Raw genomic sequence first — 45,465 nt, forward strand, 5'->3', positions numbered from 1 at the left:
TAGATCATAACTGTAAGGGTTTGCCATACGAATGCAGAAATCAATCACTTCTCTATATATTCTACGTCCTAACTAAGATGGCGACTGCTATAAAAGTCGGGCTTTTGTCAGCAAAGCCTTAGAAGTAGCGACACAAAACCCTAACTTTTTGCCCCGTTCTTTTGATTTAGAAGAGATGCGCCGAGATTTGGCGCTATTTGAAACATTGTATCCAGTACTTTTGTCTCTAACCCAACTGCAAGAATTGGTGGATGATACCTGTATAGCCTCTGCTAGTGAAGCGTATGCAGCAGCATTAGCAGTTTATAGCTATGCCAAAGCTAGCGGTGATGTCACAGGTTTAGATGCAGTCATTGATGAGATGGGACGCAGGTTTTACCGCCGTTCTAAGAAAAAGCAACCCGAAGTCCCAGTTAGCTAAAGTCTGAAATAGGCGATTACAGCAGTTATTAATTAAGTACAATACACGTTCTTTGTAGGGGCATAACATTGTTATGCCTTTTTCGCGTCTTGAATCTAAAGATTTTTGAAACCCGCACAGGCGGGTTTTGTCTATATAGCTGCGATTTTTATAGCGCATTTCGTTTATCTAAAATACACTTTGACCTCTCGCCAAACCTCCCTCCTACAAGGGGAGAGGCTTTGAATCTTACTCCCCTTCCCTTGTAGGGAAGGGGCTGGGGGTTAGATCTATATTAGACTCCACCGAGAAGCACTAAGTCGCCAGGGTATTTTTCAGCCTCAGAAGGTCAACGTCGAGCCTCAGAAGGTCAACATCGAGCCTCAGAAGGTCAACGTCGAGCCTCAGAAGGTCAACATCGAGCCTCAGAAGGTCAACATCGAGCCTCAGAAGGTCAACATCGAGCCTCAGAAGGTCTACATTGAGCTTCAGAAGGTCTACATTGAGCTTCAGAAAGTCAACATTGAGCTTCAGAAGGTCAACATTGAGCTTCTGAAGGTCAACGTCGAGCCTCAGAAGGTCTACATCGAGCTGAAATCAAGGTTACACGTAAAAATTACCTAAATAACATTTAGTAAATTCCGAAATACAGCCGGAGTATTTAGTAGTTATTCTGTAAGCATTAGCACCTCAAAATTCAATCTGGTCATGAACCCGCAAAACAAGCCCAAGAGTCTACAAGATATTCTTAAGCAGCGCCAGCAATCAGGTTTTGTGGGTCGTGAAGACCAAGTAAACCAATTTCGCCAAAATCTAACATTACCCCCAGAAGACGATCGCCGTCGTTTTTTGTTTAACGTTTGGGGTCAAGGCGGGGTTGGTAAAAGTACTCTATTGCGGCAGTTTCGCAAAATTGGTGATGAAGCAAAAATCATTTCGGCTTACATCGATGAAGCTGAAAAAACTATACCAGAAGTCATGGGTCGTCTAGCTGAGGAGTTAGAACGGCAAGGTCACAAACTGACGCAGTTTACTGAACGCTACAAAGTTTACCGTCAAAAGCGCCAAGAATTAGAAACCGATCCAGAAACTCCTCAAGGCTTTTCGGCTTTTTTAGGCAAAACTGTAGTTAAAACTGGTGTGCGTCTGGCGCGTCGAGTTCCCGTTGGCGGTGCTGTCTTTGACTTTGTAGATGAGGATGCTTTAGCTACCCAAGCCGGAGAATGGGCATCTTATGTTGCAAAGAAAATCACAAATAAAGATGAAGTGCTATTAGTTCAAGAACCTGTAGAAGTCCTAACCCCGCTATTTTTGCAAGATATTTTTAAAATTGCTGATAAAACTGCTGTTGTTTTGTTTTTTGATACTTATGAACGCACCGGGGAATTCTTAGATAACTGGCTACGAGAAATTTTGGAGGGTCGCCACGGTGAAGTATCTCTCAATATATTGATAACCATTGCTGGTCGGCAGGAATTAAATAAAAATCATTGGGCACCTTACGAGGGGTTAATAGTTCGTTTCCCTCTGGAACCCTTTACAGAAGAAGAAGCCCAACAATATCTAACTCGCAAAGGCATTACTAACAGTCGGGTTCTTGAAGTGATTTTACGTCTTTCTGGAAATTTACCCCTGCTGGTAGGAATGTTAGCAGATGCTCATCCCAATGACCCTAACCAAGTAGTTGAGCCTAGCAGCAGTGCTGTAGAACGCTTTTTAAAATGGATTGATGACCCTAAGCAGCGACAAGTTGCTCTCGATGCTGCCATTCCTCAGTGTTTGAATCGGGATGTTATAGCTAAGTTGAAAGGAGAAGAAGAAGCAGATGAGCTATTTACTTGGCTCAAAGAAACATCCTTTGTCAACGAACGTACTGATGGCTGGGCTTATCACGATGTTGTGAAAACGCAAATGTTACGCCACAAGCGCCTTTCATCGCCGCAAGGTTGGGCTGACATACACGGTAAGTTAGCAAAATATTATGACAGCCTGCGGAAGGATCTGCAATTGGACGAAGAGGAAAAACAGCGTGATCCTAGCTGGCAAAGTTACACATTAAACGTGTTATACCACAACTTATGTCAGTCACCGCAAAGGAATTTATCTGTAGCTCTCAATGAATTTCTTGCTGTACTCAAAAATCAACTCAAATTTCTCAAATTTGCCCAACAATATGCAGAAACGATGCTTCAGGCTGGTAAAGATGCGGATTCCTCTGAAGTTCAGCGTTGGGGTGAGCAACTAGCTAGTGGGTTAAAAGCCTATAAAGAAGACCGTTATCAAGTCACGGTTGAAATGTTTACCGCACTCCTACAGAATTCCAGCATTCAGATACAATGGCAATCTATTGCTCTAGGTTGGCGCGGTGAAACTTATCGCTCAATGGAGCGTTACACAGAAGCTCTACAAAACTTTGACCGCGCCATTGAACTTGACCCCAAATATGCCTGGGCGATCGTAGAACGCGGTATAACTTACCGCTCAATTAACCAATACACAGAAGCTCTACAAGACTTTGACCGTGCCATTGAACTTGACCCCAAATATGTCTGGGCGATTGTAGAACGCGGTGAAACTTACCGTAGAATAAAGCTATACACGGAAGCTCTACAAGACTTTGACTGCGCCATTGAACTTGACCCCAAATATGTCTGGGCGATCGCACTTCGCGGTCTAACTTACCGCTCAATGGAGCGTTACACGGAAGCTCTACAACACTTTAACCGCGCTATTGAACTTAACCCTAAATTTGCCTGGGCGATGGCACGTTGCGGTGAAACTTATCGCTTAATGAAGCACTACACGGAAGCTCTACAAAACTTTGACCGCGCCATCGAAGTTGACCCTAAGCTTGCCTGGGCGATCGCACTTCGCGGTGATACTTACCGCTCAATGGAGCTTTACGCACAAGCTCTACAAGACTTTGACCGCGCCATTGAACTTGACCCCAAATCTGCCTGGGCGGTCACAAATCGCGGTGAAACTTACCGCTTAATGAAGCGTTACACCGAAGCCCTACAAGACTTTAAGCGCGCCATTGAACTTGACCCCAAGCTTGACTGGGCGATCGCACTTCGCGGTGATACTTACCGCTTAATGAAGCAATACACCGAAGCTCTACAAGACTTTGACCGCGCCATTGAACTTGACCCCAAATCTGCCTCTGCGGTCACAAATCGCGGTCAAACGTACCTAATGCTTAAACTATATAATGAGGCTTTTGCAGATTTCAATTACGCTATTGATTTAGATTCTGACAGTAATTGGAAATTGTATAATCGCGCTTTAGCTTACCTAGCCCTTAACCAACCAGACAAAGCATGGGCTGATTTATCACTTGCCATCAGGCTTGCTAAACAGCAGTACGAAAAAGATCCCCAAAACTGGAATAATGCCTTTAATTTAGCCCTTTACTATTTAGCTGCTCAATATAATCAACCAGCAGAGCGATCATATCGCCATGTTTTATCTCAAGGTGCTTCCTCAGAATCTATTCGTGAAGCTATCCAAGACCTAAATAACTTTTTAACTGTCTTCCCTGACCATCTGCAAGCTACATCCATGCGAGAGCTATTGCAGTCTTTTCTAACTTAAGTCATGTAATCTCCACTATAAATATAAAGCGATGCCTGCGGCGGGCTGTGCCTACGCTACTACTTTGTCCTTCTCATGAGAAACTGTAGGCGATCGCTCAACCCAATTGCATACATATATAAGGCGATCGCCTCTGCAATTCTGCTCTCCTATCCAAATTCAAAATTAGCAAACTATAGAAACACATATCAGAAATTTCTCTGTATATTTGTGTAACCTCCTTCCAAAAAGCTAGTTGCTGGGCGTTTATAATTTGTGGTTTGATTTTAACAGCCGTGGGGATAACCCAAAATCCAACATTCCAATAATCGCCCATGATTGAAATTGACGGTTCCTACGGAGAGGGAGGCGGACAAGTTCTTCGTACTTCCTTAAGTCTAGCCACCATCACCGGTGAACCCATACGAATTACAGGCATTCGCGCTGGACGCAAAAAGCCAGGATTAGCAGCACAACACTTAACAGCAGTTCGGGCGGCGGCAAGAATTTGTAATGCCCAACTACGAGGTGATGCTTTGGGTTCAATGCTGCTGGAATTTATCCCAGGTAGTGCTGTGCAAGCTGGAATTTATACCTTTGATGTTAGTAAAGCACAACAAGGTGGTTCTGCGGGTGCGATCGCTCTAGTTCTTCAAACAATTCTCTTACCTTTGGCGCTAGCATCTGGCAATTCCCTGGTGACACTAAAGGGTGGAACTCATGTGAACTTTAGCCCGACAGCGACGTACATTGAGCAAGTTTATCTGCCCATACTGCAACGCATGGGTGTTGAAGCCCAAGTCAAGTTAGGCGCTTGGGGGTGGTATCCCCAAGGTGGGGGAGAGGTAGAGTTACAGGTGAATGGCGGTGGTAAACTCGGTGGGATCGACTTGTTGGAACGGGGCGATTTACAACAGGTGCGAGGACTAGCGGTGGTGACGGAATTGCCTTCTCATATTCCGCAACGGATGGCAAATCGTGCCGAGAATTTGTTACGGTCAGCCCATTTAAAAGTTACTGTACAGACCTTGCGAGAAAAAGGTGTGGCTCCTGGGGCGGGTATTTTTTTAACTGCTGAGTATCAAAATAGCTTAACTGGCTTTGGTGGGTTTGGGCGTTTGCGATTGTCAGCAGAAACAGTTGCAGAGATTGCTTGTCAGCAACTGCTTGAGTTTCATTACACCGGCGCACCAGTGGATGAACATTTAGCAGATCAGTTATTATTGCCAGCAGCTTTAGCTTCACAAGAAAGTCGGTATCGAGTGGCTGAAGTGAGTAGGCATTTGACAACAAATGCAGCAGTAATTGAACAGTTTGGGCTGGCGCAAATAACAGTAGATGAAGCTGATAAAATAGTGTCGGTAAAGAGTTTGAATATATGAACAAGTGCTATTACTTTAGTAGTGCTATATGGTAGAGTCTTATAAAGAACTATTCTGTAAATTTAAATCAATCTTGTGATCCCTTCTACCTTCAAATAAAAGCTGCAAGTTTTAGCAGACAACTTTGATAAAGATTTAAAGCTACTTTCAGAGATTCGAGTTATAAAGCAACTTATGTCATTGCAACCTGATCAAGCTATTGAAGTGTTTTATTCTTATGCTCATGAAGATGAAAAACTTCGTGACAAACTAGAAAAGCACCTCGCTCTTTTAAGGCGGGAAGGAGTGATTACAGAATGGCATGATCGCAAAATTGGAGCAGGAAAAGAATGGCGGAATGAGATAGACACTCACTTAAATTCATCTCAGATAATTTTGCTGCTTGTAAGTGCAAATTTTATCGCTTCAGATTATTGCTGGGATATCGAAGTAAAACAGGCAATGGAACGGCATGAAACTAAAGAAGCCAGAGTTATTCCTATAATTCTCGACTTTGTTGATTGGGAAAGCGCACCGTTTGGCAGACTTCAAGCCCTGCCCAAAGATGCTAAACCTATTAAAAAATGGCGAAATCATAATGATGCATTTTTATGTGTTGCTCAAGGTATTCGAATAGCGATAAAAGACTTGATTGAAAATTCGTAGCAATTAACTGCGTAAACTTCATGATTCTGATTGAGTAAATTATCAGAAATTTAAATAAAAAATGATATGAAAAGAAAGCAATAATTATTTTATATTAATAGGTATTAAGGTCAATGCCTGCTACTAAGGTTATCAAAATTTTTTTTTGCTGCTCTGACTCTGATCAAGATAAAAAAATGCGGCAAAAACTAGAGAATCACCTCAGTCCTTTGAAGTGGGAGGGCATAAGTACTACCTGGGATAGAACAATGATCATCCCAGGAAAGGATTGGAAAAGTGAGATTGATACAAATTTAAAGAGGGCTGATATAATTTTATTGCTAATTAGTTCAGAATTTATTGCTTCAAATTACCACTGGAATGTTTTGGCAAAACAAGCTATGGAACAGCATAGTGCTAAAACATCTCGTGTTATTACTATTCTGCTTAGTCCAGTCGATAATCATTGGAAGGAAAGATTCCCCAAGGTCAAAGTTTTACCTAAGAATGGAAGACCTATAACTGAATGGAACCCCTATGATAAAGCTTTTGCAAATATTGCTACAGGTATTCGAGAAGTAGCCGAAGAACTTACTGATTCTACATTTTTTATTAAAAAACTTCTGCATTTGCTTTGGGCAATCGTGATATATGTTGCAAAATTTGTCCTAAAAGCTTTTATATCTGTGGAAACGGTAATATTTTCTTACTTGCTTAGACCATCCAGGTATCGTCGCCGGAATAGAGTTAGCAATATCCTTGTGAGACTAGCTATTTTCCTTATAGTAGCTGGTATATTTATACGCTTCATTTATCAAAAGCTTAATATATTAAATATTTCTTTATTAGCACCTAAACCAACTGAAAACTTAACAAAATCAGTAAATCCTACTGGCTGGATATGGATAGGTATGGTTAATAAAACCTCAAGTAGTTTACCTGTTAGACAAAAACTAGTTCTTCAACCATCAAATCCTAAACAAGTTCCTAGTATTGAGCCACCTGTCATTCCATCACCAGGAACAATCGTAACTGTTAGACATGAGGTCAATCTAATAAAGGAAAAATCTTTATCTGGAAAAACAATCGTTAAATTTAAAAAAGGAGAAAAGCTAGTTATCTTGAAAATAGAGCGTTTATCAAAGATTGTCAAAAATTCGCCTTACATTAGAGTGAAAGCGCAAGTTCGCAAATGTAACTCACTTTGTAACAAATAGTAATAACATCGGTTAAATATAATATTTTAGCACTAACAGTTTACCTCTATTGCTGTTGACAAAATTTCGCGTGGATGTAAAGTAACATAGGAAATGCCTCATTTCTAAGAGCAAAAATGAGGCAAAGGAGCTTTTATAAGTAAAGACAGAAAACTTTTGATACTTTATTTAGAGGCATTTGCAATCAATTTTATAAAGGCATATTTTTTGTAAAAATAAGCAAATGACAAATTTCCAAGGCGATCGCAAGTAGGATGAAAACTGAGTTCAGTTGTTCTTGATACTTACTACTTAATTAAATATCAAACATAGCCTTTGAATTTACCTCTGCTAAAGGTATATATTTAAGTTAAGTCAGTTTGCGATCGCAAATACAAGGGACTGGGAATTGGGCATGGGGCATCGGGCATTAGACACAGAGATATTTGTTGTTGGCTGTGGTTATGCCCAATCGGGTATTGGACTTTTGCATCTAGTAAATTATGCTCTAGATAAACCTCTAAGCTTTGTGGATGAACCTTTGAACTTTGTCAATGAACCTTTGAGCTTTGTCGATAGACCGTTGACTTGTCAGGCACTATCGATTTTAAAGAATTTAAAACGCTGATGATCGCGAAAGTAGGCGATCCGCCAAAGCCGCCTCAAGTTTGCCTTCAGCGCCTTTAATGAGAACGGTAGCGGTCAAATTACTGCTGTTGAGTTGCGGACAGTCATGAGTCAGTTTGGGCTGACAGACGCTGAATTGAATGAGATGTTGCAAGAAGTAGATCATGATGGCGATGGCTCAATTGACTTTGAGGAATTTTGTCAGCTAGTACCGGAGGAGTCAGAAAGCAAAACTGGTGATCAATACTCACCGTTTTCCCGTTAACAGTTCGCTCAAGACAGATGCTACTTCCAATGAGACAGCAGCAGCTACCACCCAACCGATACAAGAAGCAACAACTCCAGAGTTAGCACAGCTAAGAGAACAGTTAGTACAACACCTAAACTCACCAAATCAGAAAAAAAGCGGTACGTCTCCCTTACAAATGCAGATTGGTCTGTTTCGTTTGATTTAAGGAGCAGCCTACCGCAGCTTCCGTGAAAGTTTCTCTGCAAATCACGAAACTCACTTGCGAGTAAAAAACTTGCCATACAGAATTACTGATTTTGTGGAGTTTATCAAACAAGCGATCGCACTGTACAAAGCATTAAATATAGTATCCGAGGATTGCTACCTCATCCTAGATGCAGTGGTTAAATCGGTACCCCTGAAGAAGAAGAGTTTGCCTGAACCAGTATGTTTACAGAAACGATTTAAATACTTAGAATGCTATAATTTTCCTCCTTCAAAGTTTCGTAAGGAGGGAAATTATAACGCGACCCATTCAAACCCGTTTGCTTGACCTACAGCCTACCAAACACTTGTGGCTAGCGACTTCCAGAAAATAGCCTAATGAGAATCGCCCTTGGTAGCTTGAAATATCGATGATATAAAGGAGACAATAAAATAGCAAAAATAGAAACTTGCCTCAAAAGACAGTTTCAATGCTTTGAAAAGTCACAGCAGAGTTGGCATCTCACACTGTGTATATGCCTTTGAATATCCTCTAAAATGAATGTTTAGAAGCGTAAAGGTCTAATTTATAGAGGATTTTTCTTACCAGACAACCACCGATGTAGCCTGTAACCAACACATGACCAATCGAGAGAAATTAATGAACAACGAGTCAACGTTAGCAAGCAACGCCGACGTAAATTTCCTTATCGGTGGCGGTGAAATGGGTGCCAGGATGCGAGAATACGATTGGTCAAAAACATCCCTTGGCCCAACACAGCAGTGGCCACAGAGTTTGAAGACTGCCGTGCGGATTATGCTAACTTGCCGTCAACCCATGTTTGTTTGGTGGGGCGAGGAACTGATTAACCTTTACAATGACGCCTACAAGCTTATTGTAGGCGGCAAACATCCAGAAGCACTTGGGCAACCAGCTTCATACGTGTGGCGGGAAATATGGGATCAGGTTGCGCCTCGAGCCGAATCAGCGATGCTGAAGAATGAAGGCACTTACGACGAAGCCCTGCTGCTAATTATGGAGCGCAACGGCTACCCAGAGGAAACCTATTATACTTTTTCATATAGCCCAGTTCCTAATGACCAGGGCGACACAGGTGGGATCATCTGCGCTAACATAGAGGACACGCAGCGGATTATCAGTGAGCGTCAGTTGGCACTTTTGCGCGAACTCGCGGCAAGGACAGCAGACGCGCGGACATTCGATCAAGCCTGTACGCTGAGTGCGAGTTGTCTGGAGAGCAATCCTTACGATCTCCCTTTCGCAATGATTTATTTGGTCGATCCAGATAAGCAGGAAGTTTTTCTGGCTGGAACCTGCCGTATTGGGCAAAACCATGTAGCAGTTCCAGAAACAGTGGCTCTCGATGCTGATGGGGTTTGGCCCTTTGCAGAAGTGATCAAAACGCATCGGCCAAAATTAATTTCCGATTTGGAAGTGTCTTTTAGTAATCTACCTTGTGGTGTTTGGCAGCGATCCCCCCATCAAGCGATCGCAGTACCCATTGCCCCATCTGGTCAAACCGGAAAAGCTGGTATATTAATCGCTGGTTTGAACCCCTTCAGGCTATTCGACGACAATTATAAAGGATTCATTGATTTAGTTGCGGCTCAAATTGCAGCCAGCATTGCTAACGCTCAAGCTTACGAGGAAGAACGTAAACGTGCTGAAGCCTTGGCAGAAATTGATCGCGCGAAAACCGTCTTTTTCAGCAACGTCAGCCATGAGTTCCGTACCCCACTTACTTTAATGTTGGGGCCATTAGAGGACACTTTAACCACTTGTGCTATTCTGCTTCCAGCGAAAGAACGAGAGCAGCTAGAAATGGTGCAACGCAACGGACTTCGGCTGCTGAAACTGGTCAACAGCTTACTAGATTTTTCACGCATTGAAGCCGGAAGGGTTGAAGCATCTTATGAACCCACCAACCTTGCCACCTTCACCGCAGAACTAGCTAGTGTATTTCGTTCAGCGATAGAACGCGCAGGGATGCAGTTATTAGTTAATTGTCCTTCCCTGCCAGCACCAGTGTATGTAGATCACCAGATGTGGGAAAAAATTGTTCTCAACCTGCTCTCGAATGCCTTCAAGTTCACAATGGCTGGAAAAATTACGGTCAGTTTGCAGTGGTCAAATGACCATATTGAGTTTGCAGTCAAAGACACAGGCATCGGTATCCCAGCAGAAGAAATTCCCCACCTTTTTGAACGATTCCACCGCGTTAAAGGGGCGCAAGGACGCACTTTTGAAGGATCAGGAATTGGATTATCACTGGTGCAAGAATTGGTGCAAATGCATGGTGGAAGAGTTGATGTTACCAGTCTTCTCGGAGTAGGCAGTTGCTTTACTGTGTCAATTCCAACAGGATATGCTCATTTGCCTCCAGACCGGATTAGTGCCCCGCGAACTTTAGCTTCAACTGCATTAGGGGCAACACCCTATCTGGAAGAAGCCCTGCGGTGGCTACCGGAAGAAGGGAATAGAGAACAGGAAACAGGGAATAGCGAGGAATCTTACCTGTCTCCTGTTTACCTAAGGGCACAGTTTGCCGCAAGTATGCAGAGAACAGGGAATAGCGAGGAATCTTACCTGTCACCTTCCTCTCCTCGGATTCTCTTGGCTGATGACAATGCAGATATGCGCGATTATGTCAAGCGATTATTAAGTCAGCAGTATGAAGTGGAATCAGTGCCGGACGGTTTAGCTGCTTTAGATTCTGCTCGTGGACGTGTCCCAGATTTGGTACTGACAGATGTTATGATGCCTGGATTAGATGGCTTTGGACTGCTGCAAGCATTACGAGCCGATCCGCAGACGCAAAAAGTTCCCATCATCCTGTTGTCGGCACGGGCGGGGGAAGAGGCACGGGTGGAAGGGTTAGAAGCGGGAGCCGATGATTATCTGATTAAACCGTTCTCTGCCCGTGAATTGTTGGCGCGGGTAGAAGCAGCCCTAAAAATGGCTCGTCTCCGCCATGAGGCAATGGAACGCGAGCAAGGACTGCGAATTGAAGCTGAGGTAGCAAAAGCACACCTAGAGACTGTGATCGCTGGCATCCAAGACCAGTTCTTTGTGTTGGATCGAGAGTGGCGTTATATCTTTGTCAACGATCAAGTAGCAGAAGTTGTTGGCATCCCAAAGGAAGAGTTGCTAGGTAAAATTGTTTGGGAAGTGTTTCCCGATGTGGTTAAAAGCGAGTTTGATACCCAGGTGCATCGGGCGATTGCACAACACACCGTTGTTCAGTTTGAATACTTTTATCCAGCTTGGCAACGCTGGTTTGAAAATCGCATCTACCCCTTTGCAGAAGGAGTAAGCATCTTTGTTACAGACATCAGCGATCGCAAACAGGCAGAAAAAGCACTTCGGGAAAGCGAAGAAAAGTTCCGTAACATGGCTGACAATGCCCCCTTTATGGTTTGGGTAACAGACACCAATGGCTACTGCACCTATCTTAGTCAAAGCTGGTACGATTTTACAGGTCAGAGCGAGGAAATAAGTTTGGGATTTGGCTGGTTAAATGCTGTGCATCCAGAAGACTACAATGACGCCAGGAATGTTTTTCTGGAAGCTAATAGGAGTTACTCGGCCTTCCGTTTGGAGTACCGCTTGCGGCGCAAAGACGGTAAATATCGCTCTTGCATCGATGCCGCTAATCCGTGGTTTGGGGTGGACGGTCAGTTTAAAGGTTACATCGGCTCAGTAATTGACATTACTGAACGCAAAGTCGCAGAAGCCGAACGTGATCGCCTCTTGGAACTTGAGCAAGCTGCTAGAACTGAAGCCGAAAGAGCTAACCGAATTAAAGATGAGTTTTTGGCGGTGCTTTCCCATGAATTGCGATCGCCTCTCAATCCGATTCTTGGTTGGGCAAGACTCTTGCAGACTCGTGAGTTTGAACCAACAGCGCTGAAGAAAGCGATCGCAACTATCGAGCGGAATGCTAAATTACAAGCTCAACTAATTGAAGATTTGCTCGATGTCTCTCGGATCTTACAAGGTAAGCTCGACCTAAAGATGTTTCCTGTCAACCTAGTATTTGTGATTGAGGGAGGATTGGAAACAGTGCGTTTGGCAGCAGAAGCTAAAAATATTCAAATTCAGACGATGCTGGATACTTCTTTTGGGGAAGTTTTGGGTGATTCTGGTCGTTTACAACAAGTTATCTGGAATCTCTTATCGAATGCTGTTAAATTCACTCCTGAAGGAGGAAAGATTTATATTCAATTACAGCGCGTTGACACTCAAGCTCAGATTACCGTCAGTGACACAGGTAAGGGAATCAGCCCGGACTTTCTGCCTTATGTATTTGAATATTTTCGTCAGGCTGACAGTACAATAACCCGAAAATTTGGTGGCTTGGGGTTAGGGTTAGCAATTGTTCGTCATTTGGTAGAATTACATGGCGGCACAATTTGGGCAGAAAGTTTAGGTGAAGGGCAAGGAGCTACTTTTAAAGTCAAGCTACCGCTAATTAAAAAAGATTTAACTCCAAAACAACACATCGATATTGCGGCATTAAATCCTTCTGCTGGGACTGAAATCCTTGCAGGCATCCAAATCTTAGTTGTAGATGATGACAATGATACCCGTGACTTCCACACATTTGTACTAGAACAGGCTGGAGCAAAGGTGACAGCAGTGACATCAGCAAAAGAAGCATTGCAAATTTTGGCAGAGTCAGAACTTGATATGCTCCTCAGTGATATTGGGATGCCAGAGATAGATGGCTATATGTTGATGCGCCAAGTTAGAGCATTGCAGTCAAACCAAGCGAAACAAATTCCGGCGATCGCCTTAACTGCTTATGCTGGAGAAATCAATCAGCAACAAGCGCTTGAATCAGGGTTTCAAAAGCATCTGTCCAAACCCGTCGAACCAGATGAGTTAGTCAAAGCAATTGCAACTCAAATTGGTAGAAGTAGGAATGTCTGAGTATTCAGTTGCGGTGCATAAACTGTATACAGCAGTTCAGATTTCTTTTGCATGAAGTACAAAGTTACTGGTTTTGATGCAGGAGGTAGAAACTCTTTTTATCTCAGTGGAGAATACCGGTCAGCCACTTTTGGCTGGTGCTTTGCGTGAAAGCCTAGAAATCAGTGGATTTATTCAACCCCAGATGTTGATAGCTTCAAACTTTGGTCTTTGTGCGACAGTCAACGCTCAATTTATTGCCAAAGCACCAGACTGGGTTTATGTGCCGTCGGTTAATGAAGTGGTGGCTAACCGCAAAAGTTATACACCCAATTTAGAAGGAGATATTCCGGCGATCGCTATTGAATTTTTATCCGATACTGACGGTGGAGAATATTCGGTAAAGTGAACGTATCTACCAAGAAAATGGTTTTTCTACGAGCAAATTTTACAAATTACCATCTACATAATTTTTGAATTTTATAGCGGTTTATTAGAATATTATCAACTGTAAAATAAACGCTATGAGTTAAAGCAACCTGACGAAAATGGTCGTTATTGGATTGATATAATGGGTTTATTTTTGGGAACTTGGCAAGGAACAAAAGAAGCGCGAACTGGTTATTGGTTGCGCTGGTGGAATCGAGATGATAATTTGTTACCGTGGGCTATAGAACAGATTGAACAAGAACACCAACGTGTGAACAAGAACGTCAGCAAAAAGAACGACTGATTGCTTACTTACAATCTCAGGGTATTGATCCGAATAACTTGCCCTCGTTTAAGTAGAAGCAATTCATAAATTGCCGTTACAATAATTATCTGATTGTGCAAAACCAACTAGTTTGCGATAACAATCCTGAATCATCCCTGAGAAACAATATCCCCGACAACTTTTACGAAGTCGGGGATCTACAAATTGCAATTTTCACAAATCAAATAGAATTGCTATAGAAATTCTATTTGGTTATCTGAATGGATACTCATCACTCTGGGAATATCTTTTTTAGTTCAGAAATATAATTGGAGTTGGTTTTTTTCCACTCTTGCCATGCATTTTGAATAGCTTCTTTTTGTTCTTGAGTTAGCTGCCAAGAAAGTGGAGGATTAATTTTACCACGAGGAAATTTAATAGGAATATACATAATTTCTATTCCTTTTTGACAAGATTTATCTTTCAAAAATTGCTGCACTTTTTCCTGTTCATCATGCTTGTAGCCACATTTATACTTGTCTATCAAAAGTTCTATATTTAATGTATTGCCTTCGTTCTGTGTATCACTACGAACATTTAATAAAGCGAGCAATGAACCAATAACTTCCATCTGCCATCCCGGAGCGCCTTTTTCTTTTTGAGGATTCTCATCATCAGGAAAAGCATTGATTTGGATTAAAACAACTTTTTTAATTTGGTGAGATTGCTCAGATTCTAATAGCTGATCAAGTAATTCTATAGTAGTACCAATACCAAAGTTGTCAAAGTAACCACCATCACCTATATGATAATTCCATCTAGTGTCTTGACTAGGACGAGACACAGGAGATACATAAGGAAAAGTGGCAGATAATCTAGCGGCTGTCGTCACATCAATATCATATTCTGGATAAAGGGTATTAAAATCTATAGATTTGCAATCCTTATGTGGACTAAAAGTCATTGGACTAACTAAAAAACGCCGTCCATCTTCAACTAAAGTTGCATTAAAAATAGGAATAGGAATAATTCCTTGGTCAATTTTATCGCTCCAGCTACCTAAACTTGCATTGGGATTTTTCATTTCCCCTTTCCAATCTATTTCAATAGCAGTACCACGGTCTTGCTCAGTTGTAGTATCTTCTTCTTTCTCTTTTGGTAAGACAAAAGGTAAACCAATAAAACGAAGCAAATCTGGATAAGCAAATCCCCAGCTTGTAGCATCCAAACTATCTTCTGTAGCGCTTTGAAAAATCTGTTTTAATTGATTTTCTTCTGGATAACCCCGATCTCCAAATCTATCCAAATAAAACATTGTTCCGACAGAACCACCAGAAACTGAGCTTATCCAACCAATAGCTTTGGTAAATTTAGATCCAAGTTCTTGTTGTAAACCAGTCAAAACCTTAGCTGTCCATCCAGATGCTTGAATACCTCCACCACTAGCACAAACTACTACTAAAGTTTTATCTTCAGTTTGTTGATTTATCAGACGTTGAGAGATAACATTAATCCACTTTTCTTTTGTTGGTTTTAGCCAATTATTTTTTGAGTATATTTTGTAAAAATGGTCTACTTGAAAAATAGCATAAGAAACGGATGAAATTACTAAAAATAATAGCAATGTGGGAATACGAGACACATCAACAAAATAAGAAATTCCTCCTATCCATACTACAATAACTGATAAAATGAGAGTAATATAAAAAAGAGCAGGAGCTTCAAATCTATTACTAATTGGGCGAGGTTTCAAGATAAAATAACCTAACCCATAAACAATTAATAGAAAAAGTGAAAATACTGTTATTGCAGCAATTCCGTAAGATAAATTACCATTTACATCTACATAACCCCTTTGTATTCTTTCTGGGAAAAAATAACTTATTTTCAATAAAACCTGTTTTAAAAACTGATTAGATTCAAAAAAATGCTTGTTAAAGTAATTGGTTATTAGCAATAAAGCTCCTGCAATAATGCCAAATATAATTCCCCAACCTTCCCAGCTACGATCTGCTTCTTCTATTTCTTTTTTAGAAAGCTGAATCGCTTTTATGGCAATCGGAAGACTTAAGATAATAGCGATTAAATATTGGAGAAATTCTGGAATTCCTTGCTGCTGAGGTACATCAAAACGAAGATGGGAATTATATAAGATAATATCGAAAACTTGTATCGTAGCCAGTCCTGCTAAGACTGCACCTCCAATAACTAAAACCAACTGATTATTAGCGCGAAGTACAAATAAGTTTTTCAACATTGCTGATAAACCAGTATTCACCGAAATTGTTGGTAAGAATAACAGCAATAAACCAACAATTATAGGTACTCGCAAAAAGAAAATATATTGCAATACACTGTAGAAATTTTGTAGCATTAAAATCAGGAATGCTAGTCCCAACCACAAAACAATACCGTTAAAAACCTGTTGTCTTTTGTTCATGACAAATTTCTGTAAATATACAGAAGGTTAATTGTTTTTGTTCATATTGGCTTATATCTTGCACCTAGCTTTCAGATTAATGTGAGTCAAAAGATGTTTTACTTTTCTTAATAACAGTTAATAGTAGAGGAGCAAGATATAAGCCAATAGAGTTTGATCCAGAAGAGAATATCAAAATTCCGCAAAAGTTATTATGAAGTTATATTTAGTTAAGTGTTAAGTAATGGTAAATACAGCAGTTTTCTGCATGAAGTACAAAGTTACGGGTTTTGAGGCAGGAGTAGAAACTCTTTATATCTAATATTGAGTCTTACATTTTATACCTCACTTACTTGCAAACTGCTGTATGTAGTGATCCTATCTAAAAGATATAAAGCATAAGCAGATTTTTTCAGCAAACAAAATAATCCGGGTTGTAGCGGTCATGTCGAGCTAATTAATCGGGTCTGGTCGCCTGGATTCATTCGCTAAATATGTAGCTTTCCAGGCATTTACCTTCTTTCAACCTTCAACCATCTCTAACAACTGCGCCTCACTTAACTGGATAATTCCCAAAGAAACTGCTTTTTCTAACTTGGAACCAGCATCTTCTCCTAACACTAAATAATCTGTTTTTTTACTCACTGAATCAGTCACTTTTCCTCCGGCTTGTTGAATCAAAGCCTTTGCTTCATCTCGCTTTAAGGTTGGCAATGTTCCCGTAATTACAAAAGTTTTACCTGCGAACTTATGATTACCATCCTCAACTATTTTTGTTTCCTCTAGGGCAGTTAATTGCAATCCTTCTGCTTGTAAGCGTTCTATCAACTTTTGGTTAGCGTCAATCCGAAACCATTGATATACTGATTGGGCAATCTCAGCACCAATACCGTAAATGCCTTCAATATCTGATTGCTTTGCCGTAGCTAACTGGTCTACAGTGAAATATTTCTGAGTCAACAATTGAGCATTCACACTGCCAACGTGACGGATGCCTAAACCATACAATACCCTTGACCAAGATTGATTTTTTGATTGAGTGATCGCATCGATTAATTTCTCTGCCGACTTTTTCCCCATCCTTTCCAATTCACATAATTTCTCTGCTGTCAACTCATATAAATCAGCAACGGAATGCACCAAACCTTTATCAACAAGTTGATATACCAATTTTTCGCCCATACCTTTAATATCCAAGGCATCACGACTTACCCAATGTTCGATGGAACCTTTGAGAATCGCCGCGCAGGAAGCATTGACGCACCGAGTCACCGCCTCACCTGATTCTCGCACCACCAGTTGATCGCAGACTGGGCAATGAGTAGGCATAACAAAGGGTTCGGTGTCAGCAGGACGGAGTTCTTTGATTACCCTCAGCACTTCTGGAATGATTTCTCCAGCTTTGCGGACAATCACAGTATCGCCAACGCGGATATCTAATTGAGTAATGCGATCGCTATTATGTAAAGTGGCGCGAGAAACTGTTGTTCCCGCCAGTAGCACCGGGCGCATCTCGGCTAATGGCGTTAACGCCCCCGTTCGTCCCACATTCACAGCAATATTTTCCACACGGGTAGGTGCTTCTTCGGCTGGATACTTTAAGGCTACTGCCCACCGGGGAAATTTCTGCGTAAACCCAAGCTGTTCCTGAAGTTTAAAAGAATTCAACTTTACCACAACCCCATCAGTCATGTAGGGTAAATTCAGCCGTTCCGTATCCCAGTATTCATAATATTTTGCCACTTCTGCGATCGAAGCACATAATTTGTGGTTAGGGTTGACTCGAAAACCCATCTTTTCCAACAACTCCAACGCTTCCCATTGTGTATTAGCAATACTGGTGTCATCTCTACCAGGAATGTGCAGCGTGTAGCCAAAGAAATCTAATCGGCGTTTAGCGACAATGCGGGAGTCTAGTTGCCTAAGTGTACCAGCTGCGGCATTGCGGGGATTGGCAAATAATTGCTCGCTTGCTTTTTGCCTTTCCTCGTTGATTTGTTTAAATACTTCCAAGGGCAAAAACGCTTCACCTCGCACTTCCACCCTTTCTAGAATTTCTAACCCTTCAAAATTCAAACGTAAGGGAATTGAGCGAATTGTCCGCACATTTTGGGTGATATCTTCACCTGTCACCCCATCACCTCTAGTTGTCCCTCTAACTAGAATGCCATCTTGGTAGGTAAGAGCCAAAGCAGAACCATCAATTTTAAGTTCAGTGACATATTCTACTGAATCTATTTTCGGTACTTGTCGCCGCCAACGCTGATCCCATCCTTGCAACTCATGAATATTGAATGCATTCTCCAGACTATACAGGGGGATATTGTGCCGTACCGAGGTAAACTGCGTTGCGGGCCTCTCACCCACACGCTGAGTCGGACTATCGGGTGCTGTCAATTCTGGATATTGAGTTTCCAGTTGTTGCAATTCTCGATATAGCTGGTCATAGATTGCATCCTCCATGATTGGAGCATCTAGGACATAATAAGCGAAGCTTGCTTGTTGCAATAACTGGCGCAATTCTTCTGTACGCTTTACTTCCGGCTTAATCTGTGTCATTAGAATTATTATAAAATATCTAGAATTAGGGCTAACAAATCATACATTTGTACTATACAAAATTTTTTTTGGCTTTTGAGCCATATCCAAAGCTAAATAAGTTTTACCAAATCTTTCGCTACTCAGTACTTGAATCGGGCGATAATGGCACGAAACTTTGTCTGATTAGAATAAAAGGAATTGTGGAAAGTGAATTTAAGTCAAATATCATACAAAGTACATCTATCTACAGATGGATTTACTATTACTTAGCAACTAGCTACTGTCAGCCTTTAGTGGTGCGCTTTTCCTGAGTGCTAAGTATAATTCCACGGATAAATGCAGAGCGATCGCTAGTTGAGAAATTGTGAAAAACAATGTAGAGACGTAGCACTGCTACGTCTCTACATTGGTTATGAATAACGCATATTTAATTTCACCAGAGTTTATTAAGTAAGTCGGTGGAAAAAACACAACTATCTTAATAAAGATAAAGAAAGCTAAAACTCTATTGTATCCTGCCTTTTGCCTCGTTTTAATTACAAATATTTACGTTGTTCTACTTAGAGAACTGGGTTTATTAGCTGTAAATAGGCGATTTCTTAAGTGTAGGGTGGGGCATCACCCACCCTTTACTGTTATCCGATTACCTCAGCAGTCTTTTTCTTATCCAACTTGAGAATCAACACACCCAAAGGTGGTAAACATAAATCCAGTGAATAAGGATGACTCTGCAAAGACCACTCATCCGTCCATTTACCACCTAAGTTGCCCATATTGCTACCGCCATACTTACGGGCATCACTATTAAACAACTCAGTATAAAATCCCTTTTGCGGTACACCGATACGGTAGTGAGAATGGGGTTGTGGTGTAAAATTGCAAACAACGATCGCAAAATCATCAGAATCCTTGTCACGACGCATGAAGGCAACTACACTATGGCGGTTATCGCTACAGTCAATCCACTCAAACCCCGGTTGGGCAAAATCCTGGGTGTACAAAACTGGTTCAGAACGGTAGAGATGGTTCAAATCGTGGAAAAACATTTTTAACTGTTGGTGGGCTTCATGCTGCAATAAATGCCACTCCAAATCTGTCCAATCATTCCACTCACTCCACTGCCCAAACTCCATGCTCATAAACATGGTTTTCTTGCCTGGGTGAGCAAACATATAGGTAAATAAACAACGCACACTAGCTAGCTTTTGCCATGTATCCCCTGGTATTTTACCGATGATATTGCTCTTGCCATGCACGACTTCATCGTGGGACAAGGCCAGCATGAAGTTCTCACTGTGGTTGTACCACATACTAAAGGTGATATTGTTTTGGTGGAACTGGCGAAACCAAGGATCCATGCTGAAGTAATCCAGCATATCGTGCATCCAGCCCATATCCCACTTCAAGTTAAAACCCAGTCCGCCTGTATAGGTGGGCCAGGATACCATTGGCCAAGAAGTGGATTCTTCAGCTATTGAGAGAACACCAGGGAAATAGCTAAAGATAATGTGATTTACCTGACGTAGAAAATCTGCTGCTTCTAGGTTTTCTCTACCACCGTACTGATTGGGCAGCCATTCTCCTGGTTCGCGGCAATAGTCGTTATAAAGCATCGAGGCAACAGCATCGACACGAACCCCGTCAATGTGGTACTTGTCAAACCAGAAGAGAGCATTTGCTGCTAAGAAATTACTAACTTCATGGCGACCGTAATTGAACACTAAGGTACCCCATCCTTTATGTTCGCCTTTGCGGGGGTCAGCGTGTTCGTATAGGTGGCTACCATCAAAGAAAGCTAAACCATGTCCATCTTTGGGGAAGTGACCAGGAACCCAATCTACAATTACCCCTATATCATTTTCGTGACATTTGTCAATAAAATACATCAAATCTTCGGGTCTGCCAAAACGCGAGGTAGGGGCATAGTAACCAGTTACTTGATAACCCCAAGAACCATCAAAGGGATGCTCCGCAATAGGCAGCATTTCTATGTGGGTATATCCTAATTCTTTAACATAAGGAATGAGTCGGTCAGCTAGTTCTCGGTAGGTAAGGAAGCGTGCGCCCGGCTTTAGTCCAGAAACGACAACTACTGGTTCAGTTTCACCATTGGGAAGTTTAGCTGGTTCTGCACTCGAAGCGTGTAACCAAGAGCCTAAATGCACTTCGTAAACTGAAACTGGCTGAGTTAGGGGGTCAGTGTGACGCCGCTTTTCCATCCAGCTTTCATCACTCCAACTATAAGTATCTAAATCAGTGACAATGGATGCCGTTTTCGGGCGAAGTTCTTGCTGGAAACCGTAGGGATCAGATTTTTCGTAAATGTGTCCTTCAAAATTTTTGATTTCATATTTGTAATGCTCTCCCACACCGATTTCAGGAATAAATAATTCCCAAATTCCAGTGCGGCCTTTACGCATCTGATGTTTACGCCCATCCCAGAAATTAAAATTTCCCAACAATGAAACATTACGAGCGTTGGGTGCCCAAACAGCAAAATAAACGCCCTTAACGCCGCCTATTTCCGTGGGGTGCGCTCCCAGTTTTTCATATATCCGGTGATGGTTACCTTCACTAAACAAATGCAAGTCAAAGTCTGTCAAGCGGGGAGAACGGAAAGCGTAAGGGTCATAGATGACACGCTCATGTTCTCCTTCTTTAATCCGTAACTGGTAGTTTGCCAGTTCGGTAGTTTCAATGGTGCATTCAAAAAAGTGAGGATGATGCACCGTTTGCATTGGGTATTCTTTGCGTTGTTCAGGAAGAACGACCCATGCTGCACTTGCATTTGGTAGGTAGGCCCGCACAGCCCAGACAGTTTTGCCGTCTTGCTCTATGGGATGAGAACCTAGTATTTCAAAGGGATCGTTATGCTGATTCCAAACGATGCTGTTAACCTGTTCAGGGGCGATCGTGGTCATGGACATGAAGCTACCTAAGTGAAATAACGTGATTGACTAAATCTACTTTTTTAATATCTATATATATTCTTTACATTTATTTGCAATTTTGTCGCCACCGTTATCCTACATCAGAATTGGGTATTGGGCATTGGGTATTGGGCATGGGGGAGCCACTGCGGTGAGGCAGCCCCCGTCTTGGTGGTTCCCGTCGATAGCGCAGCGTTAGCGAGTCTTCTCCCTTGGCGTTAGCCTCTCCCTTTGGGAGAAGGGGAGACGCTAAGAGCGAACAAGCGTCTGGGGGACTGCCGAACCCGAAGGGGCTTGGGGTCTCCCCAAGTGGAGCAAGTGGCGTCATTGGGCAGAGGATGAATGATAAATGACTAATAACGAATTTATCAAAAATTTAAAAATGGGAAAAACTGCAATAGTGTTTTACGTAAGCGAAGCAAGAAAATCTGTTCTCGAATTTTGGGGTCTAGCTTTGGTGGCGGGATTTCTTGCAGTTGGGCTTGCAATTGGACATACTCGGCAGCTGTTAGGGATTTTCCATTAATAGGCGATCGCGCTTCTATAATAATCTTTGTCCGTAATATTTCTTCTGGGGTATCCTCTGGTGGCGGTAATGCTATTGCTGCCGATCTCCAATAGCTACTTAAGAAAACTAAAGTTACAGTACTTACAATTAAACTCAGTAATTTTATATACTTTATCGTTTTAACTCTCCTCATCTCCTGAACTACGTTCATAACGCAGGATGAAAATCTGTTTTTCTCATGCCCAAATTTTCCCAATAAAAATCTGGCAATATCAAGGGCGATTACCAGGTCTTTCCAGATACGGAATAGACTACAGGAACGCTCAAGAGCAATTGCCAGCGATCGCGATAAATTGTTTTGCCCTCTCAAAACTCAGTAGTATAAGCAATTTAAAATGCCAAACGAGCGAAGGAAGTATCTTGTCTACAAAATAGTTTAGACTCACTCAACTTCCTTGGACTGGGAACAAGGTTTGATCGGGCGAGAATTACAGTGGACACTTGGTAAAGGACGTAACCCTCTTTACCAGTGTCCTCTCCTTCCTGCTCTACTTAGTTGATATTTGAGCAAACTTTAGGCTCAGATAAACCAACATAAAAATGTAGTTTTTTTGCGAACCTAAATATTTCGAGCTATGTAGTGAGGAACGCTGTCACTAAGTAGTTCTGGGCGTGATTTAAACTAAAGTTTAAGATGCCTTACTTAGGAGTAGCTGCGGGAGTGGTTGCGGGAGTTGCTGGAGTCGCTGCGGGAGTCGTGGCAGGAGTAGACTTAGCAGGTGCATCAGTTGGTTCACCTGTAGCAGCTGGAGTAGCTGTACCACCACCTTCACCACCACCACCTTCACAAGCCCCAAGAATTGCAGCCAGACTTAACATTAAAGCAAAACCAAAGATTTTTGTTTTCATAACTCCTCTTTCACCAATTGTGGTTAGAACAATTTTTCACCTGTTGAATACGATACCGTATTTATTGCTTTTTTTAAATTCTGCGAGATTACATAGTTAAAAAAAACAATCCTTTGGGGTATTGTTTTTGGAATTACGTATCCTGATTAGTTTCTCTTAACTCAGGAGCGAAACGAAAATTACCAATTTATTTAACAAACGGAGCTATCATAGCAAAAAATTTTATTTTTTTCACAGAGTATTGCATCTGGCTACCCGACGTTGCCATACTTTAGGTGCGATACCTAAAGGGTAATCTGTCCAGTTTCTAATCGCTGATTGCAAACATTGCATATTTAGAGGATGCAAACATTGATACAGCTACCTATGACAAAAGTTAAAAGGGTATAGTCTGTTATGTGTGCTTGTTGCACTGGAGGTTATTTTAACCTTAACAAAAACAGACAATCAAGACAATCAATCGAAAGTGCAGTATTTTCCATCTCAAAAAATTTAAAAATTTATGGTAATTGCTCGTAAATCTACTGTTTCTACAAGGGGTAATTGGTTCTGGCGAGATTCTATCCTTTCTTTAGGGAGGCGACGCTCTGCGCGTATGGAGTTAGCAGCACGGAGCGCTTCTACACCAGTATCCTCTCAAAGACAACAGCGTTTATCGAAAAATTTAGTGGTTTCTCCCACAAATGAGGCAGTTATAGCCAAATCGGTGAAAGAGTTGGGCAGACAACAATTACCAAATCTCAATAAGCAGTTGAATGCGAACCAAAAGACTCTGGGGGAAGGTTTTCTTGGCCTTCCCACAATGCCTAATTCTGGAGCCACACCTTTGTGGTTGCTGCGCTTGTACACCTTTCATCGTTATTCGTCAGTTTTGGCATTCTTGTTAGTAGCATCGACACTTGCTGTTTATGCTTGGACAGTATATTCTCAAGAGCTTTGGGGTCAGTCATATCGCAGACTGCAAAGCCTTCAACGTCATGAACGGCTGCTAACAACAACTAACGCGACGCTGAAAAATAAAATGGCTAATGAAGCAGAACAACCAACAGCAGGGCTAGTATCGCCAACTCCTGAAGGGGTGATTTTCTTGCCTCCAGCATCTCAGAGTCCTAAGCCAGCATCGCCTAACACAACGCCAAATTCTGAAACGCACCCGCAAACACTCTCGCCACTGGGATACTAATCGTAATTCGTCAGAACCCAATGCAGAAGTCACTAAAAAAAACAAAATTCAGAAAGTTTCAGAATCCAGGATTCATAGGGCGACACAAGGGTAATAAACGAGGGCTTTTGGGAAAATTAGCCTTTAATGTGCAAGACCAAATATCCAATACTAAGTCCCGACTGTTCATTGTCTGGGGCGTATTAATGGTATCAGGGTTGGGATTGGCTATTAACTTGTATAATCTACAAATTGTCAAGGGCCCAAAGTTAACTGAGCAGGCGCGCAACCAGCAAATGGTGAGTTTGCGACCTTTTATGCCCCGTCGCCCGGTGGTAGATCGCAATAGCGATCTATTGGCGATTGATCGTCCTGTATATACTTTATACGCTCATCCCAAGCTGTTTGATAAGTCTAATGAAGAGATCGCAAAGCGACTTGCCCCAATTTTGGCAAAAGATACTGCTGAATTGGTGAAAACTTTTGAAAGCAAAAGAAGTGGAATTATCCTTGCGCCAGCCTTACCAGAAGAAATTATCGATCGCGTCATCTCTTTGCGCTTAAATGGCCTGGAGTGGATTCAAAAATACTCCCGATTTTATCCGCCAGACGATTTGGTTGCCGATGTGGTGGGCTATGTGAATGTTGACCGTCGCGGTCAAGCTGGTGTGGAATACTCTCAAGAAAAGTTGCTAGAACGTCCTGTGCAAACGGTACGGCTCAGTCGGTCGGGGAATGGGGCCCTGATGCCCGATCGTGCGCCCGAAGGTTTTTTGCATTTTGACGATTTGCGATTACAACTTACTATCGATAGCCGTTTGCAACGAATTGCCCGTGTTGCGCTCAAACAACAGATGGATAAGTTTGATGCTAAACGTGGGGCAGTAATTGTCATGGATGCATTGGATGGTTCCTTACTCGCCCTCGTTTCTCAGCCTACTTATAATCCTAATGAATACGCTAAAGCTAATATTTCACTATTTAAAAACTGGACAGTAGCGGATCTTTATGAACCGGGATCTACTTTTAAGCCTTTGAATGTAGCGATCGCTCTAGAAAATGGCATCATCAAACCAGATGATATGTTTAATGACTCCGGTTCGATTCGAGTCGCTAATTATACCATTAAAAATGCGATGAATAATCGTAATGGGCGAATCAGTATCGCTCAAATTTTGCAGTATTCCAGCAATATTGGCATGGTGCAAATCATCCAACGTTTAAAGCCTTCAATCTACTACAACTGGTTAGAACGATTGGGACTAGGACAAAAAGTTGATACAGATTTACCTTTTGAAGTCGGGGGACGGCTCAAAAGTCAAGAAGAATTTATTGCTTCCCCGATTGAACCAGCTACTACTTCCTTTGGGCAAGGCTTTTCCATGACACCGTTACAGCTAGTGCAAATGCACGGTGCTTTAGCTAATGGCGGTAAATTAGTTACACCCCATGTAGTTCGGGGGTTGATTGATAGCAAAGGGCAGATGCATGACTCACCCCCTCGCACCATCCCCCGCCAAATTTTCTCAACCGCAACAACTCAAAAGGTTGTGGAAATGATGGAAACTGTTGTTACTGAAGGCAGCGGGAAGCCTGCACAAATTCCGGGATATCGAATTGCTGGTAAAACTGGTACAGCCCAAAAAGCTAGTCCCAATGGCGGCTACATCAAGGGTGCGAGAATGACCAGTTTCGTGGCTATTTTACCCGTGGAATCTCCTCGCTATGTAGTGTTTGCACTGGTGGATGAGCCAAAAGGAGAAAGTGCCTATGGTTCTACTGTCGCCGCGCCAATTGTGAAGTCAGTAATCGAAGCACTGATTCCTCTTGAGGAGATTCCACCTAGTAAGGCAATTGAGCAACGAACGCAAGTGCCGTAGGGTTTGGGGAGGAGAGGGGCTCCAGGGGCAGAACTATTCCCCAATCCCCATTCCCCTTTCCTTTGAAACTTAATCTTCCTTTATAACCAGGGAAAGATGTACACAAAGCTACTGGTATGGAAACTTAAGTATTAGAGGTGAAAGTAATTTCTCACTTTTCTTCCAAAGCTACCAAAGATTCCATGCAAAGCAATTTAGTTATATTTCCTAAAGCTGGGGCGGCGAAAAATAGCACGCAAATAGAAGAAAGAACAATTACCCAGTACGACCGTGCTGAGAAGCAATTCATAGAACTGCTAGCAATGGAGGATTTGGACAATCAACTGGATGTAAAATCTGCAAGAGCTAGTCAGTTTGAACAAACGCTCTCTATGGCAATTGGCGCTGCTTATGGAAATGATCGCTCTGATGAACAGGCTCACCGTTTTCTCCAACGGATACTTTATCGAATTAATCGGCTAAAACTGTTTTGGTACGACGATTTGCGGCATTATAACAATGAGCGATCGCTGTATTTATACTCTTGTCGCGACCAAATTGAAGCTGCTTGGCAACAGTGGGAATTGGCACAAATCGATGTGGCTGCATTGCAACAATTGGATGTAAAACAAGCTTTAATTGAGCGTGCATCAGCCGATTTAAATCCACCTTTGTCGGAGAATAGCCGCTACATTCGTGAGGAAATGACTGAAGCTGGCTATCGTCACTTGCTAGCGATCGGCTCCTTTGATGGTTTGGTTGAAGGTAGTCGTCTTTGCTACGTATTGGGTGGTGCTGCTAATGAAGTGCAGTGTACGCTGGTGCGAGTACTATTAGAAGAATACGGCAACGGTCGTTTATCTCGCAAGCACTCGACATTTTTTGCTCAAATGCTGGCTGAGTTTGGGATGAACACTGAACCAGAAGGATACTTTGATTTAGTGCCTTGGGAAGTCCTAGCTTGCGATAATCATAACTTTTTGACCACTGATCGCAAACGCTATTTCCTACGTTACAGTGGGGCGTTGACATATTTTGAGGTGGCTGGTCCTGCGGCTTACAAGAACTATCTGGCGGCAGCGCAACGCTTGGGACTCTCAGAGGCGGCGATGGGTTATTGGGAATTACACATCAGGGAAGATGAACGCCACGGTCGTTGGATGTTAGATGATGTAGCTTTGCCTTTGGCAGAACGGTATCCCAATGATGCGTGGGAACTGCTGCTTGGCTATGACCAGGAAAAACGAATGGGCGATCGCGCCGCTAGTGCTGTTATGCGATCAATACGCGAAGCAGAATAAGCCGCTTTACTCGCTTTGCTCAATCGAAAAAATTATAAATAGCAGGTTATTCTTAGCGTTTTAATTCGACATTACATTATTTAAGTCATTTTATTGCTAATTCACCTGCAAATACATTTTTTTAGCAACCTTTTGCTAAAAGAATAGTTTTTATTGCTTGAATACAAGGTATAAATAACCTTTTATTAGATTGATTATACCATACACTTGGAAGTGCAGTCAAATGAAAGATATCTTTTTTTGCCCTGAAGAATCTAATTTCTACTCCAACTGCTTAGAAAGCTTTGTGATCAGAAATTGTCAAAATTCTGAATCTATTGTGGAGTTTGGTTCAGGAGATGGCAGCCCTGTAATTAATTCCTTATTGAGAAACAAGTTTGATGGAGTCATCCAGGGATTTGAATTAAATACTTCTGCTTGGAAAGTCGCAAATTCAACCATTGATGAATACAATCTCACTAATAAATACATTATCCATAATTCATCTTTGTTTAATTCTTTTCAACCCGATGCTGAGTATCTTGTAGCCAATCCACCCTATCTTCCCGCACCAGATAACGATATTTATATGCCACTCTTATTTGGGGGTGTAGATGGAGCTACAGTTACCAACGAGCTTTTATCGTTAGGTTATGAAAATGTGTTGGTTTTAATATCTAGCTTTTCTAATCCAATAAATACATTGAACCTAGCAAAGCAGAATGGTTATTATGTTCAAAACTTCATGGTGTTACCTTTGCAGTTTGGCTACTATAGCTCCGATCCTAAGGTAAAGAAGCACATCGAAAAACTCCAAAAAAATCAGATGGCATTTTATTCTGGCAATTATTATTTTTTAGCTGGAGTTTTATTCAAAAAATGCCAGGAGTCTATAATTGATTTATCTAATCAATTAGCTCAGGTGATGACTAGTTTGTGAAAATCGAAAAGTCATCCCTTGCCTAAAGTAACTTCAGTTCGGGTTAAGGACTCAAATTTGATCGTTTGGATGAAAGAATAAGGGTTTCACACTGTCAAAACTAACGACAAAATCAAGGTTTCAGCTTATCCCGAACTCAGGTTAAAGTACGATGTGTCTCGAAGCACGGTCTAGAGACATATTTCAAAGATTTTCAACAAGCATTTTTATAAATGCATATTTCCAAGTAATCATTTTCTCTGCCTGAAGTTATTGTATTAACTTGTTTGTTCTATGGCTGCATTGCTAGAGTGAGTTTTGCGCTTGAACGTTGCAAACAAAATTACAACAGCACCAAACGACAAAATAGGAATGCCTGAAGTTGGTTCAGCTACAGAGACAGATGAGATTGGCGTCAAGAGGAAGGCGTGTAATTCACCATTAACTGCACCACGACCGACAATTTGTCCATTATTATTAATGGCAGACGCTGCTGTCAAGGTAAAGCCAGCGTCTGAACCAGGAGCAATCAGGTCATTTAAGTCGTACAGAGTGTTATCACTATAAAGAAAAGTCCGTAAACCATTGCCATCTGCGGCAAAAAAGTTATTGTTAGTGCCAGAAAACCCGACTACTTGACCCAAATTATTGATCCCCAAACTAGTACTAAACAAATCTGTAGGACGTAACCTACCGAGGTCTTGGAGTCCCGTGCTAGAACTGTACAGAAAAGCACGACTATCACTTACGCCAGTGAGTGCTGAACTACCAACTACTTGTCCTGAGTCATTAATATCGTTTGCTTGACTGTACCTGTCACCAGGGAAGGTACCGAGATTAGTGATTATACCGTTGTCGGATAAAAAGGCTCGGCCGGAAGAACCGAAAATGCCAACTACCTGACTTAGATTATTTATGCCATAGGCAACATAATTTTCATTTAAGTTACTGTTAATAATAGTCGTCGTACCATTGTTGTATAGGAAAGCGGCTCCGAAAGGAAAAGCAAGTTTTGGGAATATACCGCCACCAGTTGTACCGCCAACTACCTCACCTGAGTCATTGATAGCATAAGGAATGCCTTTAAGACCAGTATTTCGCGTAGTTCCACCACTGTAAATAAAGACGTTATTATCACTGTCGGTCTTACCAATGGAATTACCAACTACTTGCCCTAAGTTATTGATACCAGTCACTCCAAGTTGAGTATCACCAGGCAAGGGACTAATTTTTTGGAGCGAACCATTGCTGTAAAAAAAAGAACCACTTAAAGTATTAATCGCGATCTCACCTGAGTTATTAATATCTGTAGCGTAACTGTAAGCTTCTCCAGTAAGATTACCTAAGTCAGTAAGTGAGTATAAAGATACCGCCAATGCCGACTTGGATGCAGTAAGACTGATTGCAGTCAAGGTTATTGCTGTTATTATATGGGATTTCCATTTAAGTAGAACCATGTTACTTTTCTATGATTTTTTATTCCTTTACCAAATTACCACTGAACAGTAGAGGCGTGAACTGCCGTATCTGGATAATCGCTAAATACGCCATCAACGCCTAAGTTGAAAAATAGTTCATATTCACCTTGAGGATTTCCTTGAAAATCCAGTGGCAAAAAACAGTCTTCATTGCGGAAAGTCCAGACATGAACTAGCAAACCAGCCGCATGAGCATCGATGACTAAAGATGTAGGCGATGTCTGGCGGCAAGCCGCTTTGCGTCTACGCAATTTACCATTGCTGTCTCTAGGAACCAGTAAATTTTTATGAATCCCAATCGCCTGTGCATATTTAGCAATTTCTGCTAAACCTGATGCTGTGACTAAATCTGTATAGGTGCGTTCACAGCCACTAACGACAAAATCATAAGGTTTGCCACTGTTATTTAGCAATTGCACTAGAGGTAAATCAGTCTTTGTGGATAAATCTTGTAAATTACTTACTTCAAAAGACTGAATAAAAACAGGTGCGTTAGATCCCTGATAACCGTTGGCTGTTAAAGTTGCAAGTAGGGGTGCTTCTAGGGCTAACCCAATAGATTGAAAGTAAGTTGGGTGCTTAGTTTCTGGGTAAATGCCAATCGCCCGATTAATTTCGCCACCTTTAACCTTAACTAAATCGATGATTTCTTGCAGCGTGGGAATTTCTAAGAGTCCATCATAGGCGGTATTTTGCGATCGCAGTTGGGGAATTCGCTCTTTAGCTCGTAGTGTTTTCAGTTCTGTTAGGGTAAAGTCTTCAGTAAACCAGCCAGTTTTTGATTCGCCATCAATTATTTTAGTGGTTTGCAGGTGAGTAAATTCTGGATACCTTGCAACATTGGTGGTTTCAGAAATCTCATTTTCGTGACGAGCAATTAAAACACCATCTTTGGTGGAAACTAAATCAGGTTCAATATAATCAGCCCCTAGTGCGATCGCTAACTCATAAGCAGCTAAAGTATGTTCTGGACGATAGCCGCTAGCACCTCGGTGTGCAATGATAATTGGAGATGTATCTTGCAAAGTTGTAGTCATTACTTTACCCACTTACACAGAAGAAAGCTATCCGTAGTATGTCGTAAAGAAGCAGTACGCGATCAGGATTTGATGCTGTAGCCACTGACATCAACTAGTAAATATACTTGACCAACCAGTTTGTCAACCGTATTGGGTTAACGAGATTGCGTTAATAAATATCAAAGATAGATAAATCCAAATCCAATACATTAATCTAGATTCGGAAAAACTCACAATTTAATACAGTTTAGTTTTTTATCGAAACTATAAAACAAGTATTTTTAATCTTGCGATCGCTACTCAACCTAAAATTCTTTTTAGTTTAACTCTGGGTAAGTCAAGACAAATAAAACTGTCTAAAGAGGGTTTAATTTTTTGTTGATAAGAGTTTAAAAAGTTTTTATATTAAATAATATACTTACGTTTATTCCCACTGAATTAATTATTGGCTGATAGCTGAATTATTCAACAAAGATTGAATTAATCAAATCTGCCATAGTAATACCACTAAATCGATGAACTTATAGTACTATAAAAAAACCTAATTATTGAACAATAAGTATTGCTATTAAATAATAAATCTGTCATATTTAAGAGTCTCATTATTTTCTATCTATGCAAGTAAATTTAGAAAGTAAATCGGCTTTCTATATAATTAATTTTTTTATTGTTCTTTAACAGCAACTTAGTTACACCATGAATAATCTACAATCTGCTAAACCTCCAAAACTTGATAGTTGTAATAACCAAGTTATCCTCGATTACTTTGAGAATGCTTGGCAGCTGGAAGATATGTTATTGAAAAGTCTAGTTGGGGAAGAGACATTTTCTCTCAATCCCGATCCTTTGAGAAATCCTCTAATTTTTTATCTGGGACATTCGGCTATTTTCTACATCAATAAATTAATTCAGGTGGGATTATTAGAAAAACGCCTCAATCCAGAGTATGAAATATTGTTTGAAATTGGAGTAGATCCAGAAAAGCCAGAGGAGTTGAATGCGGCGATCGCTCATCTGGAATGGCCACAAGTTGCACAAACTTGGAAGTATCGAGAACAAGCATATTCTGTAATTTCCAAGCTAATTAAAACAACCCCAATTACTCTGCCAATTCATCCCAATCATCCCCTTTGGGCTTTAATGATGGGGATTGAACACCAACGTATTCACATTGAAACTTCTTCGATGTTAATTCGCCAACTACCAATTGAGAGAGTAAAACGTCCTCAAAATTGGCAATATGCCCCTTTTAATGGTTATACTTCCGAGAACAAAATGATAGAAGTTGCTGGTGGGGTAGTAAAACTTGGTAAAGCCTTAGATGATTCAACTTATGGATGGGATATTGATTATGGCGATCGCACTGTTGAAGTTGCACCCTTTTTCGCCAGTAAATATCTAATTACCAATGCCGATTTTATCTATTTTGTTAAGGCTGGTGGCTACGAAAATCAAGAGTATTGGGATGAAAAATCTTGGAATTGGAAAACTCGATACAATATTCAATGTCCGAAATTTTGGTTACATGAAAATGGTAGCTACAAATATCGAGCCATGTTTGATGAAATCGACTTACCTCTAGATTGGCCTGTGGAAGTCAATCATTATGAAGCAATGGCTTATTGTCGTTGGCAAGGGAAAGATACTCGCTTAATGAGTGAACCAGAATACCATTTAGCAACTTATGGTAATAGTTTATTAGATAATGTAGAAAATTATAATCTCAATTTAAAATTTGGCTCCCCTAGTCCTGTTGGGATGTTAAAAACAGCCAAAAGTTCTTCAGGATTATACGATTTGCGTGGTAATGTTTGGGAATGGTTGAGTAATAACTTAAATCCGCTTCCAGGATATCAACCCCATTTTCTTTATGAAGATAATTCTGCCATCTTTTTTGATGATAAACATCAAATGATGTTAGGAGGATGTTGGATAACTAATGGTACAGAAGCTTTAAAATATTACCGCAACTGGTTCCGTCCCAATTTTTATCAGCATGCTGGTTTTCGGATTGTTCAAGATATCAAAGATTAACAAAATATGCCTTAGTCACATACTATAAGGTTACAGAGATGCAAAAAATTTTGAATTTCTGTTTTGAGATCGAATTTTATCTCAAGATCGCTATTAGTTGTACAATTGTTCAGCAGGTATTTTATTTGCTGTTAAACAATATCGAGATCGACTTGATAACGTGGGTGGTGTAGGTGGTTTTGGTGGGTGTTTGGGTGTATCAACGACTGAAAGAAAGTATTGCTATATCGTTATGTGGTGTCTATGGAGCCAACAATTCTCGTAAGAGCTAACCTCAAAGGAGCTACCCGCGAAGGGTTCTCATTTGAGAAGTTTCTACTTCTAAAATGACTAAGTTGAAGACATCATCAACCCTTTACTTAATCCTAAACAAGTTAAGAAAACAAAAAAATTGGGACAAAGCAAGATACAGTAAAGAATTTCGGGTCAGACTTGGTTTACTCCTAATTAAAGGGTAAGGGAAAATTTTATCCTTTTCATCTTTTCCCCTTAACCTTTTCCTGACTTTTACAAGAAGTCTAAGCCATTGTGTGTTTAGACTAATGAAGGTACAACTTCAATGCTTAAGCCTTTTTCAACCAGCTAAACATAGCGCGTAAATCTTTACCAACTTCCTCAATTTTGTGTTCAGCTTCTTTGCGACGCATGGCGGTAAATCCTGGTTTACCAGATTGGTTTTCCAAAACAAATTCTCGCGCAAATTGTCCAGATTGAATCTCGCTGAGAATCTTTTGCATTTCAGCTTTGGTTTGTTCGGTGACAATCCGCGGGCCACGCGTATAATCTCCATATTCAGCTGTATTAGAAATACTGTCGCGCATTTTGGCTAAACCACCTTCCACAACCAAGTCTACAATCAGCTTGACTTCATGCAGACATTCAAAATAAGCCAATTCTGGTTGATAACCAGCTTCTACCAAAGTTTCAAATCCGGTTTTGATTAAAGCACTCAAACCACCGCACAATACCGCTTGTTCGCCAAATAAATCTGTTTCGGTTTCTTCGCGGAAAGTCGTTTCCAGAACACCAGCGCGAGTACCACCGATACCTTTAGCATAAGACATGGCGCGATCGCGTGCCTGACCACTGGCATCTTGATAAACTGCAAACAGCGCTGGTACGCCTTCACCACTTTCATAAGTCCGCCGTACCAAATGCCCCGGCCCTTTTGGTGCTACCATTACCACATCTACGTTATCTGGTGGTACAACTTGCCCAAAGTGAATATTGAAGCCGTGGGCAAAAGCTACCACATTCCCTTCTTCTAGATTTGGTTCAATCTCGTTTTTGTAAATCGTTTTTTGAACTTCATCAGGTAACAAAATCATGATGAAGTCAGCAGCATTGGCAGCATCTGCAACATTTTTCACAGTTAACCCAGCTGCTTCGGCTTTTGCAACTGACTTACTGCCCGGATATAGCCCCACAATCACATTCAAACCACTATCTTTTAAATTGAGAGCGTGGGCATGACCTTGGGAACCATAGCCGATAATAGCAATAGTTTTTCCAGCCAAAAGGTCTAAATTGGCATCTTCGTCATAATACATCCGGGCCATAGAAGCATCTCCTGTCAGCAAGCATCGTCATTTCTTGGCAGGCTTACGATTGTACCCCAAATTGAGTAGCACAGATGAATTATCAATCATTCAATTTGGATTGGGGACTGGGGAAGGTGGGGCTCCCTCTGGGGATAAGGGGTAATGGGGATTGGGGACTGGAGACAAATGACTAACCCTGTTACATAAATCGCAACAATCCCGATTTTGAGTTTTTCTTCAGTAATACTGGGATTAACTTCATCTATCTGGGGGTAGATTATGTATACGACTAAATTACCGCGTACATCTGCTTTATTTATAAGTGCATTATTGGGAGGGGTGATTTTCACCAGTTGCGCCTCTTCCGAACAGACGGCAAATAAGTCTGCACCTCAATCTGCACCTCAAATTGCAGCCAATGGTGCGGTAAATCAATTACCTGCTCGTGAAAGCAATCTTTCCCAAAAGGCGGAAGTTGCACCGCGTTCTCGTCCCCAACTCATCAAAAAGGCAGCAATCTCTTTGAGAGTCAACTCTGTAGATCGGACTATTGATGCCGTTTCGCAAATTATCAATCAACAGCAAGGAGATTTAATCGGGTTGAAACAACAACAACCCAAAAACGACAACCCGCGTTACACAGCAACAATCCAATTGCGGATACCAGAGAATCGGCTAGAACCTACTCTAGAACAACTAGCTAAATTGGGCACTCTTGAGAGTCGTAATATCACTGCCGAAGATGTAGGCGATCGCCTTGTGGATTTCCAAGCTAGATTAACGAATTTGCAAAAAACGGAAGCCAATTTGCAAAAAATTATGGATCGGGCAAGTTCTGTGAGAGATGTGCTTAGTGTTGCCCAAGAATTGAGTAATGTCCGAGAAACAATAGAACAAATTGATGCCCAACTTAAAAACCTACAAAATCAAGTTGCATATTCTACTATTACGCTCAACCTAGAAGCAGCAGTTTCTAGCACTAGTCCCCAACCTGCCTTGGGTTTGCAAGTTCAAGAAACTTGGAACAACTCTACCCATTCTTTGAGGGCATTTTCCGTTGGCTTACTCAAGCTGGGTATTTGGTTAATTGTTTACAGCCCTTATTTGTTAATTTTTGCTGCTCTTGTCTATGGCTTTAGGCGTTGGCGGCGAACTCATTCACCACGTTTAGCACAAACACCAGAGTCAACTAGTTCTGACTAAACTTTTATAAATCTACATAGATAAAGAGGGATTTAAATATTCCAAACTCTTATTGTCTGTACCTTTCGCCTAAAAATTTTCTTTATCCTGTAGTCTTGATTACTTTAATACTTTTTTAAATGTAAACAGCAATACAAAATATCTGATGACAATTTTGATACAAATCTGTTAAGAATAGTTACAATAGTCGGCGTACACAATAATATTTCTTATGGTAAGCTCACTTGACAATACTCCACCTCATAATGTGGTAATTGTAGGCGGTGGTTTTGGTGGACTTTATGCAGCAAAAACACTTGCCAAAGCGGCAGTAAACGTTACTCTAATTGATAAACGTAACTTTCATCTATTTCAACCCCTTTTATATCAAGTCGCCACAGGTGCGCTATCTCCTGCTGATATTTCTTCACCATTGCGTTCTGTCCTCAGCAGAAGCAAGAATACGAAAGTGCTGCTGGGAGAGGTGAACAATATCGATTCAGAAGCGCAAAAAGTGATTGTGGGCGACGAAGCAATACCTTACGATACGTTAATTGTCGCCACAGGTGCGAAGCATTCCTACTTTGGCAAAGATAACTGGGAAGAATTTGCTCCCGGCTTGAAAACTGTAGAAGATGCTATAGAAATGCGTAGGCGGATTTTTTCAGCGTTTGAAGCCGCAGAAAAAGAAACCGATCCAGAAAAACGCCGCGCTTGGTTAACTTTTGTAATTGTGGGTGGTGGCCCAACTGGTGTAGAGTTGGCGGGTGCGATCGCAGAATTGGCAAATCAAACTCTCAAAGAAGATTTCCGCAATATCGACACCTCAGAAGCCCAGATTTTGCTATTAGAAGGTTTGGAGCGAATTTTGCCACCCTTTGCACCAGAGTTATCACAAGAAGCGGAAGCATCTCTAAGGCGCTTGGGTGTAGTTGTGCAGACAAAAACATTGGTAACAAATATTGAAAATGATATTGTTACTCTTAAACAAGGCGATGAAGTTAAAGAAATTGCTTCAAAAACAGTATTATGGGCAGCAGGTGTGAAAGCTTCCGCAATGGGAAAAGTCCTAGCAGAACGCACAGATGCTGAGTGCGATCGCGCTGGACGGATTATCGTTGAACCTGACTTGAGTATTAAGGGACATCCGAATATTTTTGTAATTGGCGATTTAGCAAATTTTTCTCATCAAAATGGTAAACCGCTACCTGGTGTTGCACCTGTAGCGAAGCAAGAAGGTGAATATGTCGCAGAACTAATCCAAAAGCGGCTTGTAGGTAACAATTTGCCACCCTTTGCTTATACTGATCATGGTAGTTTGGCAATGATTGGGCACAATTCTGCTGTGGTCGATTTTGGCTTTATCAAGCTAAAAGGTTTCGTTGCATGGCTGTTTTGGCTGTTGATTCACATCTACTTCTTAATTGAATTTAACAACAAATTAGTAGTAATGATTCAGTGGGCATGGAACTATTTCACCCGTAATCGGGGAGCAAGATTGATTACAGGACAAGAATCAATCACGCAGTTCCAAATTAGCGATCGCAACATATATTACACATCAGAAACTAATAAACAGCCAGTAAATATCTAAATTGGGCATTGGGCATGGTGCATAGGGCATTGGGCATTAATTACTCTCCTCTGCTCCCCTGCTTTCCCACTCCCTACAACAAAGTTATCGCCCTCATAAATTAGCAGTAAGCTGTTTGAGGGCGTTTTTTATATTTACTATGGCAACTATTAACGACAACTACCTGAAGCTAAAAGCGGGTTATCTGTTTCCAGAAATTGGTCGGCGGGTGAATGTCTTTGCAGAAGCCAATCCTGATGCTAAAATCATCCGGCTGGGCATTGGCGATGTTACCGAACCTCTACCGGAGGCTTGCCGCACAGCGATGATTAAAGCTGTGGAAGAAATGGGCGATCGCAATACCTTCAAAGGCTATGGCCCTGAGCAAGGCTACGCTTGGTTACGGGAAAAAATTGCCACTCAAGATTTCCAAGCACGGGGAGCCAACATAGATGCCTCAGAAATCTTTATCTCTGATGGTTCCAAGTGTGATACGGGCAATATTCTAGAAATCTTTGGTCATGACAATCTAATTGCCGTTACTGACCCAGTTTACCCTGTGTATGTAGACACTAACGTTATGGTGGGAAATACTGGGGATGCCAACGATAAAGGCGAATTTGAGGGTTTAATTTATCTACCAATTACAGCTGATAACAACTTCACCGCCAAGATTCCCTCCAAGAAAGTCGATTTAATTTATCTCTGCTTTCCCAATAACCCTACTGGCGCCACTGCTACTAAGGAATATCTCAAGACATGGGTGGACTATGCCAAAGCTAATAACTCGATTATTTTCTTTGATGCCGCCTATGAAGCTTATATCACCGATCCATCGATTCCGCACTCAATTTATGAAATTGAAGGTGCAAGAGAAGTTGCGATCGAATTTCGTTCTTTCTCCAAGAATGCAGGTTTTACAGGAACTCGTTGCGCGTTAACTGTAGTACCGAAGACGCTGACAGCAAAAGCCGCCGATGGTTCCGATGTAGAACTGTGGAAACTGTGGAATCGTCGCCAGTCTACCAAGTTTAATGGCGTTTCTTACATCGTCCAACGGGGAGCCGAAGCGGTTTATTCTGAAGAAGGACAGGCACAAATCAAGGGATTGGTGAGTTTCTATCTAGAAAACGCCAAAATTATCCGTGAGAAACTCACAGCCGCCGGATTATCAGTTTATGGTGGCGTGAATGCACCTTACGTCTGGGTGAAAACGCCTAATAGTTTATCCAGTTGGGAATTCTTTGATAAGTTGCTGCAAACTGTCAACGTTGTCGGAACACCTGGTTCTGGCTTTGGTGCTGCGGGTGAAGGTTACTTCCGCATTTCAGCGTTTAACAGCCGGGAGAATGTGGAAGAAGCGATGAAGCGGATTACCGAGAAGTTTAAGGTGTAAGGCGATCGCTTTTGTTAAACTCATTCTATTAATCTAAAGGTTACGGTGGGCTGTATTATCCACCGCAACCTAATAGAGATAATATTAGGTAATACTCATATAATTAGGTAATTGAAATTGGTTACTAGTATTAAAACTTATATTTTTTCTTACACAATTCATCAAATTAGTTCCAATCGTAGTATTGTTTGAATTTGCTTTAAAGTTAAACTTTGAGTCAGGCAAAGCTTTATTTATTACCTTTATACTTCCTTTTGAGATAATTTTTGTACAAGGAAGTGTAAATACTATTGGTTCTAGCAATAAATCACTAGATAAGGCGTGCTTTGCTAACGCTTGTCCAAAAAATGGACGTATTAAATTAGAGTACATATTATCAAACTTTATGAAACAAAAGGAACTATTACTCTCAACAAAAATATCTGGCATTAAATCACAGTTTGGTAATACTCTTCTAAAAGCTGTACATAATTCAAGAACAATAATTGTAGCTTGAACAACATCCACTTGATTACACAAGAATGGTATTGGACTAAAACTTGTTTTGCTAAAATTACGTTCATCACCTAGACTACGATCATGAAATATCTCATTACGAAATTCCATAAACTCTTGTAGCTTTGGATAAATTCCTGATTTATAAAAATCTTCCTTAACTAATTTAAGTACATCGAAAACTCCGTTAATTCTGGCTTTAAAGTCACGACCACGATAATTACTAAATGGTGTACTACTCTGAAGACACCCAGCCTTCAAAATTGCATTTATATATGATTCACAAGTCAAAAACCAAAGTGCTACTGCTGTTGAGCAAGTATTACCTTGATTAATAGCTTCTTTAGAATGTTCCAGTAATTCAAGGTTTTGACAAGATAAATAAAAAGCTTTAATAGCAAAATTGGGGTATGTCAAGAGGACACGACTACTAGGATCTTCCACTTCCCATCGTTCACTAGGCACAGCCACATTCACCATAATAGTTTCATCCCGATGATGGGCTAAGGTGTAACTAATTTTCTCTTGTTCTAATTGATTTAGAAAGGTAACTAGTTTGCCAAATCCATGATTTTTCATTTGTCAAACCTCTTATCACTTAATAACTTGCGAACAACTTTAAAACCCGGTTGATTTACCTCTGCTCCCGCTTCAATCTCCTCCCATAACATTTCATAAAACTCATCCCAACTGGGCGATTATTCCAGAAGTGGAGCCTGTTTTATACTACCTTTCTTGTACTTCAGGATTTCAGACACCTTTTGCCCAGCAAATTTATGTACGATTTCCCCTCTTTTTTTGATTGAGTGGCTACTTGACTTTATACAATAGCGATCGCACATACATGACTACTCTAACTATGCGATGTCTACGGCAGTAAACTACGCACTTTCCTAATTATCCATAAATTGCATCCAGAAATTATTCCTGAGAATTTCCTCTTTCTTTGCTATTATCGGTTAAATCAATTTTTGGCTCAATTTTTGGTCGTCCATAATTAGCTAAAGTTTCCCCTTCTTCTAGATATACAGCAGAGTACTTACTCAACCCAATACGCTGTGAAGTATAAATTCCAGAATGACCCGAAAATAAGTAGCTTACAACACAGCCAATAGCAACAAATACTCCCGATTCCACACCAAACAGTTCAACTCCCATTAAGGTTGATGCCAAAGGTGTATTCGCTGCACCCGCAAATAAACCCACAAATCCCATTCCTGCTAACAGTGGTGCAGGTAATGCTAAAAGCAACGACAAAGCATTACCTAAAGTTGCACCAATAAAAAATAAAGGTGTTACTTCTCCCCCTTTAAATCCAGCACCTAAAGTTAAAGCAGTCGTACCGAATTTGGCAGCAAAATCCCAAGGAGGTAGTTGAGTATAGAAAGAATCAACGATGGTTGGGATACCAAGCCCAATATACTTTGTTGTTCCACTCAACCCAACAATTGCTGCTATTATCGCACCACCGATTAAAGGACGCATAGGAGGATAAGATATTTTTGCTTTAAATAAGTGACTAATTTTATGAGTTACTTGAGCAAAAAATCTCGCGACAATTCCAAAAATTGCACCTGCGATAATTGCACAAATCAGTCCCCAAATTGTCAGCGGCGGTATTGAGGGAGCATGTCGGTATGCTGTATGATGTAAACCGAATAACAAGGTTACTTGATTTCCCACGATCGCAGCAATTAAAGAGGGAAAAAGAGCATCGTAATGAATCTTACCAATCGCTAAGACTTCTAGACCAAATACAGTTCCAGCTAGGGGAGTACCAAAAACTGAAGCAAATCCTCCACTGATACCTATTGTTAATAAAATCCGTCGATTAGCTCCTTGAAAACGCAATATTTTAGTTAACTGGTCTGCCAAAGAAGCACCCATCTGTAATGCTGTACCTTCACGACCGGCTGAACCACCAAATAAATGTGTAAGGTCTGTTCCTAGTAGAACAAGAGGAGCCATACGGAAGGGAATAATATCTTTAGGTTTATGGATTTCTTCAAGTAAAAGATTATTTCCAGCTTCTACAGTCCGACCAAATTGATGATAAATCCAACCACTCAAGAAGCCGCCAAGGGGAAGCAAAGCAATAATCCATCGATGCGATTCTCGCCAATCAGTTGCCCATTCTAATGATGCTAAAAGAGCTGCGGAGGCAGTTCCAGCAAGAATACCAACTATAAAGGAAATGGGCAACCATTTAATTAGGTGAGGTAAGGCTATAAACGGTTCAGACTGACGAAATTGTTTCATACCGTGACTCCTTGAGGTGCGATTTGTAGACTTATACTTTCTACAGGGGAGTCAGGTAATGCATTTAGCCAAGCCCTACTCTCCCGCAGTAAGTCAGGAAAGTAGGAGCCATCAGCCTTCCAATTATTAATTTAACCTGTACTGGAAAGGCGGTTTTGGCGAGCTCCATCGCCATAAATACTATTTAATTAATTCAACAATACCATTTTTGCTTTTGTATTGCTTTAAAAGTTTTACTATTTATTCCTCTGAGTTATCAGCAATTACACATTAGTGATGCCTATCTTGAAAAGTGACGCTCCTAAGAGTAGAAGTTCCGCCTGGATCAACAATTTTTTTACAATTTTCCTGCTAGAGATAGATGTATTTTTCATACATTAAAAGATAAACATACTTTTCAATAAACAAAGTATCAAAAATAACTAAATTATCATTGATAAAAGTTAAGCGGGAAAACCGTACTTATCTGATAGGTTTTCTGTACTATATATCTAAGTTTAGCTGGATACAATTAAAGCGTGGCTTATATTAATGCTGTTTTCTAGAAAATTTATACAGCATTAGCAGGAGAGCGAAAAGATGACAAATCAATTGAAAACGGCTGCTTTGCTAGCTGCGCTAAGTGGTCTTTTGATTGCAATTAGTTACTGGATAATTGGCGGTTCTGGTGGCTTGATTATCGGGATTGGCTTGGCAGCAGCAACCAACCTGTTTTCCTGGTATCAATCAGATAAAATTGCGCTAGCAGTATACCAGGCGCAACCTGTGAGTGAAAGGGAAGCACCAGGGCTTTATCGGATGGTGCAGAGATTGAGCGATCGCGCTAACATTCCCATGCCTAAAGTTTACATCGTTCCCAGCCAAGGTGCTAACGCCTTCGCTACAGGGCGCGATCCAGAACACGCTGCTGTGGCCGTCACTGAAGGTATTCTAAATATATTGCCAGATGATGAACTTGAAGGTGTTATCGCCCACGAGCTAACCCATATTATTAATCGTGATACCTTGACACAAGCTGTTGCTGCTACTGTGGCTGGTGCGATCTCATTCCTAGCCCAAATGGTTAGTTACAGCCTATGGTTTGGCGGTGGTTCACGAAATGACAACAGAGGTGGAAATCCTTTAGGTGTTTTATTAACTGTCATGCTTGCGCCAGTGGCGGCGACAATCATTCAGCTAGCAATTTCGCGCACACGAGAATTTTCTGCTGATGCAGGTTCTGCTAGATTAACTGGTAATCCCCGCGCCTTAGCTAGGGCATTGCAACGCTTAGAAGCTTCAGCAAAGCAGATGCCTTTAAATGTTAATCCAGCTTATGAGCCGTTATTAATTATCAATTCCATCTCTGGACAGTTTATGGGTAACTTATTTTCCAGTCACCCAGCTACAGAAATGCGAGTTGCAGCATTACTGAAATTAGAGCAACAACTACCAACAAAAACTTATTAATTTGTCATTAGTCATTTGTCATTAGTCCTTTGTGAAATAAATGACTAATGACCACCCTGCGGAAAGTCAAAAGTCAAAAAAATAAGAAAGGATACAAGCTTCTAAATTTACTGATGAAACGCGATCGCTTAGAAAACTCTTGGGCGGTAATTCAAGATGAAGCTGAGAGAAACTGGCACTTATTGATGAAGGACTTCGTAGACTTCAGCTTTCGCGTACAAAAGGCGGCTATTGCTGCTTGGGAAACCTTCAATAACTCTTATTCTCCTTAAAGAAGGTGCGATGCCTACGGCGGGCTACGCCTACGTAGATAAATATTTTAGGGGCGTACAGATGTACGCCCCTTTTTATTGTCAGCATTAATCGGTTTATTTACTAATTATAGATAACTATTTGCCAATCTTTAGCTTGTATAGCAATCCTATTTGAGTTGTGAAAATTAACGAACTGCCTTTGCTTCAGAATGCTACGCGAACGCGCAGCGTCTCGTAGAGAAGAAAAGAAAGAGAAGTTTTCACAATTAATTTAGGACTGCTATATCAATATCAAACATAAGAAATAGATGATTCACTAAACTAAATAGCCTATACGATAAAAAGCGTAAATATTCAGTACTCTCAGTTTCATAAATAGGAAATAAGCAGTGTTACCAAAGAAGCCCCCCGCTACCAATCAAACTCAGCGCTGGACATTTGCTCAACTTTTTGGACTGGTAAAGCGTAATCCCCTAATGATTTCGCAGTGGACGATTTGCTGGCTAGTTGTGGGGACTGCTGGTGGTCTATTTGCAGCGTTGTACTGGAATGTTTTAGAGTTTTTAACTCACAGACTCCAGCGATTTGAGGGTTTTAGCCTCCTGATAGTGATGCCACTTAGCGGTTTCGTTATCGGTCTGGTGATTCATTTTTTGGGAAATCCCGGTGAAACCGCTGTGATTGTTGATAATATTCATTTTCGTGGCGGACGCCTAGATGTTCGCAAAAATCCTTCAATGATTCTTGCTTCTCTAGTCAGCATCTCAGCAGGTGGTAGTGCTGGCCCAGAAGCACCACTGGTACAGGTAACAGGTTCTTTTGGTACTTGGGTTGCCGATCGCTTAAAACTCCAAGGTGAAGACCTCAGAACCATGAGTTTAGCAGCAATGGCGGCTGGTTTCACTGCTTTGTTTGGCGCACCTCTTGGCGGTGCAATGTTCGCTTTGGAGATTTTGCACCACGAGCATATTGTGGAATATTACGAAGCTTTAATGCCAGCCATTGTTTCGAGTTGCGCTAGCTATCTGGTGTTTGCAGCAATTACACATTTGGGTATTGCGCCCACTTGGCATTTTCCTCAGTATCACTTAGAAAGGATTGATGATTTTGCGATCGCGATCGCATTTGGAATTATCGGGGCGGTAGCGGGATGGATTTTTATGGGTATTTTTCGCGGCTGCGATGCCTTTTGGCAAGCTGTTTCACGTCTGGGCGTCTCTGCACCAACTCCTATTCCCATTTATGTACGCACAACACTAGCAGGAGTGGGAATTGGCAGTTTAGCAGTTTTATTACCCCTCACCCGTTATTTTGGACATGAAGAGTTAGATTCAGTCTTGACAGCTAACTTTAGTGCTGTTTTTCTTTTAACTCTAGCTCTTGGGAAAATGGCTGCCATTAGCATTACAGTAACAGGTGGGTGGCGCGGTGGATTCATCATTCCCCTATTTTTCACTGGTGCTTGCATTGGTAAAGCAGTAGCAGTCTTAATTCCAGCACTCGATCCTACCCTGGCGATGATTTGTACAATGGCGGCTGTCAACGCAGCCGTAACGCGCACACCGATAAGTACGACTTTACTTCTGTCAAAACTGACCAACTTGAGTCCTTTGACACCGATCCTTTTTGCCAGTTTAATTGGATTTTTTCTTGCCCCTAAAGTCCCTCTGATTGCATCTCAACTCAAATCCCAGAGAGAAGCTACGGATCGAACTAGCGCCTGAGTTAGCTGCCCAGGCGAAAAAATTTTACAAACGTTTTCAATGTACTAAACCAGCAACTCATCGCTCCCTGTAGACCAAACATGATTCACTGAACTACCCACACCTCTCTCACTTGTAAGTGTGGGCTTTTGAGTTCATCAACAACAGCTTTTGCACCTTAAAGTTTATTGGTTTTATATTGCTATTGATACAGCAATTACCCCCTTTTTCCTATTGCGATCGTGCTTTTGCTCAAAATTACCAGCCTCATTTATTTTCTCATAAGTTTAAAACTTATAATTTATATTGCCTATAATGAATTAATTTACTTAGTTTAATTTTTGTATAATGGCAAATAAAATTCATCTTAATAAACTTGCAGAGGGAGTTACAGCTTGGAATGATTGGCGAGCTACGAATCCAAATATAGATGTGGATCTTAGTGGAGTTTATCTGGTTTATGAAATATCTATAAGAAACCAAAAAAAGGCTTGGAGGCTTCTTACACCTTTCATATCTTTGTTGGTTACTCTTTTTCTTGTACATACTAATGTGACAGAGCATTTAATATATATTTTTGAAAATAACCCATTATTTAAAGTAATACCAATTCTCTAAAAGCTGGCTACAGATAGTGCCTCTAAAATATATTGCCTTCGGGCAATAGATGCAATAATTGGTTTGGTTAATTTG

31 protein-coding genes, 2 pseudogenes and 1 riboswitch are annotated in these 45,465 nt (G+C 41.1%); of the genes and pseudogenes, 22 read left to right on the top strand and 11 right to left on the bottom strand.

Translation table 11 applies throughout. The features are described 5' to 3' along the window. Window positions 1-91 precede the first annotated feature (91 nt). The 10 genes and pseudogenes from V7K89_RS30430 to V7K89_RS30475 all read left to right on the top strand — a co-directional run. Window positions 92-421 (top strand): annotated as a pseudogene (locus tag V7K89_RS30430) (hypothetical protein); the annotation flags it as partial. Window positions 422-1,108: 687 nt separating this feature from the next. Next, the gene (locus tag V7K89_RS30435; RefSeq protein WP_335193988.1) at window positions 1,109-3,994 is read left to right on the top strand and encodes a tetratricopeptide repeat protein; all 2,886 of its coding nucleotides are present in this window, start codon (window positions 1,109-1,111) and stop codon (window positions 3,992-3,994) included. A gap of 314 nt (window positions 3,995-4,308) precedes the next feature. Then, window positions 4,309-5,355 (top strand): RNA 3'-terminal phosphate cyclase, encoded by a 1,047-nt coding sequence (gene rtcA, locus V7K89_RS30440; protein WP_335193990.1) that lies wholly within the window; start codon window positions 4,309-4,311, stop codon window positions 5,353-5,355. A 174-nt stretch (window positions 5,356-5,529) separates the two neighbouring features. Beyond that, entirely contained in the window at window positions 5,530-6,000 is a 471-nt protein-coding gene (locus V7K89_RS30445; protein WP_335193992.1) for a toll/interleukin-1 receptor domain-containing protein, read from the top strand. Window positions 6,001-6,113: 113 nt separating this feature from the next. Further along, window positions 6,114-7,196: a toll/interleukin-1 receptor domain-containing protein gene (locus V7K89_RS30450; RefSeq protein WP_335193994.1), complete on the top strand. Its 1,083-nt coding sequence runs from the start codon at window positions 6,114-6,116 to the stop codon at window positions 7,194-7,196. Window positions 7,197-7,590: 394 nt separating this feature from the next. Next, the gene (locus V7K89_RS30455) at window positions 7,591-7,803 is read left to right on the top strand and encodes a hypothetical protein (protein ID WP_335193996.1); all 213 of its coding nucleotides are present in this window, start codon (window positions 7,591-7,593) and stop codon (window positions 7,801-7,803) included. Between the two features lie 78 nt (window positions 7,804-7,881). Continuing rightward, complete coding sequence (locus V7K89_RS30460; protein WP_335194039.1) at window positions 7,882-8,067, top strand: EF-hand domain-containing protein; 186 nt, start codon at window positions 7,882-7,884, stop codon at window positions 8,065-8,067. Then, a complete protein-coding gene (locus tag V7K89_RS30465) occupies window positions 8,039-8,257 on the top strand; it encodes a hypothetical protein (protein ID WP_335193997.1) in 219 nt (72 codons plus the stop codon). The genes V7K89_RS30460 and V7K89_RS30465 overlap by 29 nt, the downstream gene beginning before the upstream one ends. Before the next feature lie 639 nt (window positions 8,258-8,896). Further along, entirely contained in the window at window positions 8,897-13,189 is a 4,293-nt protein-coding gene (locus tag V7K89_RS30470; protein WP_335193999.1) for an ATP-binding protein, read from the top strand. 106 nt (window positions 13,190-13,295) lie between these two features. Further along, window positions 13,296-13,957 (top strand): annotated as a pseudogene (locus tag V7K89_RS30475) (hypothetical protein); the annotation flags it as partial. A 197-nt stretch (window positions 13,958-14,154) separates the two neighbouring features. On the opposite strand, the gene V7K89_RS30480 reads toward V7K89_RS30475, so the two are convergent. From V7K89_RS30480 to V7K89_RS30505, 6 genes are all read right to left on the bottom strand, one after another. Continuing rightward, entirely contained in the window at window positions 14,155-16,302 is a 2,148-nt protein-coding gene (locus V7K89_RS30480) for a hypothetical protein (RefSeq protein ID WP_335194001.1), read from the bottom strand. A 501-nt stretch (window positions 16,303-16,803) separates the two neighbouring features. Beyond that, complete coding sequence (ligA, locus tag V7K89_RS30485; protein ID WP_335194003.1) at window positions 16,804-18,840, bottom strand: NAD-dependent DNA ligase LigA; 2,037 nt, start codon at window positions 18,838-18,840, stop codon at window positions 16,804-16,806. A gap of 617 nt (window positions 18,841-19,457) precedes the next feature. Further along, window positions 19,458-21,749, bottom strand: coding sequence for a 1,4-alpha-glucan branching enzyme (gene glgB / locus V7K89_RS30490; protein WP_335194005.1), 2,292 nt, complete (start codon window positions 21,747-21,749; stop codon window positions 19,458-19,460). 94 nt (window positions 21,750-21,843) lie between these two features. Beyond that, window positions 21,844-22,080 (bottom strand): hypothetical protein, encoded by a 237-nt coding sequence (locus V7K89_RS30495; protein WP_335194007.1) that lies wholly within the window; start codon window positions 22,078-22,080, stop codon window positions 21,844-21,846. Window positions 22,081-22,120: 40 nt separating this feature from the next. Continuing rightward, window positions 22,121-22,453, bottom strand: coding sequence for a hypothetical protein (locus tag V7K89_RS30500; protein ID WP_335194041.1), 333 nt, complete (start codon window positions 22,451-22,453; stop codon window positions 22,121-22,123). A gap of 506 nt (window positions 22,454-22,959) precedes the next feature. After that, a complete protein-coding gene (locus V7K89_RS30505; RefSeq protein WP_335194009.1) occupies window positions 22,960-23,169 on the bottom strand; it encodes a hypothetical protein in 210 nt (69 codons plus the stop codon). 502 nt (window positions 23,170-23,671) lie between these two features. On the opposite strand from V7K89_RS30505, the gene V7K89_RS30510 reads away from it, so the two are divergent. The 4 genes from V7K89_RS30510 (at window position 23,672) to V7K89_RS30525 (ending at window position 28,410) form a co-directional block, all read left to right on the top strand. Further along, on the top strand, window positions 23,672-24,352 hold the full coding sequence (locus V7K89_RS30510) for a hypothetical protein (protein WP_335194011.1): 681 nt from the start codon (window positions 23,672-23,674) through the stop codon (window positions 24,350-24,352). A gap of 20 nt (window positions 24,353-24,372) precedes the next feature. After that, on the top strand, window positions 24,373-26,211 hold the full coding sequence (locus V7K89_RS30515; RefSeq protein ID WP_335194013.1) for a peptidoglycan D,D-transpeptidase FtsI family protein: 1,839 nt from the start codon (window positions 24,373-24,375) through the stop codon (window positions 26,209-26,211). A gap of 182 nt (window positions 26,212-26,393) precedes the next feature. Beyond that, a complete protein-coding gene (locus tag V7K89_RS30520; protein ID WP_335194043.1) occupies window positions 26,394-27,491 on the top strand; it encodes an iron-containing redox enzyme family protein in 1,098 nt (365 codons plus the stop codon). Window positions 27,492-27,714: 223 nt separating this feature from the next. Beyond that, window positions 27,715-28,410, top strand: coding sequence for a class I SAM-dependent methyltransferase (locus V7K89_RS30525; RefSeq protein WP_335194014.1), 696 nt, complete (start codon window positions 27,715-27,717; stop codon window positions 28,408-28,410). Between the two features lie 257 nt (window positions 28,411-28,667). Here V7K89_RS30525 and V7K89_RS30530 read toward each other — a convergent pair whose 3' ends face one another. Both V7K89_RS30530 and V7K89_RS30535 read right to left on the bottom strand, forming a co-directional pair. Continuing rightward, the gene (locus tag V7K89_RS30530; RefSeq protein WP_335194015.1) at window positions 28,668-29,801 is read right to left on the bottom strand and encodes a DUF3466 family protein; all 1,134 of its coding nucleotides are present in this window, start codon (window positions 29,799-29,801) and stop codon (window positions 28,668-28,670) included. Window positions 29,802-29,881: 80 nt separating this feature from the next. Next, window positions 29,882-30,904, bottom strand: a complete 1,023-nt coding sequence (locus V7K89_RS30535) for a glycerophosphodiester phosphodiesterase (protein ID WP_335194017.1) — start codon at window positions 30,902-30,904, stop codon at window positions 29,882-29,884. Window positions 30,905-31,582: 678 nt separating this feature from the next. Here V7K89_RS30535 and ovoA point away from each other — a divergent pair. Further along, the gene (gene ovoA / locus V7K89_RS30540) at window positions 31,583-32,920 is read left to right on the top strand and encodes a 5-histidylcysteine sulfoxide synthase (protein WP_335194019.1); all 1,338 of its coding nucleotides are present in this window, start codon (window positions 31,583-31,585) and stop codon (window positions 32,918-32,920) included. A gap of 563 nt (window positions 32,921-33,483) precedes the next feature. Here the strand turns inward: ovoA and ilvC are convergent. Continuing rightward, complete coding sequence (ilvC, locus tag V7K89_RS30545; RefSeq protein WP_335194021.1) at window positions 33,484-34,479, bottom strand: ketol-acid reductoisomerase; 996 nt, start codon at window positions 34,477-34,479, stop codon at window positions 33,484-33,486. 261 nt (window positions 34,480-34,740) lie between these two features. Here ilvC and V7K89_RS30550 point away from each other — a divergent pair, with 261 nt between their 5' ends. From V7K89_RS30550 to V7K89_RS30560, 3 genes are all read left to right on the top strand, one after another. Then, window positions 34,741-35,664, top strand: a complete 924-nt coding sequence (locus V7K89_RS30550; protein WP_442941802.1) for a DUF4349 domain-containing protein — start codon at window positions 34,741-34,743, stop codon at window positions 35,662-35,664. 211 nt (window positions 35,665-35,875) lie between these two features. Next, entirely contained in the window at window positions 35,876-37,237 is a 1,362-nt protein-coding gene (locus V7K89_RS30555) for an NAD(P)/FAD-dependent oxidoreductase (RefSeq protein ID WP_335194023.1), read from the top strand. 139 nt (window positions 37,238-37,376) lie between these two features. Further along, window positions 37,377-38,612, top strand: a complete 1,236-nt coding sequence (locus tag V7K89_RS30560; RefSeq protein WP_335194025.1) for an LL-diaminopimelate aminotransferase — start codon at window positions 37,377-37,379, stop codon at window positions 38,610-38,612. An 84-nt stretch (window positions 38,613-38,696) separates the two neighbouring features. Here the strand turns inward: V7K89_RS30560 and V7K89_RS30565 are convergent, their stop codons facing one another. Further along, a complete protein-coding gene (locus V7K89_RS30565) occupies window positions 38,697-39,686 on the bottom strand; it encodes a hypothetical protein (protein ID WP_335194027.1) in 990 nt (329 codons plus the stop codon). A gap of 342 nt (window positions 39,687-40,028) precedes the next feature. After that, window positions 40,029-41,366 carry a voltage-gated chloride channel family protein gene (locus tag V7K89_RS30570; protein ID WP_335194029.1) on the bottom strand — a complete coding sequence of 446 codons (1,338 nt, stop codon included), beginning with the start codon at window positions 41,364-41,366 and terminating at the stop codon, window positions 40,029-40,031. A 95-nt stretch (window positions 41,367-41,461) separates the two neighbouring features. Next, window positions 41,462-41,548: riboswitch (Fluoride riboswitch) on the bottom strand. 397 nt (window positions 41,549-41,945) lie between these two features. Here V7K89_RS30570 and V7K89_RS30575 point away from each other — a divergent pair. The 4 genes from V7K89_RS30575 (at window position 41,946) to V7K89_RS30590 (ending at window position 45,390) form a co-directional block, all read left to right on the top strand. Further along, window positions 41,946-42,815, top strand: a complete 870-nt coding sequence (locus V7K89_RS30575) for a zinc metalloprotease HtpX (RefSeq protein ID WP_335194031.1) — start codon at window positions 41,946-41,948, stop codon at window positions 42,813-42,815. Between the two features lie 47 nt (window positions 42,816-42,862). Continuing rightward, a complete protein-coding gene (locus tag V7K89_RS30580) occupies window positions 42,863-43,087 on the top strand; it encodes a hypothetical protein (protein WP_335194033.1) in 225 nt (74 codons plus the stop codon). Window positions 43,088-43,458: 371 nt separating this feature from the next. Next, the gene (locus V7K89_RS30585; protein WP_335194035.1) at window positions 43,459-44,793 is read left to right on the top strand and encodes a chloride channel protein; all 1,335 of its coding nucleotides are present in this window, start codon (window positions 43,459-43,461) and stop codon (window positions 44,791-44,793) included. Between the two features lie 327 nt (window positions 44,794-45,120). Beyond that, on the top strand, window positions 45,121-45,390 hold the full coding sequence (locus V7K89_RS30590) for a hypothetical protein (RefSeq protein ID WP_335194037.1): 270 nt from the start codon (window positions 45,121-45,123) through the stop codon (window positions 45,388-45,390). Window positions 45,391-45,465 lie beyond the last annotated feature (75 nt).

This window comes from Nostoc sp., from assembly GCF_036917515.1.
In the GTDB taxonomy this organism is placed as follows: Bacteria; Cyanobacteriota; Cyanobacteriia; order Cyanobacteriales; family Nostocaceae; genus Nostoc.

Bases quoted from the DNA above. Each gene is read 5' to 3' on its own strand.
- V7K89_RS30470 (WP_335193999.1), top strand. From the start codon at position 8,897: ATGAACAACGAGTCAACGTTAGCAAGCAACGCCGACGTAAATTTCCTT.
- ligA (WP_335194003.1), bottom strand. From the start codon at position 18,840: ATGACACAGATTAAGCCGGAAGTAAAGCGTACAGAAGAATTGCGCCAG.
- V7K89_RS30590 (WP_335194037.1), top strand. From the start codon at position 45,121: ATGGCAAATAAAATTCATCTTAATAAACTTGCAGAGGGAGTTACAGCT.
- V7K89_RS30505 (WP_335194009.1), bottom strand. From the start codon at position 23,169: ATGAAAACAAAAATCTTTGGTTTTGCTTTAATGTTAAGTCTGGCTGCA.
- V7K89_RS30515 (WP_335194013.1), top strand. From the start codon at position 24,373: ATGCAGAAGTCACTAAAAAAAACAAAATTCAGAAAGTTTCAGAATCCA.
- V7K89_RS30565 (WP_335194027.1), bottom strand. From the start codon at position 39,686: ATGAAAAATCATGGATTTGGCAAACTAGTTACCTTTCTAAATCAATTA.
- V7K89_RS30520 (WP_335194043.1), top strand. From the start codon at position 26,394: ATGCAAAGCAATTTAGTTATATTTCCTAAAGCTGGGGCGGCGAAAAAT.
- V7K89_RS30495 (WP_335194007.1), bottom strand. From the start codon at position 22,080: ATGACGCCACTTGCTCCACTTGGGGAGACCCCAAGCCCCTTCGGGTTC.
- V7K89_RS30525 (WP_335194014.1), top strand. From the start codon at position 27,715: ATGAAAGATATCTTTTTTTGCCCTGAAGAATCTAATTTCTACTCCAAC.
- V7K89_RS30450 (WP_335193994.1), top strand. From the start codon at position 6,114: ATGCCTGCTACTAAGGTTATCAAAATTTTTTTTTGCTGCTCTGACTCT.
- V7K89_RS30500 (WP_335194041.1), bottom strand. From the start codon at position 22,453: ATGAGGAGAGTTAAAACGATAAAGTATATAAAATTACTGAGTTTAATT.
- V7K89_RS30580 (WP_335194033.1), top strand. From the start codon at position 42,863: ATGACCACCCTGCGGAAAGTCAAAAGTCAAAAAAATAAGAAAGGATAC.
- V7K89_RS30480 (WP_335194001.1), bottom strand. From the start codon at position 16,302: ATGAACAAAAGACAACAGGTTTTTAACGGTATTGTTTTGTGGTTGGGA.
- V7K89_RS30455 (WP_335193996.1), top strand. From the start codon at position 7,591: ATGGGGCATCGGGCATTAGACACAGAGATATTTGTTGTTGGCTGTGGT.
- V7K89_RS30560 (WP_335194025.1), top strand. From the start codon at position 37,377: ATGGCAACTATTAACGACAACTACCTGAAGCTAAAAGCGGGTTATCTG.
- rtcA (WP_335193990.1), top strand. From the start codon at position 4,309: ATGATTGAAATTGACGGTTCCTACGGAGAGGGAGGCGGACAAGTTCTT.
- glgB (WP_335194005.1), bottom strand. From the start codon at position 21,749: ATGTCCATGACCACGATCGCCCCTGAACAGGTTAACAGCATCGTTTGG.
- V7K89_RS30435 (WP_335193988.1), top strand. From the start codon at position 1,109: ATGAACCCGCAAAACAAGCCCAAGAGTCTACAAGATATTCTTAAGCAG.
- V7K89_RS30570 (WP_335194029.1), bottom strand. From the start codon at position 41,366: ATGAAACAATTTCGTCAGTCTGAACCGTTTATAGCCTTACCTCACCTA.
- ilvC (WP_335194021.1), bottom strand. From the start codon at position 34,479: ATGGCCCGGATGTATTATGACGAAGATGCCAATTTAGACCTTTTGGCT.
- V7K89_RS30535 (WP_335194017.1), bottom strand. From the start codon at position 30,904: ATGACTACAACTTTGCAAGATACATCTCCAATTATCATTGCACACCGA.
- V7K89_RS30445 (WP_335193992.1), top strand. From the start codon at position 5,530: ATGTCATTGCAACCTGATCAAGCTATTGAAGTGTTTTATTCTTATGCT.
- V7K89_RS30575 (WP_335194031.1), top strand. From the start codon at position 41,946: ATGACAAATCAATTGAAAACGGCTGCTTTGCTAGCTGCGCTAAGTGGT.
- V7K89_RS30555 (WP_335194023.1), top strand. From the start codon at position 35,876: ATGGTAAGCTCACTTGACAATACTCCACCTCATAATGTGGTAATTGTA.
- V7K89_RS30550 (WP_442941802.1), top strand. From the start codon at position 34,741: ATGTATACGACTAAATTACCGCGTACATCTGCTTTATTTATAAGTGCA.
- ovoA (WP_335194019.1), top strand. From the start codon at position 31,583: ATGAATAATCTACAATCTGCTAAACCTCCAAAACTTGATAGTTGTAAT.
- V7K89_RS30510 (WP_335194011.1), top strand. From the start codon at position 23,672: ATGGTAATTGCTCGTAAATCTACTGTTTCTACAAGGGGTAATTGGTTC.